Annotated in this window: 50 protein-coding genes and 1 pseudogene (1 of these 51 running past the window's edge); 26 read left to right on the top strand and 25 right to left on the bottom strand. The window is 71.5% G+C overall.

Going from position 1 to position 57,671, the window contains the following annotated elements; genetic code table 11:
- Positions 1-86 carry the end of a response regulator transcription factor gene (locus AC07F0_RS00255; RefSeq protein WP_010034575.1) on the top strand. The gene continues 592 nt to the left of window position 1, outside the view, so the window shows 86 of its 678 coding nt (coding positions 593-678); its start codon lies off the left edge, out of view; it ends in the stop codon at positions 84-86.
- Between the two features lie 39 nt (positions 87-125).
- Positions 126-1,403, top strand: a complete 1,278-nt coding sequence (locus AC07F0_RS00250) for an ATP-binding protein (protein WP_436731089.1) — start codon at positions 126-128, stop codon at positions 1,401-1,403.
- A gap of 16 nt (positions 1,404-1,419) precedes the next feature.
- Here AC07F0_RS00250 and AC07F0_RS00245 read toward each other — a convergent pair whose 3' ends face one another.
- Entirely contained in the window at positions 1,420-1,926 is a 507-nt protein-coding gene (locus AC07F0_RS00245) for a GtrA family protein (protein WP_478972246.1), read from the bottom strand.
- Between the two features lie 162 nt (positions 1,927-2,088).
- On the opposite strand from AC07F0_RS00245, the gene AC07F0_RS00240 reads away from it, so the two are divergent.
- The 3 genes from AC07F0_RS00240 to AC07F0_RS00230 are packed head-to-tail and all read left to right on the top strand — an operon-like array spanning position 2,089 to position 4,945.
- A complete protein-coding gene (locus AC07F0_RS00240) occupies positions 2,089-3,228 on the top strand; it encodes a 5-(carboxyamino)imidazole ribonucleotide synthase (protein ID WP_478972243.1) in 1,140 nt (379 codons plus the stop codon).
- Between the two features lie 20 nt (positions 3,229-3,248).
- Positions 3,249-3,752, top strand: a complete 504-nt coding sequence (purE, locus tag AC07F0_RS00235) for a 5-(carboxyamino)imidazole ribonucleotide mutase (protein ID WP_436731092.1) — start codon at positions 3,249-3,251, stop codon at positions 3,750-3,752.
- 5 nt (positions 3,753-3,757) lie between these two features.
- On the top strand, positions 3,758-4,945 hold the full coding sequence (locus tag AC07F0_RS00230) for a dipeptidase (RefSeq protein ID WP_478972240.1): 1,188 nt from the start codon (positions 3,758-3,760) through the stop codon (positions 4,943-4,945).
- Here the strand turns inward: AC07F0_RS00230 and AC07F0_RS00225 are convergent.
- Positions 4,885-6,027 (bottom strand): alkene reductase, encoded by a 1,143-nt coding sequence (locus AC07F0_RS00225; RefSeq protein ID WP_478972238.1) that lies wholly within the window; start codon positions 6,025-6,027, stop codon positions 4,885-4,887. The genes AC07F0_RS00230 and AC07F0_RS00225 overlap by 61 nt on opposite strands.
- A 52-nt stretch (positions 6,028-6,079) precedes the next feature.
- On the opposite strand from AC07F0_RS00225, the gene AC07F0_RS00220 reads away from it, so the two are divergent.
- The gene (locus tag AC07F0_RS00220) at positions 6,080-6,439 is read left to right on the top strand and encodes a MerR family transcriptional regulator (RefSeq protein WP_478972235.1); all 360 of its coding nucleotides are present in this window, start codon (positions 6,080-6,082) and stop codon (positions 6,437-6,439) included.
- A 112-nt stretch (positions 6,440-6,551) separates the two neighbouring features.
- The gene (locus AC07F0_RS00215; protein ID WP_478972232.1) at positions 6,552-7,694 is read left to right on the top strand and encodes a dipeptidase; all 1,143 of its coding nucleotides are present in this window, start codon (positions 6,552-6,554) and stop codon (positions 7,692-7,694) included.
- Positions 7,695-7,706: 12 nt separating this feature from the next.
- Here AC07F0_RS00215 and AC07F0_RS00210 read toward each other — a convergent pair whose 3' ends face one another.
- Positions 7,707-8,102: a VOC family protein gene (locus AC07F0_RS00210; RefSeq protein ID WP_478972229.1), complete on the bottom strand. Its 396-nt coding sequence runs from the start codon at positions 8,100-8,102 to the stop codon at positions 7,707-7,709.
- Between the two features lie 14 nt (positions 8,103-8,116).
- Positions 8,117-8,488: a VOC family protein gene (locus AC07F0_RS00205; RefSeq protein WP_436731083.1), complete on the bottom strand. Its 372-nt coding sequence runs from the start codon at positions 8,486-8,488 to the stop codon at positions 8,117-8,119.
- 141 nt (positions 8,489-8,629) lie between these two features.
- Here AC07F0_RS00205 and AC07F0_RS00200 point away from each other — a divergent pair, with 141 nt between their 5' ends.
- On the top strand, positions 8,630-9,133 hold the full coding sequence (locus AC07F0_RS00200; RefSeq protein WP_478972226.1) for a CGNR zinc finger domain-containing protein: 504 nt from the start codon (positions 8,630-8,632) through the stop codon (positions 9,131-9,133).
- Between the two features lies 1 nt (position 9,134).
- Here AC07F0_RS00200 and AC07F0_RS00195 read toward each other — a convergent pair whose 3' ends face one another.
- The 6 genes from AC07F0_RS00195 to AC07F0_RS00170 all read right to left on the bottom strand — a co-directional run bounded on the left by AC07F0_RS00195 (position 9,135) and on the right by AC07F0_RS00170 (position 15,245).
- Positions 9,135-9,866, bottom strand: a complete 732-nt coding sequence (locus tag AC07F0_RS00195) for a cupredoxin domain-containing protein (RefSeq protein ID WP_478972223.1) — start codon at positions 9,864-9,866, stop codon at positions 9,135-9,137.
- Positions 9,863-10,360, bottom strand: a complete 498-nt coding sequence (locus AC07F0_RS00190; RefSeq protein WP_478972220.1) for a hypothetical protein — start codon at positions 10,358-10,360, stop codon at positions 9,863-9,865. Before AC07F0_RS00190 ends, AC07F0_RS00195 begins: the two co-directional genes overlap by 4 nt.
- A gap of 120 nt (positions 10,361-10,480) precedes the next feature.
- Complete coding sequence (locus AC07F0_RS00185; protein WP_478972217.1) at positions 10,481-11,488, bottom strand: cupredoxin domain-containing protein; 1,008 nt, start codon at positions 11,486-11,488, stop codon at positions 10,481-10,483.
- Positions 11,489-11,520: 32 nt separating this feature from the next.
- Positions 11,521-12,849, bottom strand: a complete 1,329-nt coding sequence (locus tag AC07F0_RS00180; RefSeq protein WP_478972214.1) for a copper resistance CopC/CopD family protein — start codon at positions 12,847-12,849, stop codon at positions 11,521-11,523.
- Entirely contained in the window at positions 12,846-13,472 is a 627-nt protein-coding gene (locus tag AC07F0_RS00175) for a hypothetical protein (RefSeq protein WP_478972211.1), read from the bottom strand. The genes AC07F0_RS00180 and AC07F0_RS00175 overlap by 4 nt, the downstream gene beginning before the upstream one ends.
- 429 nt (positions 13,473-13,901) lie before the next feature.
- Positions 13,902-15,245, bottom strand: a complete 1,344-nt coding sequence (locus tag AC07F0_RS00170; RefSeq protein ID WP_478972208.1) for a UDP-glucose dehydrogenase family protein — start codon at positions 15,243-15,245, stop codon at positions 13,902-13,904.
- Between the two features lie 185 nt (positions 15,246-15,430).
- On the opposite strand from AC07F0_RS00170, the gene AC07F0_RS00165 reads away from it, so the two are divergent.
- Positions 15,431-16,588, top strand: a complete 1,158-nt coding sequence (locus AC07F0_RS00165) for an acyl-CoA dehydrogenase (protein WP_478972205.1) — start codon at positions 15,431-15,433, stop codon at positions 16,586-16,588.
- A 51-nt stretch (positions 16,589-16,639) separates the two neighbouring features.
- Here the strand turns inward: AC07F0_RS00165 and AC07F0_RS00160 are convergent, their stop codons facing one another.
- Positions 16,640-17,197 carry an acyl-CoA thioesterase gene (locus tag AC07F0_RS00160; protein ID WP_478972202.1) on the bottom strand — a complete coding sequence of 186 codons (558 nt, stop codon included), beginning with the start codon at positions 17,195-17,197 and terminating at the stop codon, positions 16,640-16,642.
- Positions 17,198-17,316: 119 nt separating this feature from the next.
- Here AC07F0_RS00160 and AC07F0_RS00155 point away from each other — a divergent pair, with 119 nt between their 5' ends.
- Entirely contained in the window at positions 17,317-18,618 is a 1,302-nt protein-coding gene (locus AC07F0_RS00155) for an LCP family protein (protein WP_478972199.1), read from the top strand.
- A 58-nt stretch (positions 18,619-18,676) separates the two neighbouring features.
- On the opposite strand, the gene AC07F0_RS00150 is transcribed toward AC07F0_RS00155, so the two are convergent.
- Together AC07F0_RS00150 and AC07F0_RS00145 are read right to left on the bottom strand one after the other, a co-directional pair.
- Entirely contained in the window at positions 18,677-19,039 is a 363-nt protein-coding gene (locus AC07F0_RS00150; RefSeq protein ID WP_436730773.1) for a four-helix bundle copper-binding protein, read from the bottom strand.
- A gap of 122 nt (positions 19,040-19,161) precedes the next feature.
- Complete coding sequence (locus AC07F0_RS00145; protein WP_478972196.1) at positions 19,162-20,643, bottom strand: LCP family protein; 1,482 nt, start codon at positions 20,641-20,643, stop codon at positions 19,162-19,164.
- A gap of 127 nt (positions 20,644-20,770) precedes the next feature.
- Here AC07F0_RS00145 and AC07F0_RS00140 point away from each other — a divergent pair, with 127 nt between their 5' ends.
- Complete coding sequence (locus AC07F0_RS00140; protein ID WP_436730771.1) at positions 20,771-21,829, top strand: glycosyltransferase family 2 protein; 1,059 nt, start codon at positions 20,771-20,773, stop codon at positions 21,827-21,829.
- Positions 21,830-21,879: 50 nt separating this feature from the next.
- Here AC07F0_RS00140 and AC07F0_RS00135 read toward each other — a convergent pair whose 3' ends face one another.
- From AC07F0_RS00135 to AC07F0_RS00110, 6 genes are all read right to left on the bottom strand, one after another.
- Positions 21,880-23,481, bottom strand: coding sequence for an LCP family protein (locus tag AC07F0_RS00135; protein ID WP_478972193.1), 1,602 nt, complete (start codon positions 23,479-23,481; stop codon positions 21,880-21,882).
- An 87-nt stretch (positions 23,482-23,568) separates the two neighbouring features.
- Positions 23,569-25,269 (bottom strand): LCP family protein, encoded by a 1,701-nt coding sequence (locus AC07F0_RS00130; RefSeq protein WP_478972191.1) that lies wholly within the window; start codon positions 25,267-25,269, stop codon positions 23,569-23,571.
- A gap of 227 nt (positions 25,270-25,496) precedes the next feature.
- Positions 25,497-27,149 (bottom strand): LCP family protein, encoded by a 1,653-nt coding sequence (locus AC07F0_RS00125; protein ID WP_478972188.1) that lies wholly within the window; start codon positions 27,147-27,149, stop codon positions 25,497-25,499.
- 75 nt (positions 27,150-27,224) lie between these two features.
- Entirely contained in the window at positions 27,225-28,988 is a 1,764-nt protein-coding gene (locus AC07F0_RS00120; protein ID WP_478972185.1) for an LCP family protein, read from the bottom strand.
- A 240-nt stretch (positions 28,989-29,228) separates the two neighbouring features.
- The gene (locus AC07F0_RS00115; RefSeq protein WP_478972182.1) at positions 29,229-30,449 is read right to left on the bottom strand and encodes an LCP family protein; all 1,221 of its coding nucleotides are present in this window, start codon (positions 30,447-30,449) and stop codon (positions 29,229-29,231) included.
- A 279-nt stretch (positions 30,450-30,728) separates the two neighbouring features.
- Positions 30,729-31,484 (bottom strand): TIGR03089 family protein, encoded by a 756-nt coding sequence (locus AC07F0_RS00110; protein ID WP_478972179.1) that lies wholly within the window; start codon positions 31,482-31,484, stop codon positions 30,729-30,731.
- 149 nt (positions 31,485-31,633) lie between these two features.
- Between AC07F0_RS00110 and AC07F0_RS00105 the strand changes: the two genes are divergently transcribed.
- Both AC07F0_RS00105 and manB read left to right on the top strand, forming a co-directional pair.
- Complete coding sequence (locus AC07F0_RS00105) at positions 31,634-33,112, top strand: peptidoglycan recognition protein family protein (protein ID WP_478972176.1); 1,479 nt, start codon at positions 31,634-31,636, stop codon at positions 33,110-33,112.
- A 134-nt stretch (positions 33,113-33,246) separates the two neighbouring features.
- Positions 33,247-34,329 (top strand): mannose-1-phosphate guanylyltransferase, encoded by a 1,083-nt coding sequence (gene manB, locus AC07F0_RS00100; protein WP_478972173.1) that lies wholly within the window; start codon positions 33,247-33,249, stop codon positions 34,327-34,329.
- A 130-nt stretch (positions 34,330-34,459) separates the two neighbouring features.
- On the opposite strand, the gene AC07F0_RS00095 is transcribed toward manB, so the two are convergent.
- From AC07F0_RS00095 to AC07F0_RS00080, 4 genes are all read right to left on the bottom strand, one after another.
- Positions 34,460-35,494 (bottom strand): DNA-3-methyladenine glycosylase family protein, encoded by a 1,035-nt coding sequence (locus AC07F0_RS00095; protein ID WP_478972170.1) that lies wholly within the window; start codon positions 35,492-35,494, stop codon positions 34,460-34,462.
- Positions 35,495-35,553: 59 nt separating this feature from the next.
- Positions 35,554-36,882, bottom strand: a complete 1,329-nt coding sequence (locus AC07F0_RS00090) for a coenzyme F420-0:L-glutamate ligase (RefSeq protein WP_478972167.1) — start codon at positions 36,880-36,882, stop codon at positions 35,554-35,556.
- Entirely contained in the window at positions 36,879-37,838 is a 960-nt protein-coding gene (cofD, locus tag AC07F0_RS00085; protein WP_436730870.1) for a 2-phospho-L-lactate transferase, read from the bottom strand. The genes AC07F0_RS00090 and cofD overlap by 4 nt, the downstream gene beginning before the upstream one ends.
- A 96-nt stretch (positions 37,839-37,934) precedes the next feature.
- Positions 37,935-38,441: a cysteine dioxygenase gene (locus AC07F0_RS00080; protein ID WP_478972164.1), complete on the bottom strand. Its 507-nt coding sequence runs from the start codon at positions 38,439-38,441 to the stop codon at positions 37,935-37,937.
- Between the two features lie 732 nt (positions 38,442-39,173).
- Between AC07F0_RS00080 and AC07F0_RS00075 the strand changes: the two genes are divergently transcribed.
- The 3 genes from AC07F0_RS00075 (at position 39,174) to AC07F0_RS00065 (ending at position 44,800) form a co-directional block, all read left to right on the top strand.
- Positions 39,174-39,437 (top strand): WhiB family transcriptional regulator, encoded by a 264-nt coding sequence (locus AC07F0_RS00075; RefSeq protein ID WP_010034659.1) that lies wholly within the window; start codon positions 39,174-39,176, stop codon positions 39,435-39,437.
- A gap of 174 nt (positions 39,438-39,611) precedes the next feature.
- The gene (locus AC07F0_RS00070) at positions 39,612-43,283 is read left to right on the top strand and encodes a glycosyltransferase family 2 protein (protein ID WP_478972161.1); all 3,672 of its coding nucleotides are present in this window, start codon (positions 39,612-39,614) and stop codon (positions 43,281-43,283) included.
- Positions 43,280-44,800 carry a DUF5719 family protein gene (locus tag AC07F0_RS00065; protein ID WP_478972159.1) on the top strand — a complete coding sequence of 507 codons (1,521 nt, stop codon included), beginning with the start codon at positions 43,280-43,282 and terminating at the stop codon, positions 44,798-44,800. Before AC07F0_RS00070 ends, AC07F0_RS00065 begins: the two co-directional genes overlap by 4 nt.
- A 54-nt stretch (positions 44,801-44,854) precedes the next feature.
- Here AC07F0_RS00065 and AC07F0_RS00060 read toward each other — a convergent pair whose 3' ends face one another.
- Positions 44,855-45,310: a metallopeptidase family protein gene (locus tag AC07F0_RS00060; protein ID WP_078885356.1), complete on the bottom strand. Its 456-nt coding sequence runs from the start codon at positions 45,308-45,310 to the stop codon at positions 44,855-44,857.
- A gap of 294 nt (positions 45,311-45,604) precedes the next feature.
- Here AC07F0_RS00060 and AC07F0_RS00055 point away from each other — a divergent pair, with 294 nt between their 5' ends.
- From AC07F0_RS00055 to AC07F0_RS00015, 9 genes and pseudogenes are all read left to right on the top strand, one after another.
- Complete coding sequence (locus tag AC07F0_RS00055) at positions 45,605-46,027, top strand: DUF3499 domain-containing protein (protein WP_142152342.1); 423 nt, start codon at positions 45,605-45,607, stop codon at positions 46,025-46,027.
- Between the two features lie 39 nt (positions 46,028-46,066).
- Positions 46,067-46,954, top strand: a pseudogene (locus AC07F0_RS00050) (L-lactate permease); the annotation flags it as partial.
- Between the two features lie 103 nt (positions 46,955-47,057).
- On the top strand, positions 47,058-48,422 hold the full coding sequence (locus AC07F0_RS00045; protein WP_478972156.1) for a phosphomannomutase/phosphoglucomutase: 1,365 nt from the start codon (positions 47,058-47,060) through the stop codon (positions 48,420-48,422).
- 271 nt (positions 48,423-48,693) lie between these two features.
- A complete protein-coding gene (locus tag AC07F0_RS00040) occupies positions 48,694-48,864 on the top strand; it encodes a Trm112 family protein (RefSeq protein WP_478972153.1) in 171 nt (56 codons plus the stop codon).
- A 124-nt stretch (positions 48,865-48,988) separates the two neighbouring features.
- A complete protein-coding gene (locus AC07F0_RS00035; RefSeq protein WP_478972150.1) occupies positions 48,989-50,116 on the top strand; it encodes an SIS domain-containing protein in 1,128 nt (375 codons plus the stop codon).
- A 54-nt stretch (positions 50,117-50,170) separates the two neighbouring features.
- The gene (gene manA / locus AC07F0_RS00030) at positions 50,171-51,322 is read left to right on the top strand and encodes a mannose-6-phosphate isomerase, class I (protein ID WP_478972147.1); all 1,152 of its coding nucleotides are present in this window, start codon (positions 50,171-50,173) and stop codon (positions 51,320-51,322) included.
- A gap of 154 nt (positions 51,323-51,476) precedes the next feature.
- Entirely contained in the window at positions 51,477-52,457 is a 981-nt protein-coding gene (locus AC07F0_RS00025; RefSeq protein ID WP_478972144.1) for a cation diffusion facilitator family transporter, read from the top strand.
- Positions 52,458-52,823: 366 nt separating this feature from the next.
- Entirely contained in the window at positions 52,824-54,281 is a 1,458-nt protein-coding gene (ahcY, locus tag AC07F0_RS00020; protein WP_478972141.1) for an adenosylhomocysteinase, read from the top strand.
- Positions 54,282-54,405: 124 nt separating this feature from the next.
- Positions 54,406-55,020: a hypothetical protein gene (locus AC07F0_RS00015; protein ID WP_478972138.1), complete on the top strand. Its 615-nt coding sequence runs from the start codon at positions 54,406-54,408 to the stop codon at positions 55,018-55,020.
- Between the two features lie 41 nt (positions 55,021-55,061).
- On the opposite strand, the gene AC07F0_RS00010 is transcribed toward AC07F0_RS00015, so the two are convergent.
- Positions 55,062-56,105 (bottom strand): RDD family protein, encoded by a 1,044-nt coding sequence (locus tag AC07F0_RS00010; protein WP_478972135.1) that lies wholly within the window; start codon positions 56,103-56,105, stop codon positions 55,062-55,064.
- A gap of 127 nt (positions 56,106-56,232) precedes the next feature.
- On the opposite strand from AC07F0_RS00010, the gene AC07F0_RS00005 reads away from it, so the two are divergent.
- Complete coding sequence (locus tag AC07F0_RS00005) at positions 56,233-57,240, top strand: stage II sporulation protein M (RefSeq protein ID WP_478972132.1); 1,008 nt, start codon at positions 56,233-56,235, stop codon at positions 57,238-57,240.
- The last annotated feature ends 431 nt before the right edge of the window (positions 57,241-57,671 follow it).

Below are 57,671 nucleotides of genomic sequence, written 5' to 3'. Positions count from 1 at the left end.
TGCGCAAGAAGCTCGGCGACGACGCGGCCAACCCGCGGTACATCGCCACGGTGCGCGGTGTGGGCTTCCGTTTCGAGAAGAGCTGAGCCGCGGGGCAGGGCACGGGTAGGCACGGGTAACAGGACATGCGCCGCCGACTGATCCAGTCCACGCTCGCCGTGGTGCTCGTCGTGATCGCCGTCTTCGGCGTCTCCCTCGTCATCGTCGAGACCAGGACGATCAGCAACAGCGCCCAGGAGCGGGTGGAGTCCGAGGCGGTCCGGCTGGCCAGCATTGTCGACAGCCGGCTCTTCGGGGCGCAACAGGTCGACGCGGAGGTACTGCGCGACCAGATCACGCAGAACCGCTACTACGCGGTGATCCGGATCCCCGGGGAAGCGCCCATCGAGGTCGGCACCAAGCCGACCGGTGACGTCATCAGCGCCAGCGCGCCCGGCGAGGAGGGTGAGACGGTCACCGTCCAGGAGCCGCGTTCCTCGGTGACCCGCGAGGTCGGCCGCACGCTGCTGATCATCGCGTTGGTCGCGCTGCTCGCCGTGGTGGCCGCGGTGCTGCTGGCCGTCCGCCAGGCGAACCGGCTGGCGTCGCCGCTGACCGACCTCGCGGAGACGGCCGAGCGGCTCGGCTCGGGCGATCCGCGCCCGCGCCACAAGCGGTACGGCGTGCCCGAGCTGGACCGGGTCGCGGACGTGCTGGACGGCTCGGCCGAGCGCATCGCGCGCATGCTCACCGCCGAGCGGCGGCTGGCCGCGGACGCCTCCCACCAGCTGCGGACGCCGCTCACCGCGCTGTCCATGCGGCTGGAGGAGATCACCCTCACCGACGATCCGGACACGGTGAAGGAAGAGGCGACGATCGCGCTGACCCAGGTGGAGCGGCTCACGGACGTCGTCGAGCGGCTGCTCACGAACTCCCGCGACCCGCGCACCGGCTCCGCCGTCACCTTCGACCTGGACGAGGTCATCCAGCAGCAGCTCGCCGAGTGGCGCCCCGCCTACCGCAGCGCGGGCCGGGCGATCGTCAGCTCCGGCAAGCGGCACCTGGAGGCCGTCGGCACACCGGGAGCGGTCGCGCAGGTGCTGGCCGCGCTGATCGAGAACTCCCTGATGCACGGCGGTGGCACGGTGGCGCTGCGCACCCGCGTCACCGGCAACCAGGCCGTCATCGAGGTCACGGACGAGGGCCCCGGGGTCCCCGCCGATCTCGGTGCCCGGATCTTCGAGCGGGCCATCAGCGGCCGCAACTCCACGGGCATCGGCCTGGCCGTGGCCCGCGACCTGGCGGAAGCGGACGGCGGCCGTCTGGAGATGCTCCAGACCAAGCCCCCGGTGTTCGCCCTGTTCCTGTCCCGCACGCCCGTCGGGAAGTCCCACGGCGGCGAGGACGAGCCGATGATCCGCTGACGCGTCTCACGACCCCCTACGGCACCCGCTGCCCGGCCCGCGTCCGCCTGGCCCGCTCGCCCTTCAGGATCGATTCAGCGTCCGCCACCGGCTCACGGGCCGGGAGGGCGAGGAACACCCAGCTGCGGTACGACCAGAAGCGGAACAGCGTGGCGACGCCGATGCCGAGGAACTTGAAGATGTTGTTCTGCAGCGGGGTGTCCCAGCCGAAGCCGTACGTGGCCGCGTACAGGATGCCGTTCTCGATGACCAGCCCGATCGCGCTGAACAGCAGGAACAGGCTCATTTCCCGCGTCCGGCGGCTCTTGTCGCGGTCGCGGTAGGTGAAGTAGCGGAAGCCGATGTAGTTGAAGACGATCGCCACGACGGTCGCGATGACGCTCGCGCGCACCACCTGGAGGTCGGTGACGTGCCGCACCAGGTTGAACACGAGGAGGTTGACGAGCACCCCGGCACCGCCCACCGCGCCGAACTTGGCGACTTCGTGGACGAGCCGTCGGAGCCGCGAGGCACCATGTCCCATGGTCGTGCAGGCCCCCGTCCGTGGTCGGCGTCAACCCAGCCATGCTAACCACCCTTCAGCGCGATCTTCCTGCGGGCGGCGGTGGGCGGCCGGAGATGGTCCGGACGGGGCCGGGGTGGGACAGGAAACCGGCCACCTTGGCGCGGCAGATACCCTGGGGGCGTGACTTTCCCGGTAGTCGGCATGGTCGGCGGGGGCCAGCTCGCTCGTATGACACACGAGGCAGGCATCCCGCTGGGCATCAGGTTCAAGCTCCTCAGTGACACCCCGCAGGACTCAGCGGCGCAGGTCGTGAGCGATGTCGTCGTCGGCGACTATCGCGACCTGGAGACGCTGCGTGCCTTCGCACGCGGGTGCGATGTGATCACCTTCGATCACGAACACGTACCCACCGAGCACCTCAGGGCCCTGGAGGCGGACGGCATCCCCGTGCGCCCCGGCCCCGACGCGCTCGTGCACGCTCAGGACAAGGGCGTGATGCGCGCGAAGCTCGACGCGATCGGCGTGCCCTGCCCCAGACACAGAATCGTTTCCGATCCGCAGGACGTGGCGGCCTTCGCCGCCGAGGGTGACGGTTTCCCCGTCGTCCTCAAGACCGTCCGCGGCGGCTACGACGGCAAGGGCGTGTGGGTCGTCGACTCCGTCGAGGAGGCCGCCGACCCGTTCAAGGCCGGTGTGCCCGTGCTCGCCGAGGAGAAGGTGGACTTCGTCCGCGAGCTCGCCGCCAACGTCGTGCGCTCCCCGCACGGCCAGGCCGTCGCCTACCCGGTCGTGGAGTCCCGCCAGGTCAACGGCGTCTGCGACACGGTGATCGCGCCCGCCCCCGGCCTCGACGAGGGCCTCGCCCTGCGGGCCGAGGAGATGGCGCTGAACATCGCCAAGGAACTCGGCGTCGTCGGGCACCTCGCCGTCGAGCTGTTCCAGACCCGCGACGGCCGCATCCTCGTCAACGAGCTGGCGATGCGCCCGCACAACTCCGGCCACTGGTCGATGGACGGCGCGGTCACCAGCCAGTTCGCCAACCACGTCCGGGCGGTCCTGGACCTGCCCCTCGGCGACCCGCGCCCGCGCGCCAGGTGGACCGTCATGGTCAACGTCCTCGGCGGCGACTACCCGGAGATGTACCCCGCGTACCTGCACTGCATGGCCCGCGACCCCCAGCTCAAGATCCACATGTACGGCAAGGACGTGAAGCCCGGCCGCAAGGTCGGTCACGTCAACACCTACGGCGACGACCTGGACGACGTGCTGGAGCGCGCCCGTCACGCAGCCGGTTACCTGAGAGGCACGATCACCGAATGAGCCCTGTTGTCGGCATCGTCATGGGGTCGGACAGCGACTGGCCCGTCATGGAGGCAGCCGCCAAGGCCCTCGACGAGTTCGAGATCGCCTACGAGGTGGACGTCGTCTCCGCGCACCGCATGCCGCGCGAGATGGTCGCCTACGGCGAGCAGGCCGACGAGCGCGGGCTCAAGGTGATCATCGCCGGGGCCGGCGGCGCCGCCCACCTGCCCGGCATGCTCGCCTCCGTCACCCCGCTGCCGGTCATCGGCGTGCCCGTGCCGCTCAAGTACCTCGATGGCATGGACAGCCTGCTGTCGATCGTGCAGATGCCGGCCGGCGTCCCGGTCGCCACGGTCTCCGTCGCCGGTGCCCGCAACGCCGGTCTGCTCGCGGCCCGCATCCTCGCCGCGCACGACGACGAGCTCCGCGCCCGCATGCGCGACTTCCAGCAGGAGCTCAACGACCAGGCCACCGAGAAGGGCAAGCGCCTGCGCTCCAAGGTCGAGGGCTCGGGCGGCTTCGGCTTCGGCACGGGGAAGTGACGACGATGACCTCCGCGGAGGCGGTCCGGGAACTCCTGAGCGAGTTCCCGGTCGTCGACGGGCACAACGACCTGCCCTGGGCGCTGCGCGAGCAGGTCCGCTACGACCTCGACGCCCGCGATGTCGCCGCCGACCAGAGCGCCCACCTGCACACCGACATCCCGCGGCTGCGCGCGGGCGGGGTCGGTGCGCAGTACTGGTCGGTGTACGTCCGCACGGACCTGCCCGACCCGGTCGCGGCCACGCTCGAACAGATCGACTGCGTACGGCAGTTGATCGACCGCCACCCGCAGGACCTGCGACCCGCGCTGACGGCCGCCGACATGGAGGCCGCGCGCCGGGAGGGCCGGATCGCCTCCCTCATGGGCGCGGAGGGCGGGCACTCCATCGCCAACTCCCTGGGCACCCTGCGCGGTCTGTACGGGCTGGGCGTGCGCTATCTGACCCTCACCCACAACGACAACGTCGACTGGGCGGACTCCGCGACCGACGAGCCCAGGTCCGGCGGCCTCACCGCGTTCGGCCGGGAGGTCGTGCGGGAGATGAACCGGCTCGGCATGCTGGTCGACCTCTCCCATGTGGCGGCGACGACCATGCGCGACGCGCTCGACACGAGCTCCGCCCCGGTGATCTTCTCCCACTCCTCGGCGCGGGCCGTGTGCGACCACCCGCGCAACATCCCGGACGACGTCCTGGAGCGGCTGCCCGCCAACGGCGGCGTCGCGATGGTGACGTTCGTGCCGAAGTTCGTGCTCCAGTCCGCCGTCGAGTGGACGGCCGCGGCCGACGAGAACATGCGCGCCCACGGCTTCCACCACCTCGACACCACCGCGCAGGCCATGAAGGTCCACCGGGCCTTCGAGGAGCGGCACCCGCGCCCGGTCGCCACGGTGTCCACGGTCGCCGACCACCTGGACCACATGCGCGAGGCGGCCGGCATCGACCACCTCGGCATCGGCGGCGACTACGACGGCACGGCCTTCACCCCCGACGGCCTGGACGACGTCGCCGGCTACCCGAACCTGATCGCGGAACTGCTGGACCGCGGCTGGTCCAAGGCCGACCTGGCCAAGCTGACCTGGAAGAACGCGGTCCGGGTGCTGGACGCGGCGGAGGACGTGGCCCGGGGGCTTCAGACGACGCGGGCGCCGTCCAACAAGACGATCGAGTCGCTCGACTCGCTCGACGGCTGAGCGTCGAGGGCGGGGTAGTCGGTGTAGCCGGTCGCCCCGCCCACGTACATGAAGTACCGGTCGCGCATCTCGTTCAGGGGCGCCCCGAGCCGCAGCCGCGTCACCAGGTCCGGGTTGGCGAGGAAGGGCCGGCCGAGCGCGATCAGGTCCGCACCGGCGACCAGCAGGTCCTCGGACGCCCGGAGCACGGCCTGCGTGGAGATCTCCTTCAGCACCGGGTTGGCGACGATCACCCCGGGCCAGCCGGCGCGCACCGTGCGGAACACCGGTGTGTCCGGGTCGGCGTACACCAGGTGCAGATACGCGAGATTCAGCCCGCCCAGCCGTTCGACGAGTGCCGGGTAGATCTCCTCCGTCTCGCCCTCCTCGATGCCGTTGACGGTGTTGCCGGGGGAGACCCTGAGGCCCACACGCTCCGCGCCGATCTCGGCGGCCACGGCCTCGGTCACCTCGGCGGTGAACCGGATCCGGGCGGCGACCGGCCCGCCGTAGCCGTCGGTGCGCAGGTTGGTGTTGCGGGCGAGGAACTGGTGGAGCAGATGGCCGTTGGCGGAGTGCACCTCCACCCCCTCGAACCCGGCGTCGATCGCGTTCCGGGCGGCGCGTGCGAAGTCGGCGACGGTGGTGCGGATGTCCTCGGCGGTCATCTCCCGCGGTACCGGGGCCGGCTGGTGCCCCTCCGGCGTGAAGATCGTCTCGGGGAGCGGGACGGGCGAGGGCGCGACCGGCGTCAGCCCGCTGGTTGCCGGGTGGCCGACCCGGCCGCCGTGCTGGAGCTGGAGGAACATCCGGCCGCCCGAGTCCCTCACGGCGTCCGTGACCTGCCGCCAGCCGGCCACGTGCGCCGGGCTGTGGACGGCCGTGATGTTCGGGTACGTCTGCCCGACCGCGTTCGGCGTCGCGGCCTCGGCGATGATCAGTCCGGCGGAGGCGCGCTGGGCGTAGTACGTGGCCATGAGCGGGGTCGGGGTGCCGTCGGCCTCGGCCCGGTTGCGGGTCAGGGGTGCCATCACCAGACGGTTGGGCAGGTCCAGCCCGCGGAGACGAGCCGGTTCGAAGAGTGCTGTCGTGTGCTGCGTCATGCCCGTACGCTAGAACCTGACACCATGTCAGATTCAAGTCCGGGAGTGGGACGTGCGGATCGGTGAACTGGCCCGGCGCACCAATGTCAGCGAGCGGTCGCTGCGCTACTACGAGAAGCAGGGGATGCTCACCGCCGAGCGGACGCCCGGCGGACACCGGGAGTATCCGGAGGCGGCCGTGGACCGGGTCATCCGGATCCAGGAGCTGTTCGCGGCGGGACTGTGCAGCGAGAAGATCGTCCAGCTGCTGCCGTGCATGCGGGACACGGACGGCGGGCCCTCGGTCCGCGCCACCCCCGACCTGGTCGCCGAACTCACCACCGAGCGCGCCCGCATCGACCGGATGATCGCCGACCTGGTCCGCTCACGGGACACCCTCGACGAGGTGATCGAGGCTGCCCGGCTGCCCTGAGGGGGTCGCCGCGCGAGCCGGGGACCGTACTCCGAACGCCCCGCCCACCAGGAACCCTTCAGCGCTCCGTGCGACGGTGACCGTACCTCACGAACGACCGTACGGAGCCGCCATGGCAGACCTCCAGGACGACCTGCGCCCCACCGCCGTGGCCGGTCAGTTCGACGACCTGTCCGAGCCGTACCCCGACGAGGCCGTCGTGGCGGCGGCCCCGGCGGAGCCCTATGAGCCCGTCTCCGACCCGGACGACGCGCCGATGACCCGGGCCCACGCCATCCTCGCCGCCCACCCCGTCGCCGACGGCTACAACGGACTGCCCTGGGCACTCAAGAGCCTGCCCTACTACGACCTGGAGGAGGGCGAGAACACCGTCGGCACGGACGTGCCCCGCCTGCGCCGCGGGCATGTGGGTGCGCTGTTCTGGTCGCTGCACCTGCCCGAGGGCCTGGACGGCGACCGGGCCGTCGGCGCCGCCCTGGAGCAGCTGGACCTGGCCAAGACCATCGCCCGGAGCTGCGAGGAGGGACTGCGGCCGGCCTGTTCGGCGGGGCAGGTCGCGGACGCCCGCAACTGCGGCCGCGTCGCCGTGCTCCTCGGTCCCGCCGGGGCCCCGGCCATGGGTGACTCGCTGGGCATCCTGCGCCAGCTGAACGTCCTCGGCCTGCGCGTCCTGACGCTGACCGGGGTCTCCTGGGCGAGCGACGCGGGGCTGACGCGGTTCGGCGAGGAGGTGGTGCGGGAGATGAACCGGGCCGGTGTGATCGCGGACCTCTCCGGGGCCTCCGCGCCGACCGTCCGCCGGGTGCTGAGCCTGTCCCGGGCGCCCGTGCTGTTCAGCCGTTCCGCCGCCCGGGCCCTTCGCCCCCACCCGGTCAACCTCCCCGACGACCTGCTGGCGGAGCTGGGCGCGGCCAAGGGCCTGTGCCTGGTGCCGCTGACCGCCGAGCAGACCGGCCCGACCGTCCGCGACGTCGCCGACCATCTCGACCACATCCGGGTCGTGGCCGGGGCGCAGTGCGTCGGGCTGTCCGGCACGTACGACTCGGGCTCGGCCCACCCGCAGGAGCTCGGCGACACCTCCTGCTATCCGCGGCTGATCGCCGAGTTGCTGCGACGCGGCTGGGACGAGGCCGACGTGGCCCTGCTGACCTGGGGCAACGTCCAGCGGGTCCTGCGCGGCGCCGACTTCACGGCCCGCGCCGCCCAGCAGCGGCGCGCGCCGTCGACGGCGACCATCTCCGAGCTGGACGGGTGACCGGCCGGCGACTCAGGCCCCGTGCTCGATCCGGCACAGGCAGAACGGATGCCCCGCCGGGTCGGCGTACACCCGGAAGTCCTTCTTCTCGTAGTCCTCCCGGTCCAGCACCCGCGCCCCCAGCGCCAGCACCCGCTCCTCGGCCGCGTCGATCTCCTCCCAGGTCGACCCGGCGTCGAAGTCCAGGTGGAACTGCTGGGCGTTGCGGTCGGACCGGGGCCACTCCGGCGGGGTGTACCCGGGCGAGCGCTGGAAGGCGAGCCGCGGTCCGTCGGGGATCCGCAGCACCACCCAGTCGGGGTCGTCGTCCTCGGGCGTGCCGCCCCCCACCTGCGCGTAGAAACGGGCCAGTTCCCGGGGGTCGGGGCAGTCGACGACGACGGAACGGAAACGTGCCACAGCAGGCATGGGGCCTCCCGGTGTCAGCAGGCGCAGAGGCAGAACGGGTGCCCGGCCGGATCGGCGTAAACACGGAATGTCCGCGTCCGGTCCTCGGCGTCCAGCGGCTTCGCGCCGAGCGCCAGCACACCCTTCTCGGCGGCGTCCAGGTCCTCCACGGCCAGGTCGAGATGGAACTGCTGTGAGCCGTCGGGCGACGGCCACCTCGGCGGTACGTACCCCGGGGACTGCTGGAAGGCCAGCGCCGCTCCGCCCGGCACCTTCAGGTCGACCCACTCGCCCGAGTCGTCGGACTCCACCGTGGGAGTGCCGCCGAGCACCTCGGCGTAGAAACCGGCCAGTGCGCGCGGGTCGGGACAGTCCAGGACGACGACATCCAGCTTGGCGAGAGCCATGACTTCCTCCTTGAAGCGGCTGTTACCTTGCGGGTCACCTTCGCGGTTACCGCCATAGGTCGGGTAACCGGTAACCGTTACTGCATGCTCCCGCATTGGCGGTAACCTCGCAAGGGAAAACGCGAGAGGTACGGTCCAGCCATGACGGAGAGAGCGCCCGCGCCCGGCGGCCTGGCCCTGGTCGAGGCCCTGGTGAACACGCTGGACGTCGAGTCGGGTGCCGACTCGCTGGACACGGCGGAGGGCCGGGCGCGCTTCGGGATCACGCAGGACGAGGTCGAGGACTCCAAGGCACTGCGTGAGTCCCTGCGCGTGGTCCTGCTCGCCCACGCGGGCCACCCGCCGCACCGCGAGGTGACCCCGCTGGGCGACCTGCTGGCCGGGGCGCCGCTGCTGGTGACGGTCGACCGCCGGGACGGCTCGGCGGCCCTCGCCCCGGCCGACGGGGGCCCGCTGCTCTCCCGTGTCGCAGCCGCCGTCGCCGAGGCGCTGGTCGCCGGCACCTGGAGCAGGCTCAAGGCCTGCGAGGCCACCGACTGCCTCTGGGCGTACTACGACCGCAGCCCGGCCGGCCGGGGCCGCTGGTGCTCGATGCAGGTCTGCGGGGCCCGGGCGAAGATGCGCCGCTACCGGGCGAAGGGCTGACCTACGCCTCCTCCCGTGGTGCCCTGGAAACCTGCGGCGCCGACGCCCGGGAGCCGACCAGGAGCAGGCACAGCACCGCGACACCGGCGACGATGCCGGTCAGCACGAGCAGCGGGTCGAGGGGGCGGGCGGCAGAGGCGGTCGTCTGGGTCTGCGGCTGCTGCGCGGCCTGTGCGGACGGGGACGACGGGGACGCCGGCGGTGACTGGCCCGCGGCGGCCGGAGAGGTGGTGGACGCGGTGGAGGACGGCGACGAGGACGGCATGCGCATCGTCGGCGTCCCGCCGCCCGGCGTGGGGCGGCTCGGCGCGGTCGCCCGGTGTCCCGAGGAGGAGCTGGTGTGCTCGTGCGCCGTCGGTGCCGCCGTCGTCGCCGGTGCCGCCGCTCGGACCGTGATCCCGGCCGTCATGTTCGGGTGGACGGTGCAGACGTAGCCGTACGACCCGGCCGTGGTGAACGTGAAGCTCCAGCTCTGTCCCTTGTCGAGCATCGGGGAATGGATCGAGACCGGGCCTGAGGTGGTCTTCACGTCGTGCGGTGCCGTGTCCTGGTTGGTCCAGGTCACCGTGGACCCGGCCGGGATGCTCAGACGCGCGGGCGAGAAGGCGTACCCCTTCATGGTCACGCTGTACGAGGCCGCCGACGCCTGCCCGGCGGGCAGCAGCGGCAGGGCGAGCAGCGTCAGGACGGCGGACACGGCGGCACCCCGGGCCGTCCGCCGGGCCGTCCTCATGCGAACTCCGCCGCGACCAGCAGCCGCAGCCGGGTGGCCGGCCGGCGCCACGGCAGCCGGAACCCCGTGGCGCGGCGCAGCAGCCGGTACGGCAGCCTGGCGTGGCCGACGACCAGCAGCCGGTCGTCGGCCCGCTCGACCACCCGCAGCCGCATCAGGACGGGGAAGGCGGTGCCGTCCAGGTCGAGGTCGCCGGTGAGCTGAAGACGGCCGTGGACCTCGTCGACCTGCTCCGAGGTGAGCACGGCGCAGAACCGGTGGTCGTCGAACTCGTAGCGGAACGAAGGGTTTTCGGCGTCCTCGGGCACGGTGAGGGACGCCTCGCCGAGCGTGACGCGACGGCGCAGCACCGGCAGCGGTCCGCACCAGGCGGTGAGTTCGGTGAGCGAGCGGTCGGGGGCCACGGTGTACCGGCCGGGCAGCGGCAGCCGGCGGCCGGCGCCGCCGCGCGACGGTGACGGGGGAGGGACGGTGGGCAGGGTGACGGTCGTCATCCCGGTCTCCTTGGAAGGCGGTTCCCGAAGCATGGTGAGGGGGTGGAGAATGGAGCGGGCGCCGCTCCGGCCGGCTGAGCCCCGGCCGGAGCGGCGCCCACCCTGCTGTCGCGGACCGCGTCAGCAGTTGGCGGTGAGGAAGTCCGTCGTGGGCTTGAGCATCTGCCCGGCCCAGACGGTGTGCATCTTCACGTAGCTGTCGGGGTTCAGCAGATCGGTGACCTGCTGCCCGGGCGACTCCTCCAGGTGCGCCTTGTTGATGTGGTTCAGCAGCACGCCGAGCGTGTCGTCGAGCACCGAACCGCCGTCCGCGACAGCGGGCTTGAGGATGCTCTCGACCCACACCGTGTGCGTCTTGAGGTACGAGTCGAGCGCCAGCGCGTCCTGCACCTGCTGCCCCGGTGACCGCTCCAGGTGCGCCATGTAGAGGTGCTGGAGGATCGGAAGCAGCTCGTTCTGCACGCTGGCGCACTGCTCGTCGCTGCCGCCTGAGCCACCTCCGCTCCCGCCGCCGGTGCCGCCCGTGGGGGCCGGGCCGGTGGTGGGTGCGGTGGTCGGTGCCTGCGTCGGGGCGGGGCCGGCCGTGGGTGTGCCCGTGGGGGCAGGCGTCGGGGCGGGCGTCGACCCGCCACCGCCGCCACCGCCGGCTGCGACGACCTTCACCGAGCTGGTCATGTCCGGGTGCACCGCGCAGTAGTACTCGTACGTCCCCGCCTTGGTGAAGGTGTACGACCAGGAGTCGCCCTGCTCCAGCGTCCCCGAGTCGAACTTCACCGGGGCCTTGGTTGTGGTGACCGTGTGCGGCACGCTGTCGTGGTTGGTCCACTGGACGGTCTGGCCGACCTCGACGACGAGCTGCTTCCCGTCACCGAACTTGTTGCCCATGATGTCGACCTGGTGGTCGGCCTTGGCGGCGGCGGGCCGTGCCTCGGCGGCGGCCACGGGCGCCTGAGCCGCGCCCGTGACCTGCTCCGAGTCGGCCGAGGAACCGGAGACCGCGCTCAACAGCCCGAGGCTGAGCACGGCGGCGAGCGCCGCACCGAGCCCGGCGACCAGCAGACCCCGGTTCCCGGCGGGCGGCCTGCGCCGCCCCTGACCGGTCTCGTCGCTCTCGTTCTTTCGTTTCACTTCTGCTCCTTGTGCTTGAGGGGGAGGGGAGTTCAGCGGCCGGGGTCGGCCGTGACCAGCAGACTCGTCACGGCGAGCACGACGAGGACGAGCCCCGTCTCGGCCGCGACCGAGTAACCGAAGGGCCGCACGGTGGCGGCGTCGCCGCGCAGCAGCACGGCGAGATCGAGGCGGGTGCGCACCCACTGGCGGCTCGCGAATGCGGCGAGCAGGACGGCCGCGAGCACGCCCGTCTTCAGCAGGAGCAGCTGCCCGTACGAGGTGTGCAGCAGGGCGTCGTACGACCCCACCACCTGCCAGGCGAGGATCAGCCCGGCGCCGACGATCCCGGTGACACTCACCGCCGCGAGCCGCGAGTAACCCGGCACCACCACCGCCAGCTCCCGGGCTTGCCGACGCGGCAGCACGGCCAGCGCGAGCACGGCCAGCCCGCCGATCCACAGCGAGGCGCCGAGCAGATGGACGAAGTCGGCGACGGCACCCCACGTGGGCTCGGCGCCCTCGGAGCTGTGGCCTGTCATGCCGGTCGTCCGCAGCAGCCCGAACGTCACCGCGAGGGCGCCCACTCGCCAGCCCGGGGAGCGGGAGGTGCCGGCCCCGCCCTGGAGCAGGGCGCCGAGCACGACGGCCGCCAGCACCCACACCAGCGCGCGGGCGGCGAGCACGACCCCGGGCTCGGTGGCCAGCAGATCCGCGTACGTCGCCGGGCGCAGCGCGTCCCGCAGTCCGCCGAGCGTGCCGTAGGCGCCCTGGAGGCCGATGCTCGCGACGGTGGCCAGTAGCCCGACCGTCCACGCGAGCACGAGCAGCGCCCGGGACCGGGGCTCGTCCGCGCCGCGCGGCCACAGCAGCACGACGAAGGCGAGACCGCCGACGAACAGGGCCAGCGCGAGATAGCCGGCCCAGCGGGCGGCGACGAGGGCCTTGCGCAGCGAGGGTGCGGGAGCGGGGGAGGCGGCCTCGTCGCCGCCCGCCTCGGCGGCCGGTGCGCCGACGGTGAAGGCGATCCGGCCGGAAGACGGGTGCCCGTCCTTCGCGTCGACGACGGACCAGACGACGGCGAGCTTCCCGTGCTCCGGGGCGGCGAGCGCGACCCGCACGGCGTCGGCGCCGCCGCCCGGCGTACGGGACACCGGCAGCCGGTCGCCGCCCACCGTCAGCACCCGGACGTCGTCGAGGTCGACGGCCTCGTCGAAGGTGAGGGTGAGGTGGCTGGGGGCCTTCTTCAGGTCCGCCCCGTCCTTCGGAGAGGAGGAGACCAGCTCGGTGTGCGCGTAGGCGGCCTGGGGCGCTCCGGCCAGGATGCACAGGAGCGGGGTGAGCAGGAGCAGCAGCAGGGCGCGGCGGACGGTGTGGGTCACGGGGTCGCCTCCGGCCCGGGGGACGCGATGCCGCCGAGCAGGCTGCCGACCGGGGCCAGGCCGACGCAGGGGGAGGGCTGCGGCGCGGGCGTCTCGCCTCCGCCGTCGAGCAGCCCGAACACCGGCTCGGTGAGTCCGCCGAGGAGCGGTTGTACGAGGGTGACCTCGCCGTCCTCGCAGGTGTCGCCGTCGGCCGGGGCGGACCCCGACGGGGTGGGCGTGGGCGTGGGGGAGGGGGAGCCGGTGCCGGGGCTGGTGTCGGAGGGCGGGGAGGGCGTGTGGCCGGTGTGGCGGGACCCGCCCGCACCGCCGGTGCCGTACCCGGGGCCCGCACCGATTCCGCCGTATCCGGGCAACGAGCCGTCGCCGACGGGCATCTGGCCCGCGCCGGTGCCCGGATCCGATACGCCGGGGCCGCCCGGCGCGGCCGGTGTGGGGTCCGCCGGCGCGGTGGCCGCGGGCGGTGCTGCGGGGGGAGCGGCGGTCTGCGTGCTGCCGGAGGCGGAGGGGACACCGATGCCGGACGCGTATCCCAGCACGATGACCACGGCGCCGACGAGCGCGCCGGCCACCAACTCGTCGCGGTGATCCCGCGGCCACTCCGCCCGGGAGAACAAGGGCATGGGGCACTCCTGGCATGGTCAGGTCAAGCCAACGAAAGGTGTGGCGAATGACGACCAGTGGAGTGGAAGGGGGATTCCGCGCAACTACGCGTCGGTTAATCGATTGTTTCCTGACCCTCTCTCCCGGCGGAACGGCCCGTGAGAACGGTCGATTCCGCTTGCTGCTCGAATAAAATTCGAACTCATATTGATGATTTCGAGAGCGACGGGGTATGTCGAGGTAGGAGGGGGCTGTCGGCCCTTGGGGGACCTGCCCCGAGCGCGGCCTCGGCGCCCGGGTGCGACAGCGGAATGCGCACAGAAAATCCCTGCGGATCGGCTCGGTCCTTCACCGATTCCGCGAAAATTCCCGAATCTTCCGCAAAGCCGTCAGGAATTCATGGGGCACGGACCGAATTCGGGCGGCCGACCCCACTCAGGGTCATTGGCTCAGGCGGTCGGCCGCCCCATCGCCCGGTACGTCCACCCGGCCTTGCGCCAGCGCTCCGGGTCGAGGGCGTTGCGGCCGTCGAGGATGACCCGGGCCGCCGCCACCTCGCCGAGCGCCTCCTCGTCCAGCTCGCGGAACTCCCGCCACTCCGTCAGGTGCAGCACGATGTCGGCACCGCGCACCGCCTCCAGCGCCGAGTCGGCGTAACCGAGGGTCGGGAAGACGCGGCGGGCGTTGTCCATGCCCTTGGGGTCGTAGACCGTGACCTGGCCGCCCTGGAGGTGGATCTGCCCGGCGACGTTCAGCGCGGGGGAGTCCCGGACATCGTCCGAGTCGGGCTTGAAGGTCGCGCCCAGCACCGCGACGCGCTTGCCCAGGAACGGCCCGCCGCCCAGCGCCTGCCGGGTCAGCTCGACCATCTGCCCGCGCTGGCGCATGTTGATGGAGTCGATCTCCCGCAGGAAGGTCAGCGCCTGGTCCGCGCCCAGCTCACCGGCGCGCGCCATGAAGGCCCGGATGTCCTTCGGCAGACAGCCGCCGCCGAAGCCGATCCCGGCCCGCAGGAACTTCTTGCCGATCCGGTCGTCGTAGCCGATGGCCTCCGCCAGCTTGGCCACGTCGCCGCCCGCGGCCTCGCACACCTCCGCCATCGCGTTGATGAAGGAGATCTTGGTGGCGAGGAAGGAGTTCGCGGAGGTCTTCACCAGCTCGGCGGTGGGGAAGTCCGTCACCACGAACGGCGAGCCCTCCGCGATCGGCGTGGCGTACACCTCCCGCAGCAGCTTCTCGGCCCGCTCGCTGCGCACGCCCACCACGATCCGGTCGGGATGCAGCGTGTCCTTGACGGCGAAGCCCTCGCGCAGGAACTCCGGATTCCACGCCAGCTCGGCGCCCTCACCGGCCGGCGCGTGCGCGGACAGGTAGCCCGCCAGCCGGTCGGCGGTGCCCACGGGCACGGTCGACTTGCCGACGACCAGGGCGGGACCGTGCAGATGCGGGGCGAGCGAGGCGAACGCGGAGTCGACGTAACTCATGTCGGAGGCGTACTCGCCGTGCCGCTGCGGGGTGTTCACACAGACGAAGTGCACATCGCCGAACGCGCCGATCTCGGCCCAGTCCTGCGTGAAACGCAACCGCCCGCTGGCGCCCTCGATCCCCGCGACATGCCGCCGCAGCAGCTCGTCGAGCCCCGGCTCGTACATCGGGGCCTCGCCGCGTTCCAGCTTCTCGATCTTCTCGGGCACGACGTCGAGGGCGAGCACCTCGAAGCCGAGCTCGGCCATGGCCGCCGCGTGTGTCGCGCCGAGATAACCGGTGCCGATCACGGTGATCTTCAGGGCCATGGATGCTCCAGGGGTCTACGGCAGGTGCGCGCCCGAGCATATCCGGGGCATGGGAGCGCGCTTCACCGGGCAACTTTCCCGCTGTCGTCTAGGTCACGTATCCCTCCCGTGGGCGACCCCATAAACTTTTGATTACTTAACGGTAGTTAGCGCCACCATCGCAGCGTTTTGGAGCGTGAGAGACCTTGGCCGGATCGGCTGACTTCGACCTGTACCGCCCGTCCGAGGAGCACGACATGCTCCGCGACGCCGTCCGCTCACTGGCCGAGGCGAAGATCGCGCCGTACGCCGCCGCGGTGGACGAGGAGGCCCGCTTCCCGCGCGAGGCGCTCGAGGCACTGGTCGCGAACGACCTGCACGCCGTGCACGTACCCGAGGAGTACGGCGGCTCGGGCGCCGACGCCCTGGCGACCGTCATAGTGATCGAGGAGGTCGCGCGTGTCTGCGGCTCGTCCTCCCTCATCCCCGCGGTGAACAAGCTGGGCTCGCTCCCGGTGATCCTCTCCGGCTCCGAGGAGCTGAAGAAGAAGTACATGACCCCGCTCGCCAAGGGCGACGGGATGTTCTCGTACTGCCTGTCCGAGCCGGACGCCGGCTCGGATGCCGCCGGTATGAAGACTAAGGCCGTCCGCGACGGCGACCACTGGGTGCTCAACGGCGTGAAGCGCTGGATCACCAACGCGGGCGAGTCCGAGTACTACACCGTGATGGCGGTGACGGACCCGTCGAAGCGCTCCAAGGGCATCTCGGCCTTTGTCGTCGAGAAGTCGGACGAGGGCGTCTCCTTCGGCGCCCCGGAGAAGAAGCTCGGCATCAAGGGCTCCCCGACCCGTGAGGTCTACCTCGACAACGTCCGTATCCCCGCCGACCGCATGATCGGCGAGGAGGGCACCGGCTTCGCCACGGCGATGAAGACCCTCGACCACACCCGCATCACCATCGCCGCCCAGGCCCTCGGCATCGCCCAGGGAGCCCTCGACTACGCCAAGGGCTACGTCAAGGAGCGCAAGCAGTTCGGCAAGCCGATCGCCGACTTCCAGGGCATCCAGTTCATGCTCGCCGACATGGCCATGAAGATCTCGGCCGCCCGCGCCCTGACCTACCAGGCCGCCGCCGCCTCCGAGCGCGGGGACGCCGATCTCACCTACCTGGGCGCCGCCGCCAAGTGCTTCGCCTCGGACGTGGCGATGGAGGTCACCACGGACGCCGTCCAGCTCCTCGGCGGCTACGGCTACACGCGCGACTACCCGGTGGAGCGCATGATGCGCGACGCCAAGATCACGCAGATCTACGAGGGCACGAACCAGGTCCAGCGCATCGTGATGGCGCGCAACCTGCCGTAACGAACCCTGGGACGAGCGAGCGGGCCTCCCGCCTCCCGGCCGGAGGCCCGCTCAGTCCTCGAACCCCTCCGCCGTCCGCTTCTCGCGCAGTTCCATGATCGCCCGGCGGCGGGCCAGGCGGTGGGTGCGGCGGATCTGGGCCTCCTGGTAGCGGCGCTTGTCGCGCTCGGTCTCCGGGAGGACCGGGGGGACCCGACGGGGCTTGCCGTCGGCGTCGACGGCCGCGAAGACGAGGTAGGCGGAGCCGACCTGCGTGGGCGGGGCCGACTCGTTCCAGCGCTCGGCCAGGACGCGGACTCCGACCTCCATGGACGTGCGGCCGGTCCAGTTGACCTGCGCCTTGACGTGCACCAGGTCACCGACGCGGACCGGCTCCAGAAACGCCATCTCGTCCATGGACGCCGTCACCGCCGGCCCGCCGGAGTGCCGCCCGGCCACGGCACCCGCCGCGTCGTCCACCAGCTTCATGATCACCCCGCCGTGCACCGTCCCCAGAAGGTTCGTGTCGTTGTGGGTCATGATGTGGCTGAGGGTGGTGCGGGAGGCCGAAGTCGGCTTGCCCGGGATATCCGCAGTGCCGGAATCCGCAGCTGAGGCCTGGTCTGTCATGGCCCCTACCTTATGCCGAGGCGGTATGAGGGGGTTTTGTGTCAGCTTCGCCACAGCCGTGCTCTGATTTTCCGACGACTCTTGTATGGCGTACTACCGGGACCTGCACACTGGGGCGCATGAATGATTGGCCCGAGGGATTCTCCGGTGACAACCGCGGCAACCGCTACGGACGCGGCAGCTCGAGCGCACAGCCCGAGAGCGCCCGTGTCATGCGGCAGGTCCGCCGCGGTCCGGCGGCATCGCCCGGGCAGGCCGGCTACGGCGGCGCCCCGCCGTACCGCGGCGGCGTGCCGCAGCAGCCGTCGTACGTCGACGGCGGCGGCTACGGCCCCGGCGACGGCTACGACAGCGGCTACAACACCGGCCAGGTCTACGGCTCACCCGGCGGCAGAGGCCCCGGCGGTCCGGGCGACGGCATGTACGAGCCGCGCCCCGCGCCGAACTGGCGCCGCCGTATCAAGGTGACGACCATCACGCTCGTGACGGTGCTGGTCGTGACGAGCGTCGGCACCTACTTCTGGGCCGACTCCAAGCTCAACCGCGACGTCGACCTGTCGAAGGTCATCGACCGGCCGGAGGCGGGCGAGGGCACGAACTACCTGATCGTCGGCTCCGACAGCCGCGCGGGCATGTCGGCCGAGGAGAAGAAGAAGCTGCACACCGGGTCCGCCGAGGGCAAGCGCACCGACTCGATGATGATCCTGCACACCGGCGGCAACGGCCCGACGCTGATCTCGCTGCCGCGTGACTCGAACGTCACGATCCCGTCGTACAAGGGCTCCGACTCCGGCAAGCTCTACCCGGCCACCGGCCGCCAGACGAAGCTGAACGCGGCGTACGCGGAGGACGGACCGGAGCTGCTCGTCCGTACCGTCGAGGCCAACACGGGCCTGCACATCGACCACTACGTGGAGATCGGCTTCGGCGGCTTCGCGAACATCGTGGACGCGGTCGGCGGCGTCGAGATGGACATCCCGCAGGACATCAAGGACACCAAGTCGGGCGCGGACCTCAAGAAGGGCAAGCAGACCCTCAACGGCGAGCAGGCCCTCGCCTTCGTCCGCACCCGCTACGCGCTCGCCGGCTCCGACCTGGACCGTACGAAGAACCAGCAGAAGTTCCTGTCGGCCCTGGCCAACCAGGTCGCCACCCCGAGCACGATCCTCAACCCGTTCAGGCTGTACCCGACCATGGGCGCGGGCCTGGACTCCCTCGTGGTCGACAAGGACATGGGTCTGTTCGACCTGGCATCCATGTTCTGGGCGATGAAGGGCGTCAGCGGCGGCGAGGGCAAGTCGATGAACATGCCGATCGCGGGCAACTCCGCGAACGGCAACCTCCAGTGGGACACCGCGAAGGTGAAGACGCTCGTCAACCAGCTGAAGAACGACGAGACGGTCACCGTCTCGGGCAACTGAGCACCGGCATGCGTCGGGGGCACCCCCGTGGGTGCCCCCGACTGCTGTGAGGCGGTGCTCACATCGTGGCGGCCGACATCGTGCGGCACATCTCGGCACAGCGGCGACACGCCTCGGCGCAGCGCATCATCTGGGCGTCGTCCGGCATGGACATACACGCCTCGGCGCACATGTCACATGCCCGGGCGCACATCGCGCACATCTCGGCCGACAGCGGTGAGCGCCGCATCATCATGTCGGCGCACAGGCGCGTCATCTCGGCGCAGTCCATGACCGCGCGCATGATCTGCATCTGGGCCTGGCCGCCCATCTGCAGGCAGGAGCTCATGGTCTCCTCGCACACGCTGTGGCAGGTCATGCACGCCTGGACGCAGTCCTGCATCTCCTTGCTCAGCGGGGGCATGGCGGCTTGCTGGGTCATGATTCCTCCCGGGCGGGGTGTGAGGGCCGGGGGCGGCCCTCGTGCCCTTCCGTCCTACGCCTGCCCGGGCCCGGCCGCCACGGGGCGGAAGGAAGTAATCCGCCATGCGTGCGTCGCGGCCCCTACGAGCACGCCACCTCATCCCCCCGTACCACCCCGAACTCGCTCCGCCCCGGGTCCTCGGCCCGCACCTTGTGTACGCGTTCGAAATCCGTGCCCGCGATGACCTTCAGGGTCGCGCCCAGGCCCTTGACCGGGCGGAGTTCGCTGCCCGGCAGGGCCGTGGCGAGGGACTTGGCCGAGCGGTCCCAGCGGGGGTCGTAGGCGACGATCGTGCGCCTGACGTCACGGACGGCGGCGTTCACGGGGGCCCGGGTCGTCCGGAAGCCCGTCGAGGCCAGGGCCGCGTCCACCCGGCGGCCCAGCCCGGGCGTGCGCGTGCCGTTCTCCACCTGGACGCGGATCTGCTGCGGGGCGACCGAGACGATGCGGGCCGCGCCGCGCGCCCGGTGCACGGACAGCGGCTGGTCCTCGCGCAGGGCGTGGAAGAGCCGCTCCGCCTTCACGGGGTCCCACTTGAGCGTGGAGCCGACGCCCTTCACGGCGTATCCCATCCGCCCGATCGGGACGGTCGTGAACTCGGAGGAGGAAGGGGAGAAGTTCCGCATGGCCCGGCCCAGGTCCAGCATCTGGTCCGTGCCGAAGCCCTTGTCGGCCCGCACCGAGCCGAGCACGGCCCGTGTCACGTCCCGGAACTTCATCGGGTTGAGGAGGATCCCCGAGGAGGTGATCCGTTCCACGAGCGCCGCCATGAAGCGCTGCTGCCGTTTCATCCGGCCGAGGTCCGACGCCCCGTCGATGTGCCGGGCGCGTACGTACTGGAGCGCCTGCCCGCCCGCCAGCGTGTGCCGCCCGGGCGGGAGGTTCAGGCCGGTGTAGCTGTCCTTCAGGGGGTCCGCGGTGCAGATCTGTACGCCCCCGACCACGTCCACCGTCCTCATGAAGCTGGTGAAGTCGACCTCCAGATAGTGGTCGATCTTCACCTTCGTCATGCTCTCGACCGTCCGCACGGTCAGCTGCGGCCCGCCCTCGGCGTACGCCGCGTTCAGCCTGACCGGGTGCCCGCCGTGCCGTTTGCCCGTCGTTCGGTCGACGTGCGCGGGCATCAGGGCGTAGGAGTCGCGCGGCAGGCTCACCACACTCGCCCGCTCCCGGTCCTCCGAGATGTGCACGATCATGATCGTGTCGGTGCAGTGGCAGGGCGCCCCGCCCAGCCGGTACTTCCGCCGCTCCTCCTTGCTGATCTTCTCGCGGCCGTCGGTGCCGACCAGCAGTACGTTCATGCCGTGGCCCGCCCGCGGCCGGTTCTTCATGTCCTTGAAGGGGTCGACCCGGGTGATGTCCGCGTCCAGGCTGGTCATCACCGCGTGCCCGATACCGGCGGACGCGAGGACCACCACGGACAGGGTGGTGACCATGCGCATGCCCCAGCGCGGCCTCAGGCGCCGTGCGGGCGGCGCGGGCCTGCGCGGGTGCCCGGGGGCAGGCTGCGGGCGGCGCTGCGGGGCGGCGGTGGACCGAGGGGACCGCGGCGGCGTGGGCAAGGGGACACCTCCGGACGACGGCCGTGTGTGGGATCCGTAAAACCGTAGGCCGATACGATCTGCGGCCCGCGGTCTCGCCCCTGCGGCGCGCACCGGTGTCCCCCGTTCGCGGTAACGTGAGGCCCCTATGAACGCCAATCCCGACGCGCGGCTCCCCGCCGTTTCCGTGATCATGCCCGTCCTCAACGAGGAACGGCATCTGCGGGGAGCAGTCCAAGCGATCCTCGCGCAGGAGTACGGCGGCGAGATGGAGGTCGTGATCGCCCTCGGTCCGTCCACGGACCGCACGGACGAGATCGCCGCCGAGCTCGTGGCCGAAACTGCGTCTCTCAAGAGCAAGCGCGTGCACACCGTGCCGAACCCGACCGGCCGTACGCCGGCCGCCCTGAACGCGGCGATCAACGCCTCCCGCCACCCGATCGTCGTCCGCGTCGACGGGCACGGCATGCTCTCGCCCAACTACATCGCCACCGCCGTACGGCTCCTGGAGGAGACCGGCGCGCAGAACGTCGGCGGCATCATGCACGCCGAGGGCGAGAACGACTGGGAGCACGCCGTCGCCGCCGCGATGACCTCGAAGATAGGGGTCGGCAACGCCTCCTTCCACACGGGCGGACAGGCGGGCCCGGCCGAGACCGTCTATCTCGGTGTCTTCCGGCGCGAGGCGCTGGAGCAGCAGGGCGGCTACAACGTGGAGTTCATCCGCGCCCAGGACTGGGAGCTGAACTTCCGTATCAGGGAGGCCGGGGGCCTCATCTGGTTCTCGCCCGAGCTGAAGGTCTCCTACCGGCCGCGGCCGAGCGTGAAGGCGCTCGCCAAGCAGTACAAGGACTACGGCCGCTGGCGGCATGTCGTCGCCCGGTACCACGAGGGCTCGATCAACCTGCGCTACCTCGCCCCGCCGACCGCCGTGTGCGCGATCGCGGCCGGCACCCTGGTGGGCGCGCTGCTGACGCCGTGGGGCTTCGTCGTGCCCGGCGGCTATCTCGCGGCGATCCTGCTCGGCTCGGTCCCGGCGGGCAAGGGGCTGCCGCTGAAGGCGCGGCTGCAGATCCCCGTGGCGCTGGCCACGATGCACATGTCGTGGGGCTGGGGCTTTCTGACCAGCCCGCGGTCGCTGGCGAAGAAGGTCATCGCCTCCCGGCGCCCGGCGGTCCGGGCGGACGCGGACGCGACCGCCGCCTGACGCACACCGACGCGTGCGGGCCCTTCCCCCACGGGAGGGGCCCGTTTTCGTCACCAGGTGAAGTTCGGGTTCACGTGCATACAGGCCTTGTCGTCCGCGCCGTTGAGCGCGTCGGCCGACTTCGGGGTCTTGTTGTTCCGCTTCGGCGCCTCGTACTCCGCGCCCTCCCGCCAGTCGGCGCCCACGACGAGCGTGACGCCGGAGACGTCGGTCGACCGTTTGACCGAACTCAGCGGAATGCCGAGGGCTTTGGCGATCCGCTGGGCGTCGCCCTCCAGGTCGGTGCTCGGGTAGCGGACGACGGTCCGCTCCTCGCTCCACGAGCCGGTGGTGTCGGCGACGGCCTGGGTGAAGCCCTGCTCGGTGAGCAGCCCGGCCACCGTGCTCGCGCGTCCGCGTGCCGCGGCCAGCGTGTCGTTCCGGGTGCCGTTGCGGACCTGGACCGGGATCTCGTCGTCCGCCGCGGCCGGGTCGGCGGAGGCCTTCTCCGTCGCCTGCTTGCCGTCCTTGTCCTTGCCGTCCAGCGCGATGTCCTCCCGCACCAGGCGGAACAGCTGCTCGGCGTCCTCGGTGGGCTCCACGCGGGCGCCGACGTACCGGTTGGGCATCGTGGTCATGGTGATGCGCGCCGGCTCGACCTTGCGCAGCTCGTCGCTGAGGTCGTAGAGCTTCTTGACGGTGTCGAGGCCGGGGTCGACGGTCAGGGCCCGGGTGGCCTCCTCGGCCAGTCGGCGGAGCTTGTTCGGGCTGCTGAGGGTGGCGTTCTCGCGCAGCTGGCGGACCATCGCGTTCATGTACATGTGCTGCGCCTTGGCGCGGGCGAGGTCGCTGCCGTCCTCGAAGCCGTAGCGGGTGCGCAGCCACTGGAGTGCCTGCTCGCCCTGGATGTACGAGGTGCCCTTCTCCAGCTTCAGGCCCGAGCCCTTGCCGTCGGAGGTGCGGGAGTGGATGTTGGCGTCGACGCACACCGGGACGCCGCCGACGGCGTCGGCCATGGACACCACACCGGCGAAGTCGACCATGATGAAGTGGTCGATGTGGATGCCGGTGAGCTCCTGCCAGGTGGCCACCGTGCAGCCGGGGCCGCCGTTCCCGAGGCTCTGGTTGGTCATCGTCCGCCCCTGGGTTCCCGGGTACACCTTCCCGTCGTCCGGGTCGGTGCACTTCGGGATCTTCACGAGCGTGTCGCGGGGCATGCTGATGACCGACATGTTGCTGCGGTCGGCGGACAGGTGCAGCAGCATCTGCACGTCCGCCAGCGGCGCGGCGCCGAACGTCTCACGGGCGCCGCCGAGTTTCTGGTTCTCCTTGCTGTCTCGCGCGTCCGAGCCGATGAGCAGGATGTTCAGCGGGGTCTGCCCGGCGGCGTTCGGCGTCGGGGCGGCGACCTTGTGGTCGCCGAGGTTCAGCGCGTCCTTCTTGATGTTGCCGTTGAGGTGCCGGTAGTAGAGGTATCCGGCCCCGGCCGTCCCGAGTATGAGGAGGGCGAGCACGGCCGCGGACCACCGCAGCAGCCGCCGGGTACGCCGAGGCCGGCCCTCGCCGCTCTGACCGCCGGGGGTGTCGCCCGTCGCCGACGTGGTCTCACCCGGGCCCGGTACCTGGCGGACGCCCTGTCGCGTCTTGTTCTCCCGCACACCGCTCTGCGTCACTTCCCGGTCCTTCCGCCCCGAGCATGCAACAGGCCCGTCCTGCCCCCTGTTAGACGCACGACGGGCCGGTCAGTTGCCCTCAGCGGGTCAACTCGCGCACTTCACCTTGTCGGCGGTGGACTTCTCCACGTCCGCCTTCTCGACCGGGGCGTTGATCTTCACGCCGGCGCCCTTGAAGTCCTTGCCGAGCGTCAGGGTCATGGCGGGCAGGCCCTGGGCGTTGGTCACGCTCTCGCCGGGCTTCAGCGCCGACCCGGACAGCCCCATGATGTCGGCGAGGCGGCGGGCCTGGTCGGCCTGGTCGGGGGCGTACTCCAGCGTGGTCTTCGCCAGCTCGGCGGGCGCGTTCCCGCCGTTCTCCGACTTGGTCACGCCCTCCTCGACCTGGAGGTACTGGAGGGTCTTCTGCGCGGCACCGGAGACGGCACTGCCGTTGAGGACCCGGACCCGGACCTCGGAGGCCGGTGCCTTGGTGCCCTTCAGCCGCGCTGCCTGGGCGTCCTTCTCCTTCTTCTTCTGCTCCTTGACCTCGGTGAACGAGACGTCGTTCTTGATCATTTCGAACACCTGGGGAGCCTTCGACTCGTCGAGGACGACCGTCGCCTTCACCGTCTCCGCCGGGTTGTCCTTCACCGGGACGGTCGTGAAGGCGATGTTCTTCGTCGGCACCTTCTTCAGCTCCAGGGCGATGTCCTTGAGCGTGCCGACCTTGCCGATGGCCTGGTCCACGGTCAGCGCCTTGGTCGCGGCCTCGGCCAGCTTCAGCAGCTTCGAGGGGCTGGTGAGGGTGTCACCGGAGGACATCTTGCGCATGAGCGAGCCCAGGAACTGCTGCTGCACCTTGATGCGGTCCAGGTCGCCGCTGTTGCCGAAGCTCTTGCGGGTACGGACGAACGCGAGGGCCTGCTCGCCCTCGACCTTCGACTCGCCCGCGGGCAGGACGAGTTTGGACTCCTTGTCGTTGACCGGCTTCTCCACGCAGACGTCGACCCCGTCCACCGCCGTCGTCAGCGTCTTCACCGCGTTGAAGTCGGCCATCATGAAGTGGTCGACCTGGATGCCGGTGTTCTCCTTGACCGTGCGCATCGTGCAGCCCGGGTCCCGGCCGCCCTCCCCGAGGCTCCGGTTGAAGCGGACGCCCCGCTGACCCGGGACGACCTTCTCCGAGCCGTCCTCCAGCTTCGTCGGGCAGTCGGGGATGTTCACGATCAGGTCCCGGGGGATGCTGAGCGCGGTCGCGTTGGAGCGGTCCTCGGCGACGTGCAGCAGGATCGTGGTGTCGGCGTGCCCGGAGCTGCCCTTGTCGCCGTAGCCCTCGTTGCCCTCACCGGTGCGCTTGTCCGTGCCGATGATGAGGATGCTGAAGGCCTCGTCCTTGCTGAAGTTGCTGGCGCCCGCACTGCCGACGTCGGTCGTCGTGACGTTTCCCTCCAGGTGCTGGAGGTAGAAGTAGCCGGCCGCGCCGACCGCGACCAGCACGAACGCCATCGTGCCGCCGGTCCACACCAGCACCTTCTTCGCCTTCTTGGGCTTGCGCTGCACCGGCCGGCGGCCACCGCGCCGTCCGCGCGGCGGCTCCTCGGGCGCACCGCGCCGCCGGCGCTGGGACGGAACGTCGGCGCGCGTGCCGCCCGCCCTCGCCGGGCGAGTGGATCCGCGTGCCCCGGACACCGGCGACTGCGTTCCGGAGGGAGTCAGTCGCAGTTCGTATTCGCCGGTGTTCGGATTGAGTACCCACTGGTCTGCGGGGTCGATCTGGTCCCCCCGGCCACGGCGTTGCGCGTCCACGGTTGTCTGTTTCCTCCGTCGGGGCACGCGGCGCCTTCTCCCCCCGGAAGGCGCACGGGTACTGGTCATCACACAAGCACTGGATCGCTCACACTATCCGCCCAGTTGAACGTCGGTGTGCGCTGAATGACAAATTCAACGTCCATACAATTGGGCAATCCCGCCCAATTCCCTGTGCGGGTGTGGAAAGAAGTCGTGGACCGGCGTGCGCGCCGCTTCTCCGGTCACTACCAGCGATAGGGCGCGTACACGTCCATGCACTTCCCGGTGTCCGACCCGTTGAGGGCGTCCGCGTCGCCGGGCAGGCCCCCGGCCTTCGGAGCCGGGTGCTTCGGATAGGCCGTACCCGTACGCCAGTCGGCACCCACGACGACCGTGACGCCGGAGACGTCCGTCGACCGTCGCACCGAACTCGCCGGAACGCCCAGCGACTTGGCGACACGCTGCGCGTCGCCCGCCAGTTCGGCGCTCGGATAGCGCACCAGGGTCCGCTCCTCGGACAGCGCGCCCGAGGTGTCGGCGGCGGCCTTCGTGAAGCCCTTGTCGACGAGCGACCGCGCGATGGCGCCGGCGCGGCCGGTCACCGGGCCGAGGGTGGTGGAACGCGTGGCGTTCTGCACCAGGACACCGATCGCGTCGTCCGCGGCGGCGGGGTCCTTGGACGTCTCGGGCGCCTTGGAGGTCCTGGACTCCTCGGACGCCTTCTTCGCGCCCTTGCCGTCGAAGGGCACGTCGTCGCGGATCATGTCCCACACGCGGTCGGCGTCGGCACCGGCCGGGACCAGGTGGTTGCGATCCCGCGGGTCCTCGACCGTGGGCAGCGTCGTCATGGTGATGCGGTCCGTCGGGACCGTCTTCAGCTGCATGCCCAGGTCGTACAGCTTCTTCACCGTGCCGAGCTCCTCGGACACGTGCAGCGACTTGGTCGCCGCCTCGGCCAGGTCCGTCAGCCGGCCCGTGTCGGTGAAGACGTTCTGCGCCTTGAGCGTGCGGATCATCGAGTTCATGTACATGTGCTGCGCCCTGGCCCGCAGCGGGTCGCTGCCCCAGGCGTGCCGGGTGCGCAGCCACTGGAGGGCCTGCTCGCCCTGGACCTTCTTCCGGCCGGCCGTCAGCTTCAGCCCCGAACCGCCGGGCACGCCGGGCAGCGGGCGGTCCCACACGTTCTGCCGCACGCACACCTCGACCCCGCCGATGGCGTCGGCCATCTTCACCACGCCCGCGAAGTCGATCGTCATCCAGTGGTCGACGTAGATCCCGGTGAGGTTCTCCCAGGTCGCCAGCGTGCAGCCCGCTCCGCCCCGGGCCAGCGAGGTGTTGATGATCGTGTTGACCGGCGGGTACGTCCGCCCGGTCTCGGGGTCGGTGCACTTGGGGATGTCGACCCGGGTGTCGCGCGGAATGCTCACCACGGCGGCGCTCTTGCGGTCCGCGGCCAGGTGGATGAGCATCTGCACGTCGGCCAGCGGCGGATTGCCGCGGTCCTTGCGCGCGCCGCCCAGCTTCACGTTCTCGTCGGAGGCACGGCTGTCGGAGCCGATCAGCAGGATGTTCAGGGGCGTCTGCCCGGCCGCGTTCGGCGCGGCCTTCGTCGCCTTGGAGTCGCCACTGCTGCGCCGGCCCTTCTCGATGTTGCCGTTGAGGTGCTCGTAGTAGAGGTAGCCGGCGCCGGCGGTCGCGAGGATCAGCACGGAGAGGGACGCCGCCGACCAGCGCAGGACACGGCGCCCGTGACCGCGGCCGGGCCTGCGGCCTCCCCGGCGGTGCCCGTCGCCCGGCCGGGCCGGGCTGCCCGGGTCACCGGGGCCGCCCGGGACCGGCTCGCCCGGGACGGCCCCCGGGTCGGTCCCCTCCTCGTACACACTGCTGCTGCGTGCCATCTGCTCTTCCCCACCCCCGTGTCACCGGACAAGGCCTGCCGTACGCCCTGTGAGACGTACGGCAGGTCCGTCAGGTCACTCGGCGCACTCGACCTTGTCCGCCGTGGACTTCTGAACACCCTCCGGCGCCTTCGACGGAGCGGTGAGGGAAGCGCCCGCACCCTTGAAGTCCTTGCCCAGGGTCAGCGTCATCGTCGGCAGCCCCTGGGCGTTCTCCACGCTCTCGCCCGGCTTCATCGCCGCCCCGGACAGCCCCATGATGTCGGCGAGGCGGCGGGCCTGATCGGCCTGGTCGGGAGCGTACTCGAGCGTCGTCTTCGCCAGCTCCGCGGGCGCGTTGCCGGCGTTCTCCGACTTGGTCACGCCCTCCTCGACCTGGAGCCAGCTGAGCGTTTCCTGGGCGCTGCCGGGGTCGGCACCGCCGTTGAGGATCCGCACCCGGACCTCGGAGGCCGGGGCCTTGCTGCCCTTCAGCCGGGCGGCCACGGCGGCCGCCTCCTTCTTCTTCTTGTCCTTGACCGCGGTGAAGGAGACGTCGTTCTTGATCATGTCGAAGACCTGCGGGGCCGTCGACTCGTTCAGCACGACCGTGCTCTTGACCTTCTCCGTCGGATTGTCGATCACCGGGGTCGTGGTGAACGTCAGGTTCTTGGTGTTGAGCTTGCCCAGCTCCAGACCGAGGTCCTTCAGCTTGCCGATGCTGTCCAGCTGCGAGTCGACGGTCAGGGCCTTGGTGCCCGCCTCGGCCAGGTCGAGCATCTTGGAGGGGCTGGTGAGTGTGTCGTTGGACTTCAGCTTGCGCATCAGCGCGCTCAGGAACTGCTGCTGGAGCCCGATCCGGCTCAGGTCGCCGCCGAAGCCGACGGCATGCCGGGTCCGCACGAACGCCAGCGCCTGCTCGCCCTCGATGGTGTGCGTGCCCTTCGACAGCTTCAGATGCGAGTCCGGGTCGTCGATGTCCTTGCCCAGACAGACCTCGACCCCGCCGACCGCGCTGGTCAGCGTCTTGACCGCGTTGAAGTCGGCCACCATGAAGTTGTCCGGCTTGACCCCGGTCAGCTCGGTCACGGTCCGCATGGTGCAGCTGGGGGTGCGGCCGTCCTGGCCGAGGCTGGTGTTGAAGCGGACCTTCTGCGTGCCGGGGATGACCTTCTGCGTCCCGTCCTCCTGCGTGGTCGGGCAGTCCGGGACGTCGACGATCAGGTCACGCGGGATGCTGAGCGCGGTCGCGTTGGAGCGGTCCTTGGAGACGTGCAGCAGGATCGTGGTGTCGGCGTGCCCGACGCTGCCCGAGTCGCCGTAGCTCTCGTTGCCCTTGCCGGTGCGCTTGTCCGTGCCGATCAGCAGGATGTTGATGGCCTTGTCCTTCTGGAAGCCACCGGTGCTCGCACCGTCGTCGGAGACGGACGCGATGTTGCCGTTCAGGTGCTCGATGTAGAAGTACGCGGCGCCCGCACCCGCGACCAGCACGAAGGCCATCGTGCCGCCGGTCCACAGCAGGACCTTCTTGCCCTTCGCGGCCTTCTTGGCCGGCCGCCGTCCGCGCCGCCCCGGCAGCGGCTCCTCCGGCACCCCGCGGCGCCTGCGCGGCGGCGCCCCACCGCCGGGCGCATCCGTACGACTGCCATCCGTACGACTGCCACCCGTACGACCGCCGGCCCCCCTGCGGCCGCGCACCGGCGGGGCCCCGTCGGAAGCCGGTGGCCTGCGAGGACTGGGGACGCCCGACTGCGGTGAGGAAGGGGGCAGTCGCAGTTCGTATTCGCCGGTGTTCGGATTGAGCACCCACTGGTCTGCGGGATCGATATCGTCCGCCCGCCCACGGCCTTGCGCGTCCACGGTTGTCTGTTTCCTCCGTCGGGGCACGCGGCGCCTCCCCCTCCAAGGCGCCCGGGTCTCGGTCACACAGTGCGCGACCTCAGGACCGTCCTCAGAGCCGGGCGCACCGGATCGCTCACATTAACCGCCAAGTTCAGTGCCGAACGACGACGGTGACAAATTCCACGTCCCTACACCTGGGCATTTCGCCCATTTCCCGGGTGAAGAGTCCATTGCCTTGGAGTGGCCTTGGTGCCCGCTTTACTCACAGGTGTCCTCGGCTGCCGTGTTTCCCCGGAACGTCGGTGGAGGAGAAACGGTGACGGCGGGCCTGGTGAACGGCCCCGGATGCGAATCCCCGTACGACCCGTCACGCGAATCGGTAGGCCTCGGCGGGGCGGAACCACGTGGCACATTCCCGGCCACCACCACAGGTGTGTCCGTGCGCAGCCGCTCGAACAGCCTCTCCGCCTCGGGCTCCACGAGTTGGTCGCGATTGGCGTCGTACGCGTACGACTCCCGTGGGACAGTCAGGAATTGCACACGTTCCATGGGGATGTCGCGCAGCCCACGCACGAGTTCGTACAAACCGCGAAGGCTGGCCAGATCCGGGTCCGTTGTGAGAGAGGACGTGGCGGCGTCCAGCACGGGATACAGCTTCGCCGGATTCAGCAGGACGTCATTGCTGCGCACCTTGTTGACGAGTGCCCCGAGGAACCGTTGCTGCCGCTCCATCCGCTCCGTGTCACTGCCGTCACCGAGCGTCTTGCGGGCGCGGACGTAGCCGAGCGCCTGCTCGCCGTCGAGGGTCACCCGCCCCGCGGGGAGCCGCAGCTTGGCGGCCCGGTCGTCGATCGGCTCCCGCAGGCACACCTGAACGCCGTCGACCGCGTCGACCATCTTCTTGAAGCCGTGGAAGTCGACGACGACGTGGTGGTCGACGCGGATGTCGGTGAGCTTCTCGACGGTCCGGATGGTGCAGGCAGAACCGCCCACCTGGAACGCCTGGTTGAACATGGTGAACCGCGGCGCGCTGCGCGACCCGTCCGGGCGCCGGCACCCCGGCACGTTCACCATCAGGTCCCGGGGCAGGGAGACGGCGGTGGCGCTGCCCCGGCCCGCGGACAGGTGCAGCAGGATCGCGGTGTCCGACCGCTCGGTCCCGGAGTCGCGGCCATAGCGCGCGTTGTCTTCGCCCTCGCGCGAGTCGGACCCGATCAGCAGGATGTTCCGCGCGTCCTTGACCAGCGAGGTGGGCCGCTCCTTCTCGTACCGCGCGAGCTCCGCGGCGGCGGCCTCGTCGGGCGTGATGTTCCCGCTGAGCTTCGCGTACACGGCCCATCCGGCCCCGGCGGCCGCGACGACGACACCGGCGATCCCGAACGCCCCGATCCGCACCCACCGCCGCCGACGCCGCCGCACGAGCCCCGGCCCGCTGGCGGACGCCCCCGCCCCCGGTCCGAGCCTCCCGGTGTCGCCCACGGCAGAGACCACCCCTCACGACGTAGGAGCAGTGCGCGCGCACTGCTCCTACGACTTTGGCGTGGATGGGGGGCGGGGGTGGGGTGGGGATGGGCTGAACGGGGCAATCGGCCTGGCTGCGGGCGCGTGCCGCCGCTGCGGGCCGTCGTGCCCCCAGTGCCTCAAGGGCCTGGGAGGTGCCCCCAGGCGCGGCCCGGGTGGGCGCGGTGGCATCCCCGCCGCGCCGGGCTGCGCAACACCCCGCCCCCAGCGCCCACGCCGAGCATCCGGCAAACAGGCCTACCGGGCAAGAGCCGTAACCCGCTCACTGTCCACCCGCTTGTCCAGCACGCCCTCCCCGGCCCGGTCCAGATGCCGGCACAACACCACAGAACCCCCCGTGGCCAACGGCCCGTACAACCCCGCGTTCAACCCCTCCCACGTGTCATACGGCAACCCCGACAGGATCCGCGACCCCGGTCCGGTCAGCCCCAGCTCCGCCGCCTCCGCCCGAGCCCGCTCGACGACCTCCGCGCCGCTGAACTCCCGGCCCGCCACGATCAGCGCGGGTTCGTCCGGATCCACCGGCGCATACGGAACGAACCGGTCACCCTGCCCCGGCACCTCCACCGCGTAGTCGACAAACCCCTCGGGTACCTGCGGAAACCGCCCCCCGAGCGGCCGCAGGGCCATCGCGATCCGCGGCCCGGAACACGCCCGCGCCGCCTCCAGCCCGTCCGGCCCGCTCACCGCGACATCCGCGGCCCGCGCATCCCCCGACACGTCCGCGACGACTCCCACCGACGAACACGCCAGCAGCCACACCGCCGTCTGCCAGTGCGCGGGCAGCAACAGCGCCACCCGGTCCCCGGGCTCGACGGACAGCTCGTCCTGGAGGAGGTTGGCGGTCTTGGCCACCCAATTGGCGAAGGTGGCCACGGACAGTTCGACACGTTCGCCCGTGGCGTCGTCGTAGAAGGTCACCAGGGGACGTCCCGGATCCGCTGCGAGCGCGGAATTCAGCAGGTCGGCAGGGGTGCGATCGGTGGCGTTCACCCGCGCAAGCGTACGCGGCACCCACGCCGCCGCCCAACGGCCGGCCGCCGTCCCGCCGTGAATGCGCCACCGGTTCGGCCGAACCCCGGCCGACGGTTCGTCAAATCCGAAATGGACAGATTCATATGGATATGTCCAAGCTCAGGAGCATGCATGGATTTCTTGCTTCTTCGATCGGTGTCACCTGTGCGGCCGCTCTGGCCCTCCCGCTCACTGCGCCCGCCGTCGCGGCGACGGCGAGACCGGTGCCGACCACGGAAGCCGCCACGGCAGCGAGACCCGCGCCCCACGCGGGGACACCGGGCACGACCTTCACCAGCCGGCGCGCGGCCGAGCCGTACGCCCCCGGCAGCACCCAGTCCCTCCCCCTCGAACCTCTCACCCGCGACCGAGCCACTCCCACCGCCCCAGGCGCCCCCGAACAGGGCCTGACCCGCCGGGCCGTACGCCACTTCTCCCTCGTCGGCATCGTCTGGGACGACCCCGAAGCCGAACTGCACGGCCGCGTCCAGGTCCGCACCCGCGCCGCCGGCACCGGCATCTGGTCGGGCTGGCAGGACGTCGAGACGCACAACGGCGACCACGCGGCCGACCCCGACACCGCCGAGAGAACCTCCGGCCGCGTCCGCGGCGCCACGGCACCGCTGTGGGTCGGCGACTCCGACGGCGTGGAACTCCGTGTCCGCTCCGAACCCGAGAGTGCGGAAGCCGACTCCACGGACACCCGCAACCTGGCCGCCGCGCCCCCGCTACCTTCCGGCCTCCGCCTCGAACTCGTCGACCCGGGCGATGACGCCCCACCGCCCGACGCCTCCGCGGACGGCCCCCGCACCGCCGCCCTCGCGGGCGAGACCTCCGCCGCCACCGAAGCCTCCGCCGCCACCGAAGCCTCCGCCGTCAACGCCGACCTGGCCCTCCTCGGCGCCACCGAGATCCCGGCGCTAAACCGCGCGGAGACCGAGCAGGAGTTCCTCGCCCTCAACGCCGGCGAGCTGACGGAGCAGCGGCAGCGGGCGAAACCGTACGTCGGCCCGCGCCCGCCCATCGTCACGCGGCACGGCTGGGGCGCGGACGAGGGGCTGCGGGAGCGGGGTTTCCGGTACACGAAGAAGGTCAGGGCGGCCTTCGTGCACCACACGGCCAGCGGCAACAACTACCGCTGCTCGCAGGCCCCGTCACTCATCCGCAGTATCTACCGCTACCACGTCAAGAGCATGGGCTGGCGGGACATCGGCTACAACTTCCTCATCGACAAGTGCGGAAAGATCTACGAGGGCCGCGCCGGGGGCGTGGCCAAGCCGGTCCTCGGCGCCCACACCCTTGGTTTCAACAGCAACAGCATGGGGATCGCCGTCCTCGGGTCGTACGGCGCCAAGAAGCCGTCGTCCGCCGCAGTCAGGGCCGTCGCCCGGCTCGCCGCGTGGAAGCTGGGCCTGTACGGGATGAATCCGCGGGGTAAGACCTACCTGAAGTCGGGGGGTAGCAACCTCTACCGAAAAGGCAAGAAGGTACGACTGAACGTGATCTCCGGTCACCGGGACGGCTTCCAGACGGAGTGCCCGGGCCGGGAGCTCTACAGCAAGCTCGGCTCGGCCCGCGCCAAGGCGGCCCGGTACCAGGGCCGCTGAGACACACGTTCACCGCCGTCGGGGGGCAGCGGGCGGAATGCCGCACGGCCAGCGAAGGCGCCACGGAACGGTCTGCATACACTGACCGGCCGAAAGACAGTTCGGCCGGTCCCGGCAGGAAGCAGAGACGACACGTGACAGAAGCGATCCTCCTGGTCGGCGGCAAGGGCACCCGGCTGCGCCCGCTCACGGTGCACACGCCCAAGCCCATGGTGCCGGCGGCCGGGGTGCCGTTCCTCACGCACCAGCTGGCGAGAGCGAGAGCGGCGGGTGTCGAGCACATCGTCCTGGCCACGTCCTATCTGGCCGAGGTCTTCGAGCCGTACTTCGGTGACGGTTCCGCGCTGGGGCTCCACCTGGAGTACGTGACGGAGGAGGAGCCGCTGGGCACGGGCGGCGCCATCCGCAACGTCGCCTCCAAGCTGCACTCCGGCCCCGACGACCCGGTGCTGATCTTCAACGGCGACATCCTGACGGGCCTCGACATCCGGGCCCTGGTCGACACCCACGAGACGACGGGCGCGGACATCTCCCTGCACCTCACCAAGGTCACGGACCCGCGCGCCTACGGTCTCGTCCCCACGGACGACACGGGCAGGGTCCTGGCGTTCCTGGAGAAGCCGCAGACGCCCGAGGAGATCGTCACCGACCAGATCAACGCGGGGGCGTACGTCTTCCGCCGCTCGGTCATCGACACGATCCCGCGGGGCCGGCCGGTGTCGGTGGAGCGCGAGACGTTTCCGGACCTGTTGACCGCCGGGGCCCATCTCCAGGGCATGGTCGACTCGACGTACTGGCTGGACCTGGGCACACCGGCGGCGTTCGTCCGGGGCTCGGCGGACCTGGTCCTGGGCCGGGCCCCGTCCCCGGCGGTCCCCGGCCGCTGCGGCGACCGCCTGGTCCTGCCGACGGCGACGGTCGCGGCCGACGCGAAGCTGTCCGGCGGCACCGTGGTCGGCGAGGGCGCGTTCGTCGCGGAGGGCGCCCGCGTCTTCGGCAGCACGATCCTCCCGGGCGCCGTGATCGAGCCCGGCGCGGTCATCACCGACTCCCTCATAGGCACCCGGGCCCGCGTCGGCGAACGCTCCGTCCTCACCGGCACGGTCATAGGCGACGGCGCGGTCATCGGCCCCGACAACGAACTCCGCGACGGCGCCCGCATCTGGTGCGACGCCCAAATCCCAGCAGGAGCGGTCCGCTTCTCATCGGACCAGTGAGCAGACCGCCGCCGCTGCGGGCAGTCGTGCCGCTGGGGCGGCACGGGTGGGCGCAGCGGCACCTCGTCGCGCCGAGTTGCGCACGTACCCCGCCCCGCAACAACGCCGCAGCACCGGAAAACGGGGCAGCTCACAACGCCCCGATATCCCACCGCGGCATCTTCGGCGCCCTCCGCCCCGGCGCCACCCCGCTCAGCAGAATCAACCGAGCCGCCCGATGCCGCTGCCCCGCATACGGCTGAAGCAACTCCAGCATCACCGAGTCATCCGCATCCCGGTCCCCGGCCAACGCCCACCCCACGATCCGGGGCAGATGCAGATCCCCCACGGTCACCTCATCCGGCGCCCCATGACTGCGCTGCACCGTCTCCGCCGATGTCCACGGCCCCACCCCCGGCACCACTTCCAACCGGGCCCGAGCCGCCCCCGGCTCCATCCCGGCCGCCTCCTCCAACCGTCCGGCCACCCGCACCGCACGCAGAATCGTCGACGCCCGCTTGTTGTCGACCCCGGCCCGATGCCACTCCCACGACGGGATCAGCGCCCACTCCCGAGGCCCAGGCATCACACACATCCGCCCGGGCGCGGGCCCGGGCGCCGGCTCCCCGAACTTCAACACCAGCAACCGCCACGCCCGATACGCCTCATCGGTCGTGACCTTCTGCTCCAGAATCGACGGAATCAGCGACTCCATCACCAGCCCGCTCCGTGTCAGCCTGAGCCCTGGCCGCCGATGCCGGGCCAGCGCCACCAGCCGGTGCCGGGGCACGAACACGGACGGGTCGTCGGCGGCCCCGAGCAGCTCCGGCAACCGGTCCAGCAGCCACTCCGCCCCGGGGCCCCAGGCCTGGCCGCGCACCCCACCCCCGTACGCGCACACCCGTAGCGTCCCGGGCCCCGCGGGGGTACGACAGGCCCGCCACACGGACCCGTCCGGCATCGTCCGGAACGTCGGATCACCCGGCCCGCGTCGCAGCGGCCCGAGCACCAGACCGAGATCCAGCGGCCCGTCCGGCACCCAGTCGCGCGCCCGCCCCGGCCCCGCCGCCTGCCGCGGCACGCCCCCGGCCACGCCGGCATGCCCGCCGCGCACGGTGATGGGGGTACCTCCCACGCCCTTGAGGCTGTGGGGGAGCGTGGGCCGGGGAGCGAATCGTCCTGCCATCAGTGAAGTCCCTGGGAAGCGAGAGGAGCCCTACGAGCGTAGGCGCCGGGCGGCGCCGGTCACCGCACCTCGATGAAGGCCCCCGCGTCCCGCTCCGGCCGCGGACGCGGTTCCTCCGCCGGATGCCCGACCGCCACCGCACCCATCGGATCCCAGTCGTCCGGCAGCCCCAGCACCTCGCGCACCACGTCCCGGCAGAACATCGTCGAGGACACCCACGCCGAACCCAGCCGCTCCCCGGCCAGCGCGACCAGGAAGTTCTGCACGCCGGCGCCCGTGGCGACCACGAACATCTCCCGCTCGGCCCCGTCGCGCCGCGCGTCGCCGTAGGTGTGCGAGCCGTCCATGACCAGACACGGGACGACGAGGTACGGCGCGTTCCGCAGGACGTCCCCGCGCCGGACCCGCTTGGCGATGGACTCCTCCGTCTTGCCGTCCCGCCGCAGATCCGCGATCCACGCGTCGCGCATGGCGTCGAGCAGCCGCGTCCGCGACTCCTCGGACTCCAGCAGCACGAAGCGCCAGGGGGTGGTGTGGTGCGGCGCCGGCGCCGTCACCGCCGCGGCCACCGCCCGCCGTACCGCGCCGGGGTCGACGGGCTCGTCCGTGAAGGCCCGGACCGTGCGCCGCTGGGTCACCGCCAGCCGTACCGCCTCCGACGTGCCGAGCCGGAACATGTCGTCGCGCGCGCCGCGCACCATGGCCCGCGCTCCCTCTCCGTCGCCCGGCGCCAGCACGTGCGGCAGGCCGCGCACCACGGCGACGGGGAGCCCGGCCGCCTTGCCCTTGACCAGGTCGCCGGCCGCGGCGAGTTCGTCGGCCGTGGCGACGACGGTGGCACTGAGCGGGTTGCCGTGCGCGTCCGTGCCCCCGCGCAGATCGTCCAGAACGCGCACCCCGGCGGCGCCGATCGCGACGTCCGTCAGCCCCGCGCGCCAGGGCCGCCCGAACGTGTCGGTGACGACGACACCGACGTCGACGCCGAGGATGTCGCGCAGCCCGTCGCGGATCGCGCGGGCGGAGGCGTCCGGGTCCTCGGGCAGCAACAGCACCGTCCCGGACGGGGTGTTGGACGCGTCGACCCCGGCCGCGGCCATGACGAGGCCCTGCCGGTTCTCGACGATCCGGAGGCTGCCGCGCCGGGCGACCACGCGGACCGTCTCGGCGTCGATGACCGCTTCTCGGTCGGCCGCCTGGACCGCCCGGCCCTCCGCCTTGGACACGATCTTCGATGTCACCAGCAGGACGTCCCCGTCGGCCAGACCGGGCTCGGCGGCCGCGATCAGCTTGGCCAGATCGTCCCCGGCCGCGACCTCGGGTATCCCGCCCGGGGCCCACACCCGGTACCCGCCGGCACCCTGCCGGTTCTCCGGGACCTCGCCGCTCAAGCTGCCCGCACCTCCTCCGCCAGTGCCAGGGCCTCCCGCGCCATCTGCGCGGTCGCGTCGGTGTCGGTCATCATCAGCGGCACGGCCCGGCAGCGGATCCCGGCCGCCTCGACCTGCTCCACCGCGCCGGCGTCCACCGTGTCGACGAGCCAGCCGTCCAGCAGGCCCGAGCCGTAGTGCTCGGCCACCGCCGGGGCGGTCGACTCGACGCCCACGGCGGCGAGCACCTTGTCGGCCATGCCCCGCACGGGGGCGTCACCGACGATGGGGGACAGGCCGACCACCGGCACCCCGGCGTCGGCGATGGCCTCCCGGATGCCGGGCACGGCCAGGATCGTGCCGATCGACACGACCGGGTTGGACGGCGGGAAGAGGATCACGTCCGCCTCGGCGATCGCCTCCAGCACCCCCGGCGCGGGCTTCGCCTGGTCGGCACCCACCGGCACGATCGCCTCCGCGGGCACCGAGGCGCGCAGCCGCACCCAATACTCCTGGAAGTGGATCGCCTTGCGCTCGCCGTCGATCTCCACGGCCACGTGGGTCTCCACGCGGTCGTCGGACATCGGGATCAGCCGCACGCCCGGCTCCCAGCGGTCGCACAGTGCCTGGGTCACCGCGCTCAGCGGGTACCCGGCGCCGATCATCTGCGTCCGCACGATGTGCGTGGCGAAGTCCCGGTCGCCGAGGCCGAACCACTCGGGCCCGACGCCGTACGCCGCGAGCTCCTCCTTGAGATGGAAGGTCTCGTCGGCGCGCCCCCAGCCCTGCTCCTCGTTGATGCCGCCGCCGAGCGTGTACATCACCGTGTCGAGGTCCGGGCAGACCTTCAGCCCGAAGAGGTGGATGTCGTCCCCGGTGTTGCCGATGACCGTGATGTCCGCGTCCGGCACGGCACGCTTCAGACCACGCAGGAACCGGGCACCACCGATGCCGCCTGCCAGAACCACAATGCGCATGGAAGCCAGTCTTGCAGGCGCCTGTGACAACCGGTCGGCGACTACCGCAACCGGTCGGACAGTCACGCCGACCGATCGGGCACGTCCCGCCATCGGTCAGGCGATCACGGCCCCCGGTACGCTCCGGGCCTCGCAGTGCTGGGCCGTGTGCATCGGCATCTGAGTCAGGCCCGGGTGGTAGACGTGCAGGCTGACCGCCGGCTCCAGTGCGTCGTTGACGACTTCGTGCACGTACCCCGGCGCGAAAACGCGCTGCGCGCCCGCCCGCAACGCGCGTGTGCCCCCCTCCGTGCGCTCGGTCAGCGTGCCGTCCAGCACGGTCAGCACACCGGAGGAGCGGCCGTGGTCGTGCAGCCCGCTGCCCTGTCCGGGCACCCAGGACAGCAGCCACACCTCGTAGCCCGGGCCGGTGCGCAGCCGGTGGTACCAGCGGCTGGTCGCGTCGTAGCGGACGAGGTGCTCCCACTGGGAGCGGTCGGCGGCGATGGAGCGGGCGAGTCCGACGAACTCGGCGACGGTGGCCGGGTGCTCGCGCGGGGTCTGGAGGAGATGCGGGACTTCGAGGATGTCGCCGGCGATCTGGAGGTCGCTGTCGCTGTTCATGGGGTGCGGTGGTTCCTCGGCAAGGAGTGGAAAGTCGGTGGAGGTGTCGCGGCGCGTGTGCCCGGGTCGCGGGCGGCGACGAGGAGTGCCCTGGTGGAGCGGAGACAGCAGCGCCGAGTCGTGGGTGACTCAGCGGCAGCCGGAGCGCGTTGGGCTCAACAGCTGCAACAGCAACAGCAACAGCAACAGCGAGCGCGGGCAGCACCGTGGGACCCGGCGGTGCGGGTCGAGGTGAGTGCCGAGTTCGCGAGCATGCCCACAAGGACACCGGTTCACACCTTCACTGTCAACTCGGCACCCGTCAGGTGGGATGTGGTTCACCTCATCCGGTCGTTCACTCAGATGAAAGGTTTGTTCGTGGCCCGCCCGGGACACATGGCGTCCAACCGGGCGCACGAAACCCCGTTGCGTACTCGTGATCCGACTGTGATCCGTTTCGCTTCGAGGTGCGTGTCGGAACGAGATCGAACCTCTGGGCGTCCTTCTTCGTACAGGTCTGCAAGGGGTCCGGCGGACGGCGTGAGCCCCTGCGGGCTCCGTCGGTGTGTCAGGTTTTATGGTGATTTGAACACTTTCCGCTTGGGCTTGGTTCCGCAGAGTGAATAAGGGGCTCAATAGCAGATCTCGGCTTGACTCGCCCGGAGCAGCACACTTGTAATTTCACTCGTGTCGTTCAGCCGGAATCGGTAACGGCTAGATCACGGGGACGCGAAAGACAGACGAGGGGCGCACATGACCGAGACGGTGCAGCAACTGCTGGTCGACGACGCGGACGAGGAACTCGGCTGGCAGGAGCGCGCACTGTGCGCCCAGACCGACCCCGAGTCCTTCTTCCCCGAGAAGGGCGGCTCGACCCGGGAGGCCAAGAAGGTCTGCCTCGCCTGTGAGGTCCGCTCCGAGTGCCTCGAGTACGCCCTCGCCAACGACGAGCGATTCGGCATCTGGGGCGGCCTGTCCGAGCGGGAGCGCCGCCGGCTGAAGAAGGCCGCGGTCTGACCGTCATCCGGATCCCTACGCCCGGTTCGAACGGCCCGTCGCAGGTGGGTTATCCACAGGCGGCGGGCCCCCTTGTTGCACAGCCGATAGTGTGGTCGCTCGTCCGAGACGCCCCGCTGCCCCCACCGGCCGCAGGCGTCCACCGCAGTCCACCGAACCGGGGCCCGTACCTCGATGTCCGTGCACAGCCACACGGCAGCTCATCACGACAGCGCTGCCACACCTGAGTTCCCGCGTCATGTGGTGACCGCGGTCCTCGTCTCCCATGACGGCGCCCGCTGGCTGCCCGACGCGCTCGCCGGGCTGCTCGGCCAGGAGCGCCCCGTGCAGTACGCGATGGGCGCCGACACCGGCAGCGCGGACGACTCCGCCCAACTGGTCACCGACGCCCTCGGCGCCGACCGCGTGCTGCACCTCGCCCGCCGCACCGGCTTCGGCCAGGCCGTCGAGGAGTGCGACCGCACGGCCCCGCACCTCACCCCGGAGGAGCTGCCGTATCTGAAGCGGCCCAGCGGCTGGGACCCGGTCACCCGCTCCTGGCGCGACGACGCCTACGACCTGCCCGAGCTCCCGCACGGAGAGCCGGTCCAGTGGCTGTGGCTGCTGCACGACGACTGCGCCCCGGAGCCCGACGCCCTGGCCCAGCTGCTGCGCGTCGTGGACAACGAGTACGAGCTGGGCCGCGAGGACGTCGCCGTCGTCGGCCCCAAACTCCGCGGCTGGTACGACCGGCGGCAGCTGCTGGAGGTCGGCGTCAGCATCGCCAACTCCGGCCGCCGCTGGACCGGCCTGGACCGCCGCGAGCAGGACCAGGGCCAGCACGACCACGTCCGGCCCGTGCTGTCGGTGTCCACCGCCGGCATGCTGATCCGCCGCGACGTCTTCGAACAGCTCGGCGGCTTCGACCGCCACCTGCCCCTCATGCGCGACGACGTCGACCTGTGCTGGCGCGCGCACGCGGCGGGCTACCGCGTCCTCGTCGCCCCCGAGGCCGTCGTCCGGCACGCCGAGGCGGCCTCCCGCGAGCGCCGCACGGTCGACTGCGTGGGCCGCACCGCCGCGTCCCCGCACAAGGTCGACAAGGCCGGCGCCGTCTACACCCTGCTCGTCAACGCGCGTACGGCCGTCCTGCCCTGGGTGCTGCTGCGGATCGTGCTCGGCACGCTGCTGCGGACCGTCGCCTACCTCGTCGGCAAGGTACCGGGACAGGCCGTCGACGAGATCCGCGGCCTCCTGGGCACGCTCCTCAGGCCCGAGCGGATCCTCGCCGGGCGGCGCGGCAGAGGCGCCTCCGGGATCGACAAGGACGAGCTGCGGCCGCTGTTCCCGCCGCCCGGCGCGACCGTCCGCATGACCGTCGAGCAGCTCGCGAGCAACCTCGTGGGCCGCTCCGACCCGGAGGTCGCCTCCGGCGCCGGACGGCACGGCGGCGCCGTCGAGTCCGGCCCCGGCGGTGACGACGCCGACTTCCTGGAGATCGAGCAGTTCGCCCGGCTCAAGCGCATCGCGCGCAAGCCCGGCCCGGTGCTCTTCCTGGTGCTGCTGGTGGTCTCCCTGGCCGCCTGCCGTGAACTCCTCGGCGGCGGCGCGCTCACGGGCGGCGCCCTGCTGCCCGCCCCGGCCGACTCCTCCGACCTGTGGGCGCGCTACCTGGACGCCTGGCACCCGGTCGCCGCCGGCGGCACCTCCTCCGCGCCGCCGTACCTCGCACTCGTGGCGATGCTGGCGTCCCTGCTGTTCGGCTCGACCGGCCTCGCCGTCACGCTGCTGCTCGTCTGCTCGGTGCCGCTCGCCGGCGTCACCGCCTACTTCGCCTCCCGCCCGCTGGTCGAGTCCCGGCTGCTGCGCGCGTGGGCGGCCGTCGTCTACGCCTTCCTGCCCGCCGCCACCGGCGCCCTCGCCGGCGGCCGGATCGGCACCGCCGTCCTGGCCGTGCTGCTGCCGCTCATCGCCCGCGCGGGCATCGCCGCCAGCGGCCTGGCGAACCCCTCGGGGGCGCGTGGCAGTTGGCGCGCCACCTGGGCGTACGCGCTGCTGCTGACCATCACCACCGCGTTCACCCCGATCGTGTGGCCCATCGCGCTGCTCCTCGGCGCCGGGCTGCTGGTCCTGCGCCGGACCGACATCACGGCGTACGGGCTGCGGTTCCTCGCCCAGCTCGGCACGCCCCTGCTGGTCCTCGCGCCCTGGTCGCTCTCCCTGCTCCCGTTCGGCTTCTTCCAGGAAGCCGGTCTGGAGTACGGCCCGTCGGCCGCCTCCGCCCTCGACCTGCTCGGCGCCAGCCCGGGCGGCCCCGGCACCGTCAGCGGCCTCATGCTGATCGGCATCGTCCTGGCCGCGCTCGCCGCCCTGCTCCGCTCGGAACGCCGGCTGGGCATCTGGACGGCCTGGACGGCCGCCCTGACCGGCTTCGTCTTCGCGGTCCTGTCCAACAGCTCCACCTGGTCCGGCCCCGCGACGCTCGTCTACGGCATCGCCCTCCTGGCGGCCGCCGCGCTCGGCGCCGACGGGGCACGCGCGCGCGTGGCCGAGCAGAGCTTCGGCTGGCGCCAGCCCGTCGCCGTGCTGATCGCCTTCGCCTCGGCCGCGGGCCCGCTCCTCGTCGCAGCCGGCTGGATGATCCGCGGCGCCGACGGCCCCCTGGAGCGGCGCGATCCGACCCAGGTCCCCGCGTTCGTCGCCGAGGAGAGCGGCAGCAGCGACCAGGCCCGCACCCTCGTCCTCGACAGCGACTCCGCCTCCCACGTCGGATACATGCTGGTCCGCGGCTCCGGCGCCCGTCTCGGCGACGGCGAGATCGCCGCGGCCGACGGCGAGAACAGCAGGCTCGACAAGGTCGTCGCCAACCTCGTCGCCGGCTCCGGTGCCGACCAGGCCGACCAGCTCGGCGGCTTCGCCGTGCGCTACGTCCTCGTCCACCAAGGCGCCCCCCGCGACGTCACCCGCGTCCTGGACACCACGCCCGGCCTGACCCGGCTCAGCCAGCAGGACAGCGGCGCGCTGTGGCAGATCGACCAGGACGTCGCACGCGCCACCATCGTCCCCACCTCCGGCTCCGGCACCCCGCAGACCGTCGCCGCCGGGCCCGTCGACATCCACACCACGATCCCGGCCGGCCCCGACGGACGCGTGCTGCGCCTGGCCGACACCGCCTCCGACGGCTGGACCGCCACGCTCGACGGCAAGCCGCTCACCCGCACCACGGTCGACGGCTGGGCCCAGGGCTTCAAGCTCCCCGCCACCGGCGGCAGGCTGGACGTCACCTACGACGACCCGGTCGGCCACACCGCGTGGCTGTGGGCGCAGGGCCTCCTCGCCGTCGTCCTCGTCGTGCTGGCCCTGCCCGGCCGGCGCCGTGACATCGACGACGACCTGCCCGAGGAGCCCGCCGTCCCGGCCCAGCCGGTCGCGGGCGAGGGCCGCCGGGCCCGCCGCCTGCGCGCCCAGGCGGAAGCCGAGGCCGAAGAGGCGGCGCAGCCCGGGGAGTTCCCGCCCCCGCAGCCCGAGCAGCCCCCGGTGGCCCTGCCCGAGCAGAACCAGGGCCAGTGGGACAACGCCGGCTACCAGAGCGGCGAGTACGCGAACTACGGCGACCAGTACCAGGGCGCCCAGCACCCGGCGGACGCGTACGGACAGCAGTACCCGGCGGATCCCTACCAGGGCGGCCAGTACGACCCGTACGCGTACGGCGGCCAGCCCCAGAACCCGTCGTACGACCAACAGGGCTACGACCAACAGGGCTACGGCCAGGCCTACCCCCAGGGCTACGGCACGCCGTACGACCCGGCGCAGCAGCACCACCCCCACGGCACGGGCAGTGAGCGTCCCGACGGGAGCCAGCAGTGAACCGCACGACCCTGTCCCTGATCGCCGGCGTGACCGCGCTCGCCGCCGTCACCGGCTTCGCCGCGCTGTCCGCCCCGGACACCCCGGGCGCGGACACCACCGCCAAGGCGGCCGCCCAACTGCCCGTGGAGCGCACGAGCCTGCTGTGCCCCGCGCCCAGCATGTCCGACATCGCGGAGACGTCGTACACCTCCTTCACACCCGTCACGAAGGGCACCGGGAGTGGCGGCAAGGCGCAACTCCAGGCGGCCGCCCAGGAGTCGAAGGACGGCGCGGGCGGCGACAAGGGCAAGGACGGCGGGAAGACCGGCGAGCGGAAGACCGAGAAGCCGGTGCTGACCCCCAAGGAGCCCGGCAAGCCGGTCACCGGGGACACCTCGGGCGCCGAACCGCCCGCGCTGGTCGGGACCGCCGACGGCAGGTTCGCGCCCGGCTGGACGGTCCAGGAGACGACGGAGGTCGCCGCGGGCACCGGGCGCGGCCTGCAGGGCGTCAACTGCACGGCCCCGGACACGAGTTTCTGGTTCCCCGGCGTCAGCACCGCGGCCGACCGCACCGACTACGTCCATCTGACCAACCCCGACGATTCGGCCGCCGTGGTCGACATCGAGCTCTACGGCAAGGACGGAACCCTCAAGTCCACGGTGGGGGAGGGCATCACGGTCCAGCCGCACTCCAGCGACCCGGTCCTGCTGTCCACCCTCACTGACGAGCAGCAGACCAACCTCACCGTGCACGTCAACGTCCGCAGCGGGCGGGTCGGCGCCGCCGTGCAGGCCCTGGACGACAAGCTCGGCGGCGACTGGCTGACCGCGTCCACGGACCCCTCGGGCAGCCTGGTCCTGCCCGGCATCCCCAAGGACGCCACCTCCGTGCGCCTGGTCGCCTTCACCCCGGGCGACGCCGACGCGGACCTCAAGGTGCGCCTCGCCTCCCCTTCCGGGTTGATCACCCCGGCCGGACACGAGACGGTGCACGTCAAGGGCGGCATGACCACCGCCGTCGACCTGGGCGACGTGACGCGCGGCGAGGCGGGCTCCCTGGTGCTGACGCCGACGGACCGGTCCGTGCCCGTCGTGGCCGCCCTGCGGGTCGTACGTGGCAAGGGCGACAAACAGGAGACGGCCTTCATCCCGGCCACCCGCCCGGTCGGCACGCGCGCGACGTCCGCGGACAACAGCGCCAAGGGCAGCACACTCTCCCTGACCGCCCCCGAGGGCGCCGCCACGGTCGAGGTCACCGCCTCGGCGGGCAGCGAGGGCGGCACGCCGGTGTCGAAGACGTACACCATCAAGGCCGGCACGACCCAGGACATCGAGCCCCCGGTCCCCAGCGGCCTGAAGGGCACGTACGCGCTCACGGTCGAGCCGAAGTCCGGCGGCCCGGTCTACGGCGCCCGCACCCTGGCGGCGACGGAGGGCGGCGTGCCCGGTTTCACCGTGCAGACGCTCCCCGACGACCGGGGGACGGTCGCGGTGCCGGAAGCGGACGAGGACCTGTCGGTGCTGCAGAAGTAGGGCCGGCTGTTGCGGTCGGTGCCGCAGAAACGGCACCGACCGCTGCCGGCCGTCTCAGCCCTGGTCCTCGCCGTACCGCGGATCGACCGTCTCCGGTGTCAGCCCCAGCAGCTCGGCGACCTGCTCGACGACGACCTCGTGCACCAGCGCCGCCCGCTCGTCGCGGCCCTTCGTGCGGATCTCGACCGGCCGCCGGTAGACCACCACGCGCGCGGGGCGGCCCTCGCGGGCGCTGATCGTGCCGCCCAGCGGGACCGCCTCGTCGTTCCAGGCCTGGCCGGGCCCGTCGAGCCGCGGCACCTCCAGCACCAGGAAATCGATGTCGGCGAGCTGCGGCCAGCGCCGCTCCAGGCGCTCCACGGAGTCCTGCACCAGATCGGCGAACGCCTCCGCGCGGCTGGCGGCGAGCGGCACCTGCGGCGGTGCGATCGGGCCGCGCATGCCCCGGCCGTGGCGATCACGGCGGCGGGGCCCGGGGGCGGCGGCTCGGGGCGTTACGGGCTTGTCCATCACTGCTGAAGGGTAGTCCCCGCCGCGTCCCCGCGCCCGGCACCGCACGGCGGTACGGACGGCTTCCGGCCGACCGGTACGGCATGTCGTTGCATGTCTATTCCAGCCAAGGTTGGGCTCGATTCCGTATCCCGTGAAGACCGGCAACCTCGCGGCAATTGGGGGTTTTATGACGACTATTGACCGCTTGAGAGGTCGTTCGGCACCCCGGACGACTCTGTCCGGGCAGGTCAGCAGGGTGTGCCCGAAGGGGGGTGTGGGGCGTTTCACAGCCCGACACGGGGGAGTGACCTGGTGGAGAGTCGTCGCGGCCCGCTCAAGAGTGCGGTACCGTCCAACGTCGTGAGCCCTGTACGTCGCTGTTCGCGCACCGCCTGCGGCCGTCCCGCCGTCGCGACGCTGACGTACGTCTACGCCGACTCGACCGCGGTCCTCGGCCCGCTCGCCACCTACGCCGAACCCCACTGCTACGACCTGTGTGCCGAGCACTCCGAGCGCCTCACCGCCCCGCGCGGCTGGGAGGTCGTCCGGCTCCTCGACGGCTCGGCCCCGGCGCGCCCCAGCGGCGACGACCTGGAAGCGCTTGCCAATGCCGTGCGCGAGGCGGCCCGTCCTCAGGAACGGGCGGCCGGGGCCGGTGGCGGAGCTCGCTCGGCCGACCCGATGGAGGTCGCCCGGCGAGGGCACCTGCGGGTCCTCCGGTCGCCCGACAACTGACCGCACCTCCCGGCTCCTCCCCGCGCACCCCCACTGAGCGCGAGCCAACTCGCCGACATCGGCGCCGCCCTGGCGGGCGCGGGCGTCCTGGTCGCCGTACCGCACGCGCGCGTGCCCGCCGCCGAGTCCGTACGCGCCTGTGTACTGACCGGCGTCCGCAGCGAGGAACCGGACGAGGAGGACGGACCCGCCCCGCGAGGTCCTGCGCGCGTACGCCCCCTACGCGCTGATCGTCCTGATCTTCTCCGTCGCCCAGATCCCGGCCGTCAAGGACCGGCTGGACCAGGCCACCCGGACCTACGACTGGCCCTTCCTCAACGTGCTCGGCTCCGACGGCGAACCGGTCGGCGGGAACGTCTTCACCTGGCCGATCGTGTCGACCGCGGCACGCTCGTGCTGCTCGCCGGGATCTGCACGGCCGCCGTCATCGGGGTGCACGCGCGCGTGGCGGTGAAGGAATGGCTCGCGACCGTGCACGAGCTGCGCTTCGCGATCCTGACGGCGACGTCCGTACTGGCACTCGCGTACGTCATGAACCTCTCCGGGCAGGCGGCGACCATCGGCCACTTCGTGGCGGCGGCCGGAGCCGGGCTCGCCTTCCTGTCGCCCGTCCTCGGCTGGTTCGGAGTCGCCGTCTCCGGATCGGACACCTCGGCCAACGCCCTCTTCGGCGCCCTCCAGGTGACCGCCGCCCGCGAGTCCGGGCTCCCGCCCGACCTCCTGGCCGCCGCCAACAGCTCCGGCGGAGTCCTCGGCAAGATGATCTCCCCGCAGAACCTCACCACCGCCTGCGCGGCCGTCGCCCTCGCGGGCCGCGAGGGCGACCTGCTGTGCAAGGTGCTGCCGTGGAGCCTCGGCCTGCTGCTGGTGATGTGCCTGATCGTGGTCGGCCAGAGCACACCCGTCCTGGACTGGATGCTGCCGTGACCTGAGACGACGCCCGGGCGCCGACTCGGCGTCCGTACAGCGCGCCGGCAGCGGGCGAGGGTAGTTTGGGCGGACCGACAGTACTTTTTCAGGAAGGTTGGCCGTGGCTGCTGATCTGTCGCAGGTCGTCAAGGCGTACGACGTACGCGGGGTCGTCCCCGACCAGTGGGACGAGTCCCTGGCCGAGCTCTTCGGAGCGGCCTTCGTGCGGGTCACCGGCGCGAGCGCCATCGCGACCGGGCACGACATGCGGCCCTCCTCCCCGGGCCTGTCGCGTGCCTTCGCGCGCGGGGCGGCGGCGCTGGGCGCCGACGTGACCGAGATCGGGCTGTGCTCCACGGACCAGCTCTACTACGCCTCGGGCGCGCTGAACCTGCCGGGCGCCATGTTCACCGCCTCCCACAACCCGGCCCAGTACAACGGCATCAAGATGTGCCGCATGGGAGCCGCCCCGGTCGGCCAGGACACCGGCCTCGCCGAGATCCGCGAACTGGTCGAGCGCTGGAGCGAGTCGGGCGCCCCCGAGCCCGCCGCGACGCCGGGAACGATCACCGGCCGCGACACGTTGTCGGACTACGCGGCGCACCTGCGCTCCCTGGTCGACCTGACCGCCATCCGCCCCCTGAAGGTCGTGGTCGACGCGGGCAACGGCATGGGCGGACACACGGTCCCCGAGGTCTTCGCCGGCCTGCCCCTGACGCTGGTCCCGATGTACTTCGAACTCGACGGCACCTTCCCCAACCACGAGGCCAACCCCCTCGACCCGGCCAACCTCGTCGACCTCCAGAAGCGGGTCCGGGAGGAGGGCGCCGACCTGGGTCTCGCCTTCGACGGCGACGCCGACCGCTGCTTCGTCGTCGACGAGCGCGGTGAGCCGGTCTCCCCGTCGGCGATCACCGCCCTGGTGGCCTCCCGCGAACTGGCCAGGCACGGCGGCAGGGGCACGATCATCCACAACCTGATCACGTCCTGGTCGGTCCCCGAGGTCGTCGTGGAGAACGGCGGCACCCCGGTCCGCACGCGCGTCGGCCACTCCTTCATCAAGGCGGAAATGGCGCGCTCGGGCGCGATCTTCGGCGGCGAACACTCCGCGCACTACTACTTCCGCGACTTCTGGAACGCCGACACGGGCATGCTGGCCGCCCTGCACGTCCTGGCGGCCCTCGGCGGCCAGTCGGGCCCCCTGTCCGCCCTCGTCGCCCAGTACGACCGCTACGCCGGCTCCGGCGAGATCAACTCCACGGTGACCGACCAGACGGCCCGCCTCGCCGCGATCCGCTCCGCGTACGAGAACCGCGAGGGCATCACCCTCGACGAGCTGGACGGCCTGACCGTCTCCGCCACCGACTGGTGGTTCAACGTCCGCCCCTCCAACACGGAGCCACTGCTCCGCCTGAACGCGGAGGCGAGGGACCAGGAGACGATGACCAGGGTGAGGGACGAGGCACTGGCGATCATCAGGGGTTGACGGGAGGGCGAGCTCAGCCCCTTGTCCGACCGATTCGGGCGGCGGGTGGGCACGGGCCGGGGGCCCGGGGGGGCGAAGCCCCCTGGCGAGGGGGCGACCCCCCCTGGCGAGGTCAAAGGGGCGGAGCCCTCTTCACCCAGCCCGGCCACCCACCCCCTGCACCCACCAACCACCCCCGTCTCACCCCCACCGGCGGTACCCTGACCAGGCACATCCGCACCGCCCCCTCAGGGGCAACGCCCCACCCGCCCCATCCCCGAAGGGACCCCGCATGGCACTCGAAGCCGGCCTCCTCGAAATCCTCGCCTGCCCGGCCTGCCACGCTCCCCTCAAGGAGCAGGACTCCGAACTGCTCTGCACCGACCAGAACTGCGGCCTGGCCTACCCCGTCCGTGACGGCATCCCCGTCCTCCTGGTCGACGAGGCCCGCCGCCCCTCGTAGGCGCGCCCGGGCAGACACACCCGCGTGAACCCGGTGCACATACACCCCGGGCACAACGGGCACCGACGTAGGACATCCCAAAAACGGACCCGGACCGGACTCCGGCGATCGGAGGCTGCCGCCCATGCTCGACGAATCGCTGCTCGACTCCCCGGAGGGCCTCTCCGAGGCAGACCACCGCGGGTTGCTCCGCGGCGCCGCAGAAGCCGGCGCCCGCGTCCGCACGGCCGCCCGCCACTCCGCCGAGGCCGGCATCAACGACCTCAAACCCGACGGCCGCCCCCGCGCCGTCCTCATCGCCGGCCCGGGCGCCGCCGCCACGCACGCCGCCGACCTCCTCGGCACCCTCGCCGGCGCGGGCAGCCCGGTCACGCGGCTGGCCCCCACCGGCGTCGCCCCCGCCGCGGGCGCCCTGCGCTGGGAATTGCCCGGCTGGGTCGGCTCCGTCGACCTCCTCCTGATCACCACCCCGGACGGCAGCGAACCGGGCCTGTCCCTCCTCGCCGAACAGGCCTACCGACGCGGCTGCAACGTCGTCGCCGTGGCCCCCAGCCGCTCCCCGCTCGCCGACGCGGTGAACGGCTCGCACGGTCTGTTCGTCCCCATGGCGACCGCCCCGTACGACCAGGACGAGCCCCTCGCCGCCTCCGCCCCCGGCGTCCTGTGGGCACTGCTCACCCCACTGCTCGCGCTGCTGGACCGCACGGGTGTGCTCGCCGCCCCGCCGGACGCCCTCGGCAAGGTCGCCGACCGCCTCGACGGCATCGCCGAACGCTGCGGCCCCGCCATCGCCACCTACAGCAATCCCGCCAAGACCCTCGCCGCCGAACTCGCCGACGCCCTCCCGATCGTCTGGACCGAGGGCACCTCGGCCGGCCCGGCAGGCCGCCGGTTCGCAGCCGCACTCGCCGAACTGTCCGGTATCCCCGCGGTCGTCGCCGAGCTCCCCGAAGCACTCGCCGCACACAGCGCCCTGCTCGCCGGCCCCCTGGCCGCCAGCGCCGACCCCGACGACTTCTTCCGCGACCGTGTCGAGGAACCACCCGCCCTGCACGCGCGCGTGGTACTCCTGCGCGACCGCCCCATCGGCGGCCTCACCGCCGCTCCCGGCGCCCGCGACCTGGCCCTCAGCCACGACACGCCGATCAGCGAACTGGAACCGGAGGCGGGCGGCGAACTGGAGACCCTCGCGGAACTGATCGCCGTCACGGATTTCGCCGCCGTTTACCTGGCGCTCGCTTCCAGGGCCTGATCATGACCGGGACACCCTGACGCGCCCGCACGCCCGAACCCCCAGAGAGACCCCATGGACCGCCTCGACAACACCATCCGCCCCTACGCCTGGGGTTCTCCCACCGCCATCCCGCACCTGCTCGGCACCGAACCGACCGGCGAACCGCAGGCGGAGATGTGGATGGGCGCCCACCCGGGCGCCCCCTCCCGCACCGGCCGGGGCACGCTCGTCGAGGTCATCGACGCCGACCCGGAGAAGGAACTCGGACCGGCCGCGGTCGCCAAGTTCGGCCCCCGCCTGCCCTTCCTGCTCAAGATCCTCGCCGCCGGCGCCCCGCTCTCCCTCCAGGTCCACCCCGACCTGGAGCAGGCCAGGGAGGGCTACGCGGACGAGGAGCGCCGCGGCATCCCCGTGGACGCCCCGCACCGCAACTACAAGGACGCCAACCACAAGCCCGAACTGATCTGCGCCCTCACCGAGTTCGACGGCCTGTGCGGCTTCCGCGACCCGCTCGCCGCCGCCGGCCTGCTCGACGGCCTCGGCATCGACTCCCTCAAGCCCTACGTCGATCTGCTGCACGCCCACCCCGAGGACGCCGCGCTGCGCGAGGTCCTCACGGCGATCCTCACCGCCGACCCCGAGGAGATGTCCCGCACGGTCGCGGAGGCGGCCACCGCCTGCACCCGCCTCGGCGGCGCCTACACCCCCTATGCCGACATCGCCCACCACTACCCGGGCGACCCTGGTGTCATCGCCGCGATGCTGCTGAACCACGTCCGGCTCCAGCCCGGCGAGGCCCTCTACCTCGGCGCCGGCGTCCCGCACGCCTACCTGAACGGCCTCGGCGTCGAGATCATGGCCAACTCCGACAACGTTCTGCGCTGTGGCCTGACTCCCAAACACGTCGACGTCCCCGAGCTCCTGCGCATCGTCCGCTTCCGGCCCAGCGACCCCGGCGTCCTGCGCCCGGAGGCCTCCCCGGACGGCGAGGAGCTCTACGAGACCCCCATCGACGAGTTCCGCCTGTCCCGCTACGTCCTCCCCGAGGCCGGCGGCGCCCACGACCTCACCCGCGCGACCCCGCAGATCCTCCTCTGCACGGCTGGCACCGTCCGGGCCGGCGAGCACGACCTGACCCCGGGCCGGTCCGTCTTTGTCCCGGCCGGCGAAAAGGCCGAAGTGTCCGGAACGGGAACGCTTTTCCGGGCCACCGTCGTCGCCTGACCGTTTCGACGACTCCCCTGCTGGTGACCTGAAGCACCGCGGCACGAGCGGGCTGCAACAATGGCCCACCGTCAAGCACGGGCAAAGTCACGGGCGGCTCAGTAAGGCGAGCCCCCGGGCCCTGGAACGGCGTACGAAGGGACAACGCGAACACATGAGCGCGTCAGGCGGCACCAAGGCGATCGTGGCGGCACTGGGCGCCAACCTCGCGATCGCGGTAGCGAAGTTCGTGGCGTTCCTCTTCAGTGGCTCGTCATCGATGCTCGCCGAGTCCGTCCACTCCGTCGCCGACTCCGGTAACCAGGCACTGCTCCTGGTCGGCGGCAAGAAGGCGAAGCGCGAGGCCACCCCGCAACACCCCTTCGGCTACGGCCGCGAGCGCTACGTCTACGCCTTCCTGGTCTCCATCGTCCTCTTCTCGGTCGGCGGCATGTTCGCCCTCTACGAGGGCTACGAGAAGATCAAGCACCCGCACGAGCTGAAGCACTGGTACTGGCCGGTCGGCGTCCTGGTCTTCGCGATCATCGCCGAGGCCTTCTCCTTCCGCACGGCCATCAAGGAGTCCAACACCCTGCGCGGCCGCCGCTCCTGGAAGGAGTTCGTGCGTCACGCCAAGGCTCCTGAGCTCCCGGTCGTCCTCCTGGAGGACCTCGGCGCCCTCGTCGGTCTGGTCCTCGCCCTCGGCGGCGTCGGCCTCGCCCTGCTCACCGGCGACAGCGTCTGGGACGGCATCGGCACCCTCTGCATCGGCGTCCTGCTCATCCTGATCGCCCTCGTCCTCGCCGCCGAGACCAAGTCGCTGCTGCTCGGCGAGTCGGCCGGCGTCGAGGAGACGCAGAAGATCGAGACCGCCCTGGTCGACGGCGACACCGTCACCCGCATCATCCACATGCGCACGCTCCACCTCGGCCCCGAGGAACTCCTCGTCGCCGCCAAGATCGCCGTCCAGCACGACGACACGGCCACCGAGATCGCCGCCGCCATCGACGCCGCCGAGTCCCGCATCCGCGAGGCCGTCCCGATCGCCCGCGTGATCTACCTCGAGCCGGACATCTACAGCGAGGCCGAGGCCGCCAAGGGCCCCGACCCCGAGGCGAGCCCCGGCGGCCCCACCCCGCACCCCACCGACCACTGACACCACCTCGTACGACTCCTCCGGCCACGGGGCCCGCCGAACCACTCGGCGGGCCCCGCCGTCTTCCACCGCCCCCCCGCACCTCACCGACAGCCCACCCCCCCGCCCGTCACGGGATCGGCTCGATGTGTTTCCCTGCGGGCTGGGGATCGCAGGCGCCCCCGGTGTAGCTTGGGACGGAGCCAGACGTCGCTGCTGATGGCGGTCGGGCGGTCCCACCGCGGACCGGCCGAGGGAGAGAGGGCCTCCGACGGACTGCGCTGCGCGCACGCGGGCATGCCTGTGTCCTCTTTCGGGCACCCCTGTGTCCGCCGCCGCGCAGACCAGCCGTACCCACCTCGACCCAACCCCGAGGAGCAGCTCGCAATGACGACTGTCGAAAACCGACAGGACTTCAAGGTCGCCGACCTCTCCCTGGCCGAGTTCGGCCGCAAGGAGATCACCCTCGCCGAGCACGAGATGCCCGGCCTGATGGCGATCCGCAAGGAGTACGCCGAAGCGCAGCCCCTGGCCGGTGCCCGCGTCACCGGCTCCCTGCACATGACCGTGCAGACCGCCGTCCTCATCGAGACCCTGGTCGCCCTCGGCGCGCGGGTCCGCTGGGCGTCCTGCAACATCTTCTCCACCCAGGACCACGCCGCCGCGGCCATCGCCGTCGGCCCGGACGGCACGCCCGACAACCCGCAGGGCGTCCCGGTCTTCGCCTGGAAGGGCGAGACCCTGGAGGAGTACTGGTGGTGCACGGAGCAGGCGCTGACCTGGCCGGACAGCCCCACCGGCGGCCCGAACATGATCCTCGACGACGGCGGTGACGCCACCCTCCTCGTCCACAAGGGCGTCGAGTACGAGAAGGACGGCAAGGTCCCGTCCGTCGACACGGCCGAGTCCGACGAGCACCGCGTCATCCTCGAACTCCTGCACCGCACCATCACGGACGGCTCGCAGAAGTGGACCCAGCTGGCTTCCGAGATCCGCGGCGTGACCGAGGAGACCACGACCGGTGTCCACCGCCTGTACGAGATGCAGCGCGACGGCACCCTCCTGTTCCCGGCGATCAACGTCAACGACGCCGTGACCAAGTCGAAGTTCGACAACAAGTATGGCTGCCGCCACTCCCTGGTCGACGGCATCAACCGCGCCACCGACACCCTGATCGGCGGCAAGACCGCGGTCGTCTGCGGCTACGGCGACGTCGGCAAGGGCTGCGCGGAGTCCCTGCGCGGGCAGGGCGCCCGTGTGATCATCACCGAGATCGACCCGATCTGCGCCCTCCAGGCCGCGATGGACGGCTACCAGGTCACGACCCTCGACGAGGTCGTCGACAAGGCCGACATCTTCATCACCACGACCGGCAACAAGGACATCATCATGGCCAGCGACATGGCCAAGATGAAGCACCAGGCCATCGTCGGCAACATCGGCCACTTCGACAACGAGATCGACATGGCCGGCCTCGCCAGGATCCCGGGCATCGTCAAGGACGAGATCAAGCCGCAGGTCCACACCTGGACCTTCCCCGACGGCAAGGTGATCATCGTCCTGTCCGAGGGCCGCCTGCTGAACCTGGGCAACGCCACCGGCCACCCGTCGTTCGTGATGTCCAACTCCTTCGCGGACCAGACCCTGGCCCAGATCGAGCTGTTCACCAAGCCCGACGAGTACCCGACCGGCGTCTACGTGCTGCCCAAGCACCTCGACGAGAAGGTCGCCCGCCTCCACCTCGACGCGCTCGGCGTGAAGCTGACCACGCTCCGCCCCGAGCAGGCCGAGTACATCGGCGTCCAGGTCGAGGGCCCGTACAAGCCGGACCACTACCGCTACTGAGCCGAGCGGCTCAGCTCCTCAGCAGCCCAGGTCCTTCGAAGCAGGCCCCCGCACCCCCGTGCCGGGGGCCTGCCCCGTTCGCCGGACCAGCGACCGGCTCAGCCCGTCAAGACCCAGGACCCTCATGCCCCGCGGCCGCTATTCGCTCCACGATCCGCACGATCACACCCCCCTCGCTGAAGAACATTTCCAGTGCGCCCCCGGTCCCTCCGGCTGGCGCTACGTCTCCCAGCTGACCACCCCCTCGGGCGATCACCACGGCTCCGTCGACCTCACCCTCGACGAACTCGGCCGCCCCATCCGCCTCGAACTCCACGCCGCCGCCTGGCAGATCCGCGGCGCCGCCCTCGACGGCGTCACCTGGGTCCGCACCGACCCCACCGGGACCCACGCCACCGAAGGCAATGTGCGCGCCCACGCCTTCACCGGCACCTCCCCGGCGTTCCTCGTCGCCACCACCCGTCTCCTGCGCCTCACTCCCTCCTCAGCGGGCACCCGCGTACGTCTCGTCGCCTTCACGGACCCGGTCCTCGCCCCGCGCACCGTGGACCAGTCGTGGACCTTGCTGAAAAGACAAGCACACGCCACTGACAACGGCCCCCTGACCGTGGACGAATACCAGGTCACAGCCCTGGACACGGGAGAACAGCACTCCGTGCACATCGCCGGAGACGTGGTGCTCGCGGCCCCCGGCATCGAGCTCGAAGACCTCGAATCACCGCCGTCGGTGTTCACCTGAGCCCGGCCCCTCGCTGAACGGGCAGCCCGGCCCGCCCTCCACTACGCCGGCGGCACGAACCCGGTCCCGGGACGCTCGCCCGCAGGCACCTCATGCGACTCCGCGGGCCGATCCCCGCCGGTCGACTCGACAGCCGCACCGGTCGACTCGACAGCCGAGCCGTACGGCTGAGACACGGCACCAGGCGGCACAACCGGCGGCCGTCCGTACGCATCGGACGCCGCCCCCGCACCCGAAGCGGGCTCAGCAGCCGGGGCAGCATCGGCGGCCGGAGCGGCCGGAGCAGCCGGAGCAGCCGGACCGGCCGGAGCAGCCGGACCGGCCGACGAGGACGATCCGCTCCCGAAAGCCCGCCGAGCCTCCCGCGCCTGCCGTTCATGCACGACCGCCGCCAGATACGCCGCGGGCGGAACACCCTGCGGCACCGGAGCCCCCGTCCGATCCGCGAGATCGGACGCCAGCCGCTGCGCCATGGACCACCCCACCTGCGGGTCCAACTGCTGCATACGCGTCAGATACTGACGCACGGCGAGCCACAACCCGTCGGGCACCGCAGACATATCGAGCCCCGAGAACCGCCCCGCCAGCCAGGGCGGGGGAGGGGGCACGAACCCGGTCCGCGAGACCGGAATCCGCTCCCGGACGACGAGGGTCCCCGCGAACACATCCCCCAGCCGCCGCCCGCGCGCCGACACGAACGAGGCGATGCAGGCGACGACACCGAAGGTCATGAGGATCTCGATCACCCCGATCAAGCCCCTCACCAGCGCATGCCGGAAACGGATCGGCCCGCCGTCGTCCCGCACCACACGCAGCCCGCACGCCATCTTCCCGAGCGACCGCCCATGGCTGAGCGTCTCCACCGCGATCGGCCCGCCCACCAGCACGAGAACGAACGTCGCGATCGACAGCGCCGTCTGCGCCGCCTCGTCCAGCGAGGCAGTGGAAACCACGACCGCGATGGTCACCGCCACATAGACGGCCAAAGCCGCCACAAGATCCAACAACACGGCCAGCGCCCTGCTGGGCAACCTCGCGGGGCGTAGCTCCAACGCCACCGCCTCGCCCGTCACCAGCTCACTCACGCCGCCGTCCTTCCCCTGCCCTGCCCCCGACAGGGCCAGTCTGCCAAGCTGAGGGCGCATCGCGCCGCAGTACGACAAGCTGATCCACGACGAGCCGCCGACGAACAGCCGAGGAGCAGGCAGACCGATGGACCTCGACGTCTTCGTCTCCGCCCACCGAGCGGAGTGGGACCGCCTCGAAGCACTGCTCCGTCGTCAGCGCCGCCTCAGTGGTGCCGAAGCCGACGAACTCGTCACTCTTTACCAACGCGCCGCAACGCACCTCTCCCTGATTCAGTCCAGTGCCCCCGACCCCCAGCTCACCGGCAGGCTCAGCCAACTCGTGGCACGCGCGCGTAGTGCGGTCACAGGTACCCGCCGTGCCTCCTGGCGCGACGTCACCCGCTTCCTCACCCACAGCTTCCCGGCCGCCGTCTACACGTCACGCCACTGGTGGGTACCTACCGCGCTGCTGTCCACGGCGGTCGCGGCCCTCCTCGGCTGGTGGATCGGCACCCATCCCGAGGTACAGGCCTCCATCGCGGCCCCGAGCGAACTACGCGACCTCACCCGCCCCGGCGGCCAGTACGAGACCTATTACTCCAGCCACCCGGCCGCCAGCTTCGCCGCCCAGGTCTGGACGAACAACGCCTGGGCTGCGGCCCTGTGCCTGATGCTGGGCGTCTTCCTGGGGCTCCCGGTCCTCTGGATCCTCTTCCAGAACATGCTCAACCTGGGCATCGGCGTCGGCCTCATGTCCTCGGCCGGCCGCCTCGACACCTTCCTCGGCCTGGTGCTCCCGCACGGCCTGCTCGAACTGACCGCCGTCTTCGTAGCCGCCGGCACCGGCCTGCGCCTCGGCTGGACCCTCGTGGATCCCGGCCCCCGCACGCGACGCACAGCTCTCGCGGAAGAGGGCCGCGCCGCCATCGGCATGGCCATCGGCCTGGCGCTGGTCCTCTTCGTCTCCGGCGCCATCGAAGGCTTCGTCACCCCCTCCGGCCTCCCCACCTGGGCCCGCATCACCATCGGAGTCGTCGCCGAACTGGCCTTCTTGGCCTATGTCTACGTCCTCGGCGGCCGCGCCGCCCGCGCCGGTAACACCGGCGACGTCGAGGCAGCGGAACGCAGCGCCGGCGTCCCGACAGCTGCCTGAACGGCCCTACGACCGCCGGATGTGCGACCACGTCCGTTCAACTGCTAGTCTCCTCTTCGCCCCACGGGAGCCGTTGACACGGCTCGTGCGGGGAGGTAGATTCGAACAGTTGCCTGGACAAGGGGTTCATCCCCTGATTGGCGACAGTGAGCATCTGTCTGCTTCATGAAACGCTGATTTCATTGAAGCCCCTCCCGATGAATCGGAAACGAGCGGCCGGTCAATCCGGCTCAAAACTTCTGATAAAGTCGGAACCGCCGGAAAGGGAAACGCGGAAGCGGAAACCTGGAAAGCACCGAGGAAATCGGGTCGAGAAAAGATCTGATAGAGTCGGAAACGCAAGACCGAAGGGAAGCGCCCGGAGGAAAGCCCGAGAGGGTGAGTACAAAGGAAGCGACCGTTCCTTGAGAACTCAACAGCGTGCCAAAAGT

The sequence above is a fragment of the Streptomyces sp. NPDC045955 genome (assembly GCF_056430805.1).
Note: the sequence above shows the minus strand (reverse complement) of the source record. Positions and strands in the feature narration are given on the sequence as shown.

Bases quoted from the DNA above. Each gene is read 5' to 3' on its own strand.
- AC07F0_RS00250 (WP_436731089.1), top strand. From the start codon at position 126: ATGCGCCGCCGACTGATCCAGTCCACGCTCGCCGTGGTGCTCGTCGTG.
- AC07F0_RS00245 (WP_478972246.1), bottom strand. From the start codon at position 1,926: ATGGGACATGGTGCCTCGCGGCTCCGACGGCTCGTCCACGAAGTCGCC.
- purE (WP_436731092.1), top strand. From the start codon at position 3,249: ATGGGGTCGGACAGCGACTGGCCCGTCATGGAGGCAGCCGCCAAGGCC.
- AC07F0_RS00230 (WP_478972240.1), top strand. From the start codon at position 3,758: ATGACCTCCGCGGAGGCGGTCCGGGAACTCCTGAGCGAGTTCCCGGTC.
- AC07F0_RS00225 (WP_478972238.1), bottom strand. From the start codon at position 6,027: ATGACGCAGCACACGACAGCACTCTTCGAACCGGCTCGTCTCCGCGGG.
- AC07F0_RS00215 (WP_478972232.1), top strand. From the start codon at position 6,552: ATGGCAGACCTCCAGGACGACCTGCGCCCCACCGCCGTGGCCGGTCAG.
- AC07F0_RS00210 (WP_478972229.1), bottom strand. From the start codon at position 8,102: ATGCCTGCTGTGGCACGTTTCCGTTCCGTCGTCGTCGACTGCCCCGAC.
- AC07F0_RS00205 (WP_436731083.1), bottom strand. From the start codon at position 8,488: ATGGCTCTCGCCAAGCTGGATGTCGTCGTCCTGGACTGTCCCGACCCG.
- AC07F0_RS00200 (WP_478972226.1), top strand. From the start codon at position 8,630: ATGACGGAGAGAGCGCCCGCGCCCGGCGGCCTGGCCCTGGTCGAGGCC.
- AC07F0_RS00195 (WP_478972223.1), bottom strand. From the start codon at position 9,866: ATGAGGACGGCCCGGCGGACGGCCCGGGGTGCCGCCGTGTCCGCCGTC.
- AC07F0_RS00190 (WP_478972220.1), bottom strand. From the start codon at position 10,360: ATGACGACCGTCACCCTGCCCACCGTCCCTCCCCCGTCACCGTCGCGC.
- AC07F0_RS00175 (WP_478972211.1), bottom strand. From the start codon at position 13,472: ATGCCCTTGTTCTCCCGGGCGGAGTGGCCGCGGGATCACCGCGACGAG.
- AC07F0_RS00170 (WP_478972208.1), bottom strand. From the start codon at position 15,245: ATGGCCCTGAAGATCACCGTGATCGGCACCGGTTATCTCGGCGCGACA.
- AC07F0_RS00160 (WP_478972202.1), bottom strand. From the start codon at position 17,197: ATGACAGACCAGGCCTCAGCTGCGGATTCCGGCACTGCGGATATCCCG.
- AC07F0_RS00155 (WP_478972199.1), top strand. From the start codon at position 17,317: ATGAATGATTGGCCCGAGGGATTCTCCGGTGACAACCGCGGCAACCGC.
- AC07F0_RS00150 (WP_436730773.1), bottom strand. From the start codon at position 19,039: ATGACCCAGCAAGCCGCCATGCCCCCGCTGAGCAAGGAGATGCAGGAC.
- AC07F0_RS00140 (WP_436730771.1), top strand. From the start codon at position 20,771: ATGAACGCCAATCCCGACGCGCGGCTCCCCGCCGTTTCCGTGATCATG.
- AC07F0_RS00125 (WP_478972188.1), bottom strand. From the start codon at position 27,149: ATGGCACGCAGCAGCAGTGTGTACGAGGAGGGGACCGACCCGGGGGCC.
- AC07F0_RS00105 (WP_478972176.1), top strand. From the start codon at position 31,634: ATGCATGGATTTCTTGCTTCTTCGATCGGTGTCACCTGTGCGGCCGCT.
- AC07F0_RS00095 (WP_478972170.1), bottom strand. From the start codon at position 35,494: ATGGCAGGACGATTCGCTCCCCGGCCCACGCTCCCCCACAGCCTCAAG.
- cofD (WP_436730870.1), bottom strand. From the start codon at position 37,838: ATGCGCATTGTGGTTCTGGCAGGCGGCATCGGTGGTGCCCGGTTCCTG.
- AC07F0_RS00080 (WP_478972164.1), bottom strand. From the start codon at position 38,441: ATGAACAGCGACAGCGACCTCCAGATCGCCGGCGACATCCTCGAAGTC.
- AC07F0_RS00075 (WP_010034659.1), top strand. From the start codon at position 39,174: ATGACCGAGACGGTGCAGCAACTGCTGGTCGACGACGCGGACGAGGAA.
- AC07F0_RS00070 (WP_478972161.1), top strand. From the start codon at position 39,612: ATGTCCGTGCACAGCCACACGGCAGCTCATCACGACAGCGCTGCCACA.
- AC07F0_RS00060 (WP_078885356.1), bottom strand. From the start codon at position 45,310: ATGGACAAGCCCGTAACGCCCCGAGCCGCCGCCCCCGGGCCCCGCCGC.
- AC07F0_RS00040 (WP_478972153.1), top strand. From the start codon at position 48,694: ATGGCACTCGAAGCCGGCCTCCTCGAAATCCTCGCCTGCCCGGCCTGC.
- AC07F0_RS00035 (WP_478972150.1), top strand. From the start codon at position 48,989: ATGCTCGACGAATCGCTGCTCGACTCCCCGGAGGGCCTCTCCGAGGCA.
- manA (WP_478972147.1), top strand. From the start codon at position 50,171: ATGGACCGCCTCGACAACACCATCCGCCCCTACGCCTGGGGTTCTCCC.
- AC07F0_RS00025 (WP_478972144.1), top strand. From the start codon at position 51,477: ATGAGCGCGTCAGGCGGCACCAAGGCGATCGTGGCGGCACTGGGCGCC.
- ahcY (WP_478972141.1), top strand. From the start codon at position 52,824: ATGACGACTGTCGAAAACCGACAGGACTTCAAGGTCGCCGACCTCTCC.
- AC07F0_RS00015 (WP_478972138.1), top strand. From the start codon at position 54,406: ATGCCCCGCGGCCGCTATTCGCTCCACGATCCGCACGATCACACCCCC.
- AC07F0_RS00005 (WP_478972132.1), top strand. From the start codon at position 56,233: ATGGACCTCGACGTCTTCGTCTCCGCCCACCGAGCGGAGTGGGACCGC.